This is a genomic window from Mycobacterium sp. E3251, from assembly GCF_001666835.1.
Classification (GTDB): domain Bacteria; phylum Actinomycetota; class Actinomycetes; order Mycobacteriales; family Mycobacteriaceae; genus Mycobacterium.
Genome location: NZ_LZJF01000188.1, coordinates 55,978 through 103,889, shown reverse-complemented (window position 1 = coordinate 103,889; position 47,912 = coordinate 55,978). Strand labels below are relative to the sequence as shown.

Here is a 47,912-nt window from a genome sequence, read left to right as displayed (position 1 = left end):
GGTGGGGCGGCTGCGCGCCGCCCGGGCCCGCCCGGGGGGGGGGGGGGGCGCCTCCCGCCCCGGCGAGGCCCACCGCGCACAAGGACTCGAACACCGCGTCCAGGGCCTGATTCCGCGCATCCCGGTCCAGCAGCAACGACATCCGCGGACCGAGCAACGGCAGGCGCCGGACGGCTCGCGGCAACGAGGCGGCCATCAGCAGCGGGATGTAACCGACGTCGTTGCCACCGATCGTGATGGTCACCAGGCTTTCCGAGCCGTTCAGCGCGGTGATCTGGGGCGGTGCGCCGCGCTGGTGGTCGGCGAGCACGTGAGCGGTGGTCGCGCCGGAAAAGGTGACGTCTACCAGATCAAGGTCGCATCGCTGCGCGACCAGGTGCGCATAGTTGCGCGCCGACCGACCGGAGCCCCAGGGCGCCCCGGTGGCACGGGGCCCGATGCCTGGACCGGCGGCCATTGAACTGCCCAGCGCGACATAGCGTTTCATCGTTCGGGGCTGGACGCCTGCGCCCAGAAGCGTTTGGGAATCCGTCCCGCCCGCCGGGCCAGATAGCCGGCGGTGACGGCGGCGGCCATCGCGGCCGCCATCGTCGCCGGATCGGCGGCGCGGGTCACCGCGGTGGCCAAAAGCACGGCGTCGCAACCCAACTCCATCGCCAGCGCGGCGTCGCTGGCGGTTCCGATGCCGGCGTCGAGCACCACCGGAACGCCGGCCCGGGCGACGATCATCTCGATGTTGTGCGGGTTGGTGATGCCCAGGCCGGTGCCGATCGGCGAACCCAGCGGCATCACCGCCGCGCACCCGGCGTCTTCGAGCCGACGCGCCAACACGGGGTCGTCATTGGTGTAGGGCAGGACGACAAACCCGTCGTCGACCAGTTGCTCTGCGGCCCGGACCAATTCGACCGCGTCGGGCAGCAGCGTGCGCTCGTCGGCGATCACCTCCAGCTTGACCCAGTTGGTGTTGAGCGCCTCGCGGGCCAACTGCGCGGTCAACACCGCCTCCGCCGCGCTGCGGCATCCCGCGGTATTGGGCAGCGGCGTGATGCCGAGCCGGTTGAGCAGATCCAGCAGCCCCGTCCCGCCGTCGGCGTCGACGCGCCGCATCGCGACGGTGGTCAACTCGGTGCCCGACGCGACCAGCGCCTCCTCCAGCGCTGCCAGGCTGGTCGCCCCCCCGGTGCCCATGATGAGCCGGGAGGCGAAGCTGCGATCGCCGATCGTGAGTTTCAATTCAGCCACCCTGCACCGCCGTCACCACCTCGAGCCGCGCACCATCAAAAAGCGTTGTCGTCCAATTGGATCGCGGCAACACGGCGTCACCCATCGCCACCGCGACCCCCCGCTCCGGGTAACCCAGCGACTGCAGCAGCGCGGCCACCGTCGTCTGCTCGTCGACATCGACCTGCTGCTCGTTGACCACCACGATCATGACGGCGCTCCGACCGGCGCCAGTTGACCGACGATCTGTTCGGCGGTCCATGGCGCCAGCAGAAACCCGGATCGGCCGTGGCCGCCGGCCACCAGGGTTCGCTCGTCCAGGCGTTGCACCAGGGGCAGGTTGTCCGGTGTCATCGGGCGCAGGCCGGCAGCGCACTCGGCGAGTTCGTACTCGCCGAGTGCGGGCAACACCGCACACGCGTCGTCGAGCAGGTCGCGCACTCCGGAGACCACCGGGGCGGTGTCGCGCCCGTGTTCGTATTGGGTGGCCCCGACCACCACCCCGTCCGCACGGGGAACCAGGTACACCTGCCGCCCGTGCACGCGGGCCCGAATGACGCGCTGCGGCACCGGCATACACCCCCGGCGCCAGCGCAGGCGCAACACCTCGCCCTTGACCGGGCGCACCGGCAGGCCGGGCCAAAGCGCGGGGGCGTCGATGCCGTTGGCGATCACGACCGCGTCGCCGTCGACCGCGGACAGTTCGTGCGCCGGCGGGGCCCACCGCACGCCGAGGCGCTCGCATTCGGTGGCCAGGGCGTCCAGCACCGCGCGGTTGTCCACCGCCAGCTCGGTGGGGGCCCGAAAGCCGTGCCGGATGCCTTGCGCCAGCAGCGGTTCCAGATCCCGGGCGGCCGACTCCCAGACCACCGGATGCCCCTGCGCGGACAGCCAGTCGGCGACGGTGCGCAGGTCGGCGACGTCGGCCCGGTCGACGGCCACCACCAGCGACTCGCGGGCGGTGATCACCCGCGGGGGAAGCCCGTCGGTGAAGCCGCCCTCGCGCCACAGCCGCAGTGACTCCAGCCCCAGCTGCAGCAGCCGCTCCTCACCGGGCCAGCCTTCGCTGTGCGGGGCCAGCATGCCGCCGGCGACCCAGGACGCGCCCCGCTCGGAAGTGCGGTGCACCCGGACCGACCATCCGGCCTGCGCGGCGCGGCGCGCCACCGACAGCCCGATGACGCCCCCGCCGATGACGGCCAACGACCCAGGGTCTGTTGGCATCCTTGGCCTCCCTTCGCCGGCATGACCCGGATCAGGTGTGACGGTAAGGGCAGGTCCCGCTGACCTGGCTGTGCCCACTCTCAGCCCCGCAGATGACTACCCGGGACTCCCGTGTCGGTAAGTTCTTCGGCTTCCACGCTAGCGCGCTAGCGTCGCGGTGTGCATCAGCGAGTTATCCGCCTGGCGGCCGCACGGTTATATCTGTGTACCGACGCGCGCCGGGAGCGCGGCGATCTGGGCGAGTTCGCCGACGCCGCGCTGGCCGGCGGGGTCGATATCATCCAGCTGCGCGACAAGGGGTCGCCCGGTGAGCAGCGGTTCGGGGCCCTCGAGGCTCGCGACGAGCTGGCGGCGTGCGAGATCCTGGCCGACGCGGCCCGCCGGCACGGCGCCCTGTTCGCGGTCAACGACCGGGCGGACATCGCCCGCGCGGCGGGCGCCGATGTGCTGCACCTCGGGCAGGGTGACCTGCCGCTGGAGGTGGCCCGCGAAATCGTCGGCCCGGACACGCTGCTCGGCCTGTCCAGCCATGACCGCGATCAGGCCGCGGCCGCCGCGGCGGGCGAGGCGGACTATTTCTGCGTCGGCCCGTGCTGGCCCACCCCGACCAAACCGGGGCGGGAGGCGCCGGGCCTGGGGCTGGTGCGGTCGGCCGCCGACCTCGGCGGCGCAAAGCCGTGGTTCGCGATCGGCGGCATCGACGAGCGGCGACTGCCCGAGGTGCTCGCCGCCGGCGCGCGGCGGATCGTGGTGGTGCGGGCGATCACGGCGGCCGCCGACCCGCGGGCCGCGGCGCAGCGGCTCAGTGCGGCGCTTGCAGCAGCGAGCTGATCCGCCGGCTGAGGTGCGACGGCTCCTCGTCGGCGTCCCCGGGCATGCACCAGACGAAGACGCCGTCCTCGATCTCCATCGTGCGGGGCAGGTGCCGCCGCCGTTCGTCGGCGTGGCCCAGGGGCACCAGCGCCGTGGCCGTGCGCAGCCGGTGCCAGCTCGCGGCGAAGCCGGGATGCAGCGGCAGCTCGGCCACCTCGTCCTCGGCGACCCAGCGCATCTCGGCGCTCTCCCCGTTGGGCACCGTGTGCAGCAACTCGGCGGCGTCGGCGACCACCGTGGTGTAGGTCCAACGGGCGCCGCCGAGCCCGCCGACCTCGGCCGTGACCACCGTCGACCGCACGGTGAGCAACTCGCCGTGCAGGCCGGCCTCCTCGTGCGCCTCGCGGACCGCGGTCTCCTCCGGCGTCTCGTGGCTGTCACGGGCGCCGCCCGGCAAACCCCAGGTTCCGCCCTGATGGCTCCACACCGCGCGGTGCTGCAGCAGCACCGCCGGGGTGCCGTCCGGCCGCGGGGCCCGCAGCAGCAGACCGGCCGCGCCGTACCGGCCCCAGTAATGGGCGCCGCTGTGGGAGACCACCCAACCGTCACCGTCGCCCTGCACGAGTTCAGGATATGCACGTGATCGCCTGGTCAATTGGTCTGCCTCCACCCATCCGCCGCAACATTCTCTTAGAATTCGCTTATAGAGGTTCGTGCAGCGTTCCGGTGGCCGCGAAAGATGAGGGCTGATAACTCGTGACGGTTGAGCTGGCGCACCCGTCGACCGAGCCGCAGGGGTCGCGGTCGCCGGCCGAACCGGCCCATCCGCGCTGGTGGTTCATTTCCACCACGCCCGGCCGCATCCTGACCATCGGGATCGTCCTGGCGGTGCTCGGCGGCATCTGCGCCTTCGCCACCTCTACCACCATCAACCACCGGCAGCAGGTGTTGACGACGGTGCTCAACCACACCGAGCCGCTGTCGTTCGCCGCCGGGCGGCTGTACACCACCCTGTCGGTGGCCGACGCCGCGGCGGCCACCGCGTTCATCGCCGAGGCCGAGCCACCGCCCGTACGGCAGCGCTACGAGCAGGCCATCACCGACGCGTCGGTCGCGGTGACTCGGGCGTCGAGCGGCCTCACCGACGAACCGCTGGTGCAGCTGCTGGGCCGGATCAACGCCGAACTGGCCGTCTACACCGGCCTGATCGAAATCGCGCGCACCAACAATCGCGAGGGCAACCCGGTCGGGTCGTCGTATCTGTCGGAGGCCTCGGGCCTGATGCAGTCGACGATCCTGCCGGACGCGGCGCAGCTGTATCAGGCCACGTCGGAACGGGTGGACGCGGAAACCACCGCGTCGACGCAGATCCCGGCGCCGGTCATCCTGGTGGTCAGCGCCACCGCGGTCTTCGGCATCTTCGCCCACCGATGGCTGGCCAGGCGCACCCGGCGCCGAATCAACCCCGGCCTGGTCGTGGGCGGCCTCGCTATCCTCGTCATGGTGGTATGGGTCGGAACAGCGCTGACCATCTCCACGGCCGCCAGCCGTAGCGCCAAGAACACGGCCGCCGACTCGCTGCGGATCGTGACCAACGTCGCGATCACCGCCCAGCAGGCGCGGGCCGACGAGACGCTATCGCTGATCCGCCGCGGGGACGAGGAGAAGCGCAAGCAGTCGTTTTATCAGCGGATCGACTCCATGCACCAACAGCTGGACCAGTACATGGTCCGCAGCGACGCCGTCGACAAACCCGACCTGGAGGGCGCCAACCAGCTGCTGCTGCGCTGGCGGCAGGCGAACGACCGGATCAACTCCTACATCTCGGTGGGCAACTACCGGGCGGCCACGCAGGTGGCCCTGGGCAGCAGCGAGGACGACTCCACGCCGGCGTTCGACAAGCTCGAGGACCAGCTGGTGAAGGCCATCGACCAGAGCCGCACCCACCTGCGCAACGACGTCCTCAACGCGCGCAGCGGGCTGTCCGGCGCGCAGGTCGGCGGCGTGGTGCTCAGCCTCGGGGCCGCCATCGCGGTGGCACTGGGCTTGTGGCCACGGCTGAGAGAGTACCGATGAGAACGCGGCTGGCGCGGTCGCGGCGGGCGGGCGCCGTCCTCGCGACGGCGGCCGTGCTGGCCGGATGCGGGCATACCGAATCGCTGACGGTGGCCAACGTGCCGACGCTGCCGCCGCCCACCCCGGTCGGCATGCAACAACTGCCGCCGGAGCCGCCGCTGCCGGCGGACGACCCGGCCCAGGGCTGCGACCTGACGGCGAGCCTGCGGCCCTTCCCCACCAAGGCCCAGGCCGACGCCGCGGTCGCCGACATCCGCGCCCGCGGCCGGCTGATCGTCGGGCTCGACATCGGCAGCAACCTGTTCAGCTTCCGCGACCCGATCACCGGCGAGATCACCGGTTTCGACGTCGACATCGCCGGTGAGATCGCGCGTGACATCTTCGGCGCCCCGTCGCACGTCGAATACCGCATCCTGTCGTCCGACGAGCGCGTCACCGCGCTGCAGAACTCCGAGGTCGACGTGGTGGTCAAGACCATGACGATCACCTGCGACCGGCGCAAGCAGGTGAACTTCTCGACCGTCTACCTCGACGCCAACCAGCGCATCCTGGCCCCGCGCGATTCGCCCATCACCAAGGTGGGCGACCTGTCCGGCAAGCGGGTCTGCGTGGCGAAGGGCACGACGTCGCTGCACCGGATCCGCCAGATCGACCCGCCGCCGATCGTCGTGTCGGTGGTCAACTGGGCCGACTGTCTGGTGGCGATGCAGCAGCGCGAGATCGACGCCGTCAGCACCGACGATTCGATCCTGGCCGGGCTGGTCGAAGAGGACCCGTATCTGCACATCGTCGGCCCGAACATGGCGACCCAGCCGTACGGGATCGGCGTCAACCTGACCAACACGCCACTGGTGCGGTTCGTCAACGGCACGCTGGAGCGGATCCGTCGGGACGGTACGTGGAACACGTTGTACCGCAAGTGGTTAACGGTGCTGGGGCCGGCACCCGCCCCGCCCACGCCGAGGTACTTGGACTGATGACCGAGTCAGAGAAGACCGAACAGCCGGAATCCGGCTCCGAAGACGTGAGCCCGGGCACCCAACCGCCGGACACGCAGGGCGGTGGCCCGACGACGGGGCGCATTCAGGCCACCCAGGCGCTGTTCCGTCCCGATTTCGACGACGATGACGACGACTTCCCGCACATCTCGCTCGGCACCATGGACAGCGAGCCGCAGGACCGGCTGACGATCGGGACTCGGGTGCTGCCGCCGGTCAGACACCTCGGCGGCGGACTGGTCGAGATCCCCCGGGTCCGCGACATCGACCCGGTCGAGGCCCTGATGACCAACCCGGTGGTGCCGGAGGCCAAGCGGTTCTGCTGGAACTGCGGAAAGCCCGTCGGCCGCTCCGGCAAAAAGAGCAAGGGGACGTCCGAGGGCTGGTGCCCCGCCTGCGGCAGTGCGTATTCGTTTCTCCCACAACTGAATCCGGGAGACATCGTCGCCAACCAGTACGAGGTGAAGGGCTGCATCGCGCACGGCGGCCTGGGGTGGGTGTATCTCGCTGTCGACCACAACGTCAACGACCGCCCGGTGGTCCTGAAAGGCTTGGTGCACTCCGGCGACGCCGAGGCGCAGGCGATCGCGATGGCCGAACGGCAGTTCCTCGCCGAAGTGGTGCACCCGCAGATCGTGCAGATCTTCAACTTCGTCGAGCACAAGGACCGGAACGGCAACCCGGTCGGCTACATCGTCATGGAGTACATCGGCGGGCAGCCGCTCAAGCACAGCAAAGACAAGAAGCTGCCCGTCGCCGAGGCCATCGCCTACCTGCTGGAGATCCTGCCGGCGCTGACCTATCTGCACTCCATCGGCTTGGTCTACAACGACCTCAAGCCGGAGAACATCATGCTCACCGAGGAGCAACTCAAGCTGATCGACCTGGGCGCGGTGTCGCGGGTCAATTCCTTCGGCTACCTCTACGGCACCCCGGGCTTCCAGGCGCCCGAGATCGTGCGGACCGGCCCGACGATCGCGACCGACATCTACACCGTGGGGCGCACCCTCGCCGCGCTCACGGTGAACCTGCCGACCCGCAACGGCCGCTACGTAGACGGCCTGCCCGAAGACGACCCCGTGCTGAAGACCTACGACTCGTTCCGCCGGTTGCTGCGCCGGGCCACCGATCCCGACCCGCGGCGCCGGTTCGGCAGCACCGAGGAGATGTCCGCCCAGCTGATGGGCGTGCTGCGCGAGGTGGTCGCCCAGGACACCGGGATACCGCGGCCTGGCCTGTCGACGGTCTTTTCCCCCAGCCGCTCGACGTTCGGCGTCGACCTGCTCGTCGCGCACACCGACGTCTACCTGGACGGCCAGGTCCACTCGGAGCGGCTGACGGCCCGCGAGATCGTCACCGCGCTGCAGGTGCCGCTAGTCGATCCGGCCGACGTCGCCGCTCCCGTCCTGCAGGCGACGGTGCTCTCCCAGCCGGTGCAGACCCTGGACTCGCTGCGCGCGGCCCGGCACGGCACGCTGGACGCCGACGGCGTCGAGGTCTCCGAATCGATCGAATTGCCGCTGATGGAGGTCCGCGCGCTGCTGGACCTGGGCGACGTGGCCAAGGCCACCAGGAAGCTGGACGACCTCGCCGAGCGGGTGGGCTGGCAATGGCGATTAGTCTGGTACAAGGCCGTCGCCGAGCTCCTCACCGGCGACTACGATTCCGCCACAACGCATTTCACCGAGGTGCTGGACACCTTCCCCGGCGAGCTGGCGCCCAAGCTGGCGTTGGCCGCGACGGCCGAGCTGGCCGGCGACGTGGACGAGCAGAAGTACTACCAAACGGTGTGGAAGACCAACGACGGGGTGATCTCGGCGGCTTTCGGGCTGGCCAGATGGCTTTCCACCGAGGGTGATCGAGCCGCAGCGGTGCGCACCCTGGACGAGGTGCCGCCCACCTCAAGGCATTTCACCACCGCGCGCCTCACCAGCGCCGTCACCCTGCTGTCCGGGCGGACGAAGAGCGAGATCAGCGAGGAGGACATCCGCGACGCCGCCCGGCGTGTGGAGGCGCTGCCGCCGACCGAACCGCGGGTGCTGCAGATCCGCGCGCTGGTGCTGGGTTGCGCGATGGACTGGCTGGAGGACAACAAGGCCAGCACCAACCACATCCTCGGCTTCCCGTTCACCGAGCACGGGCTACGGCTGGGCGTCGAGGCCGCGCTGCGCAACCTGGCCCGCGTCGCGCCCACCCAGCGCCATCGCTACGCGCTGGTGGACATGGCGAACAGAGTGCGGCCGACGAGCACGTTCTAGGACGCGCGGCTATCCACAGCGAAAACATAGGTATATGCCGCACAGTTGACGCATGCCGGGGCAATCCACTGCTTGGATCACCACGGCCCGCGTGCTGCGGCGGGCCGGATTCGGGGTGACCGGCCCCGAGGTGGACGCCGCGTTGACCACGGACTGGCCGCGCAACGTCGACGCCATGCTGGCGGCGAATCCCGATGCGGACCCCGGTGCGCTCGCCACCCCGATGCCCACTCTGCGCCCACCCGGACCGCCCGGGAAGGGTGCCACATCGGCGGCGCGCAAGCGCTACAACCAGCAGTTGTCCGAACAGCAGGCAGCGCTGTCCGACTGGTGGTTGCGCCGCATGGTCAGCGTGCGCCAACCGCTTGGCGAAAAGCTGACGCTGCTGTGGCACAACCACTTTGCCACCTCGGCACAGAAAGTTCGGGTTGCCGGGTACCTGGCCGCGCAGAACCAGAAGCTGCGCACCCTGTCGCTGGGAGACTTCCGCACGCTGGCCTACGCGATGCTCACCGACGCCGCAATGCTGCGCTGGCTGGACGGACAGAGCAGCACCGCTAAGGCCCCCAACGAAAACCTCGCGCGAGAGTTCATGGAGTTGTTCGCCCTTGGTCACGGCAACGGCTACACCGAGGACGACGTGCGCAACGGCGCCCGCGCGCTGACCGGGTGGGTGATCGGCGCCGACGGCCACACCTCGATGGCCCCCAACCGTCACGATGGCGCGATCAAGACGCTGTTCGGGCAGACAAGCAACTTCGACGCCGCGGGATTCTGCGACGCCGTGCTGGCGCAACCCAAGTCGGCCGAGTACGTCGCCGGCCGGCTGTGGCGGCAATTGGCGTCCGACGAGCCGCCGTCACGCCGCACGCTCGACAGGCTGGTTTCCGCCTACGGCCCGGGCCGGGACCTGCGGGCACTGACGCGGGCGATCCTCACCGACGACGAATTCATCGGCGGCCGTGCCACCGTGGTCAACACTCCCGTCGAATGGCTCGTCGGCGTGATGCGCGCGGTGCGGGTGCCCATCGACCCCGCCACCCAGAAGGCCGCCGACGCGACGTTGCGCGCGCTCGGGCAACGGCCGTTCTTTCCGCCGAGCGTCGGCGGCTGGCCGCAGGGCCAAGTGTGGCTGTCCACCGCCAGCGCCGAAGCGCGGCTGCGGGCCGCGGGCCGGCTCGCACGCGCCGGTGACCTGTCCTGGATCGAGAGCACCGCCCCAGGCGACCGCATCGACGCGGTCGGCTACCTGATCGGCGTCGGGCACTGGTCGGATCGGACCGCCGACGCGCTTCGGCCCCTCGTGCGCACGCCGCCGCAGTTGGTGGCGGCCGCCGTCAACACGCCCGAATACCTGACTTCCTAGCGGAAACCGACGATGCCCGAGATGAACCGCCGCAGATTCCTGGCCGCCAGCGCGGGCGTCGGCGCGGCCGGCCTGCTGTCGACGGCGATCGCGGTCAGTTGGCCCGATCTGATGCGCGCGGCCCAGGACCGGCCGCTGCCCGACGGCGCCGGCGTGCTGGTGCTGGTCACGCTTTACGGCGGCAACGACGGGATCAACACGCTGATCCCCTACGGGGACAACGCGTATCACGATGCCCGCCCCGAACTCGCCTACGCCCCGAGCGACGTCCTGCACCTCGACGACACGTTGGGACTCAACCCCGCGCTGAAGGGCCTGGCCGAGCTGTGGGGCAGGCGGCAACTCGCGATAGTGCGGGGTGTGGGCTATCCCCGGCCAGACCACAGCCACTTCCGGTCCATGGATATCTGGCAGACGGCGTCACCGGCCGAACCCGTGCCGACAGGCTGGATCGGCCGCTGGCTCGACGTGACCGGCGACGACCCGCTACGCGCGGTCAACATCGGTCCCGTCCTACCCCCGTTGACGGTCGGCGAAAAATTCACCGCCGCGGCGCTTTCCACCAACCCGTCGCCCGGCGGAGAGCGCCTCGACGCCCTGCTGGGCGCGCTCGGCACCGACGACCCCGACGACACACCGGCGATGGCCGCCGTCTGCAAGTCCTACCGCGCAACACGCACCACCGCCAAGGCGTTTGATCCCGTGAAAGCCGCTGGACACCAAAACAATTCGTTGTCCACGCAGCTGAACATGGTTGCCGCGGCGGTGCGGGCCCGGGTGCCGACGCGGGTGTACACCGTGCAATTGGGCGGTTTCGACACCCACGCCGGCGAACGCGATACGCAGCAACGCCTGCTCGGGACGTTCGACGAGGCGGTCAGCTCGTTCCTGCGGCAGGTGGCCGGCTCGAATGTGGTCGTGATGGCGTATTCGGAGTTCGGCCGCCGGGTGCGCGCCAATGCATCGCAGGGCACCGATCACGGCACCGCCGGCCCCGTCTTCGTCGCGGGCGCCCCCGTTCGGGGCGGATTCTACGGCGAGGAACCCAGCCTGACCGACCTCGACAACGGGGACCTGAAGTACACCACCGACTTTCGCGACGTTTACCACGAGCTGCTCGCGCGAACGATCGGGACCGATCCCACGCCGTCCGTGGGCGCCGGACGCAAGAGTGTCGGCTTCCTACCGGTTTAGCTCGACAACGCACTCGCGGGCGATGGCGAGTTCTTCGTTGGTGGGTATCACGAGCACGGTGATCGGCGACGCCTCGGCGGAGATCTGCCGGGCGCCCTTGCCGCCACCGAGGTTGCGGCGCTCGTCGAGCACGATCCCCAACTCCTCCAGCCCGGCCACCGCGTCGCGGCGCACCGCCGCGTCGTTTTCCCCGATGCCGGCGGTAAAGGTGATGACATCGGTGTGCCCCAGCACCGCCAGATAGGCGCCGATGTACTTGCGCAGCCGGTGGGTGAACACGCTGTAGGCCAATTGGGCTGCGGCGTCGCCCGATTCGATCATGGTGCGCAACCGGCGGAAGTCGCGCTCGCCGGACAGGCCCAGCATCCCCGACCGCTGATTGAGCATGGACTCGACCTCGTCGACGCCCATCTTCGCGGTGTGGCAGAGATAACTGACGATGCTGGGGTCGATGTCACCGCTGCGGGTGCCCATCACCAGACCCTCCAGCGGGGTCAGGCCCATCGACGTGTCGAGGGGTCGGGTGCCGGCGATCGCCGAGGCGGAGCAGCCGTTACCCAGATGCAGCACAATCTGTTTCAGGCCGCGCAGCGGCCGGCCCAGGAAGGCGGCGGCCTGTTCGCTCACATACCGGTGCGACGTGCCGTGGAACCCGTAGCGGCGGATCCGCCAGCGTTCCGCCAGGCCGCGGTCGATGGCATAGGTCGCGGCCGCGGGCGGCATGTCATGGAAGAACGCCGTGTCGAACACCGCGATGTGCGGAACGTCCGGCAGCAGCTTGCGCGCCACCTCGATCCCTTTGACCGCGGGGGGATTGTGCAGCGGCGCCAGTTCCGACAATTCGTCCAGTTTGTCGAGCACCGCGTCATCCACCGGTGTGGGCTTGTAGAACGTCTGGCCGCCGTGCACCACCCGGTGGCCCACCGCCACCAAATCGCAAGCGCGCAGGTCGATTCCCTGATCGGACAGTGCGTCGAACGCTTGCCGCAGCGCCGTGTCGTGGTCGCGCACCGGGGACGACTCCTCCCCGATGCGTTCGACGTTGCCCGTCGCCCGGGCCTCGCCGGAGTCGGGGTCGACCAACTGGTATTTCAGCGAAGACGACCCGGAGTTGATCACCAGCACCGTGCGGTTGGCGTTAACCACGGGCACCCTGTGCCTGAATCGCGGTGATGGCAACCGTGTTCACGATGTCTTCGACCAGCGCACCCCGGGACAGGTCGTTCACCGGCTTGCGTAAGCCCTGCAGCACCGGCCCTATCGCGATCGCCCCGGCACTGCGCTGCACCGCCTTGTAGGTGTTGTTGCCGGTGTTGAGGTCGGGAAAGATCAGCACGGTGGCGCGGCCGGCCACCGGCGAGTCCCGCAGTTTGGCGGCCGCGACCGACGGCTCGATCGCGGCGTCGTACTGGATCGGACCCTCGACGGGCAGGTCGGGCGCCCGGGACCGCACCAGTTCGGTTGCCGCCCTGACTTTTTCCACGTCGGCTCCGGCCCCGGAGTCGCCGGTGGAATAGGACAGCATGGCCACCCGCGGCTCGATGCCGAATCGCGCGGCGGTGCGCGACGACGAGATGGCGATGTCGGCCAGCTGTTCCGGTGTCGGGTTGGGAACGATCGCGCAGTCACCGTAGGCCAGCACCCGATCGGGCAGGCACATGAAGAAGACGCTGGAAACGGTGGAGACGTCGGGCATGGTCTTGATGATCTCGAACGCAGGCCGAACGGTGTGCGCCGTGGTGTGCGCGGCGCCGGACACCATCCCGTCGACCATGCCGTTGTAGACCATCATGGTGCCGAAGTACGTGGCGTCGCGCATGATCTCGCGGGCATGCTCGACCGTGATTCCTTTGGCCTTGCGCAACTCGGCGTACTGGTCGGCGAACCCGTCGCGCAGGTCGCTGGTGAGCGGGTCGATCACCTTCGTGTCACCGAGGTCGACTCCGAGTTCGGCTGCGCGCAAACGAATTTCGGCCTCGTCGCCGAGGATCGTCAGGTCGGCGATCTGGCGCTGCAGCAGGCGGCCGGCCGACTTGAGGATACGGTCGTCGTCGCCCTCGGGAAGCACGATGCGCTTGCGATCCGCGCGAGCCAACAGGTGCAGGCGGTGGGTGAACATCTGCGGCGTGGTCACGGTCGGGATCGGAATGGCGAGCTGGGCCAACATATCCCCGATGTCGACATAGCGGTCCATCAGTTCCAGCGCGGTGTCGATCTTGCGCTGCGAGCTCGCCGTCACCCGGCCGCGCGCCGAGGCCGCGGCGCTGGCCGTGTCGTAGGTGCCCAGCTTGGTGGTGACGATGGGCAGCCGGAGCCGCAGTCCGGCCACCAGGGCGCTGATCGACGGATGCAGCTCGAACCCGCCGTTGAGTACCATGCACGACAGGGACGGAAAGCCTTCGGCCGCATGGGCGCTGGCCACCGCCAGCACCACGTCCGAGCGGTCGCCGGGGGTGATGACCGCGACGCCGTCTGACAGCCGTTCGAGCACGTGGTCGGCGGTCATCCCCGCGACCATCACGCCCAGCACTTCACGTCCCAGCAGCGCGGTGTCCCCACTGACCAGCGTTCCGTCCACCGCCTTCTGGAGGTCGGCGACCGCGGGCGCGGGCAGCAGCGGCTCGTTCGGGAGCACGTAACTCTGCGGGGTGAACTCGCGCAGCGCCTCGGCGACGGCGCTCATGTGCGATGGTTCGCAGCGGTTGGCCACCACCGCCGCGGTGTGGGCGTGCTGGGCGGCCAGGTCGTCCAGACACGACTGCACGACATGGACGACGTCCTCGGCCGTGCGCCCCTTGGCCCGCACCACCAAAAGCACAGGTGCGCCGAGGTTGACCGCGATGCGCGCGTTGAACGAAAGTTCGGCGGGGCTGGCGACGTCGGTGTAGTCACTGCCGACGATCACCACGGCGTCGCACGCTTCGGCCATCGCGTGGTACCGGTCGACGATGTCGGCGAGCGCGGCGTCGCGATCGGCGTGCAACTCCTGATAGGTCACACCCACGCACCGCTCGTAGGGCAGGCCCGCGGTGCTGTGCGCCAGCAGCAGCTCGAGGATGTAGTCGCGGTCTTCCCCGAACCGGGTGATCGGCCGGAACACCCCGACCTTGGCCACGTTCGCGGCGAGGTGGTGCATGATCCCCAACGCGATCGCCGACTTGCCGGTGTCCCCCTCGGGCGCCGCGATGTAGATCGCGGAGGGTTGGGAATCCGGCCGGGAGGCGTCGGACACGCTGAACGCCTGCCCTATGAGGACAGCCTGCGCAACCTGGGCGCGAGGTCCTTTTCGAACAGCTCCAGGAAGCGACGCTGGTCGTGGCCGGGCGCGTGGAACACCAAGTGGTTCAGGCCCCACCCGACGTACTGGGCCACCTTCTCGACGGCCTCGTCGGGGTCCGACGCCACGATCCAGCGCTTGGCGACCTGTTCGATCGGCAGCGCGTCGGCCGCCTTTTCCATCTCGATCGGGTCGTCGATGCTGTGCTTCTGCTCGGCGGTCAACGACAGCGGCGCCCAGAACCGGGTGTTCTCCAGCGCCAGTTCGGGGTCCGGGTCGTAGGAGATCTTGATCTCGATCATCTTGTCGACGTCGTCGACGTTGCGCTCCGCCGCGGCCGCGCCTTCCTTGACCGCCGGGATCAGCTTGTCCTTGTACAGCTCTTCGCCCTTGCCCGACGTGCAGATGAAGCCGTCGCCGGCGCGGCCGGCGTACTTGGCGACCGCCGGGCCGCCGGCGGCGATGTAGATGGGCACGCCACCGTCGGGCACGTCGTAGATCGAGGCGCCCTTGAGCCGGTAGTACTCGCCGTCGAAGTCGACGCGGTCACCGCGCCACAACTCCCGCATCAACCGCACCGATTCGCGCAGCCGGGCGAAGCGCTCCTTGAACTCCGGCCAGTCACCCTCGTAGCCGGTGGCTATCTCGTTCAACGCCTCTCCGGTGCCGACGCCCAGGAAGATCCGGTTCGGGTACAGGCAGGCCATGGTGGCGAACGCCTGCGCGATCACCGCGGGGTTGTACCGGAACGTCGGGGTGAGCACGGAAGTGCCCAGCACGATCCGTTCCGTGCGCTCCCCGACCGCCGTCATCCAGGCCAGCGAGAACGGGGCGTGCCCGCCCTCGTGCCGCCACGGCTGGAAATGGTCGCTGACGGTCGCGCTGTCCATGCCGTGACCCTCGGCGGCGACGGCCAGTTCGACGAGCTCACGCGGTGCGAATTGTTCGGCGGACGCTTTGTATCCAAGTTTCAGTTCAGCCACCCGTTATTTCTACTCCTCGGGCGGTCGCTCCTAAACTCGCGGGCATGGGACCGGCACCGACTCTCGTTCAAGTCACCGACACGGTTCACCTCGCTCAGGGCCACGCCGTGAACTGGACGGTGGTCGCCGACGACACCGGGGTGATGCTGATCGACGCCGGCTATCCCGGGGATCGCGACGACGTGCTGGCCTCGCTGCGGCAGCTGGGCTACGAGGCCGGCGACGTGCGGGCCATCCTGCTGACGCACGCGCACATCGACCACCTGGGCTCGGCGATCTGGTTCGCCGACACCTACGGCACGAGTTTGTATTGCCACGCGGACGAAGTGGGGCACGCCAAGCGCGAGTACCTGGAGCAGGTCTCGATTTTCGATGTGGCGATTCGCATTTGGCGTCCCCGGTGGGCGGTATGGGGCCTGCACGTGGTGCGCAGCGGTGGCCTGATCCGCGACGGCATCCCGTCCACCCGGCCGCTGACCACCGAGGTGGCCGCCGGTCTGCCGGGGCGCCCGATGGCCATTCCGACCCCGGGACACACCGGCGGGCATTGCTCGTATCTGGTCGACGGGGTGCTGGCCAGCGGCGACGCGCTGATCACCGGCCATCCGTTGCTGCGTCGCGGCGGGCCGCAGCTGCTGCCGGCGGTGTTCAGCCACAATCAGGACGATTGCGTCCGCAGCCTGGCCGCGCTGGCCCTGCTGGAGACCGAGACGCTGGCGCCCGGCCACGGCGACCTGTGGCGCGGTCCGATCCGCGAAGCCACCGACCGGGCGATGGCGCTCGCCCGCGGGGGATGAGGTGGAAGTCCGCTGGCTCGCCATGGGCGAGGACGACCTGCCCGCCGGTGAACACTGGCTGGCGCCGGCGGAGACGGCCAGCCTGGCCGCGCTGCGGTTTACCAAGCGGCGCACCGAATATCTGCTGCGGCGGCTGGTCGCCAAGCACGCCGTCGCCGCCGTGACCGGCCGGCCCACCGACCCGGCGGCGCTCGCCGGCATCGAGATCCGCAACGCGCCCAGCGGCGCCCCGTACGTGTGCGTCGAGGGAACCACGCTCGGGGTGGAGGTGTCGATCACCGACCGCGCGGGCTGGGCGGTCTGCGTGGCGCGACAGGGGGACTGCGCGGAGTCGCCTGTTGGCTGCGACCTGGAGCTGGTGGAGCCCCGCACACCCGGCTTCGTGCTCGACTTTTTCACCGCGACCGAGCAAGAACTCGTTGCCTCGCGCCCCGCCGGTGAGGACCGCGACATGGCCGCGAACCTGATCTGGTCCGCGAAAGAAAGTGCGCTCAAGGTGTTGCGCACCGGACTGCGCCGGGACACCCGCTCCCTGGAGGTGGCGCTGGCGGCTCCGCGCGGTGACGGCTGGGGCGAGCTGACGGTGGGCGCGGCCGAGGGGACGGTGTTTCCCGGCTGGTGGCGGCGAGACGGTCGCTTCGTCCTCACGGTGGCCACGGAAGTGGCGGCCGAACCGCCTGTCGCCCTTGGCGATCCCGGCGCGCTGGCGGCGGCCCAGCCGCGGCATTCGTGGCTCGACCGGCCGCTACACCGTTGACATGCCCCGGTCGAGGGCGTCGACGAGGTAGGGCCGCAGCCCCTGGGCGGTGATGATGTGGTTGACCGAGCCGACCGCCAGCGCCCGCTCCACCGTGTGCACGCGATCGAACTCGTCGGCCACTTGGCTGAGCTTCTCGGCGTGCACCGCCGCCCTGAGCTCGGCGAGCTGGGCCCGCGCGCTCGCGGCGTCGGAACCCGTTGCGTCGCGCGCCGTTTCGGTTGCCTGGCGGACCCGGGGATCGGAATCGGTGCGCGCCTCCACGTCCCGGACGAAGACGGTGGCGGCGGCCGGCGCACCGCCGATCACCGAGGCGAACGAGCCCTCGACGGCGGCGATCTCGAGCCGGTCGTTGAGTTTCGTCGAGAACACCACGAAGGCGCCGCCGTGGTAGCGGGAGACCACGACGAAGACGATCGGGCCGTGGAAATTCGTTACCGCGCGGCCAATTTCGGCCCCATACTCCAGCTGCCAGCGGCGCATGGACTCCGGTGAACCGTCGAAACCGGACAGGTTCGCCAGCACGACGACCGGGCGGTTGCCGCTGGCCGCGTTGATCGCGCGTGCGAGCTTGCGGGACGACTGGGGAAACAGCGTCCCCGACGACCACGAGGTGGGGCCGCCCGCCGGCACGAATCCGCGGCGGGGCACGGTGTGCGACTCGATTCCGAGCAGGCACACCGGAATTCCGCCGATGTGGGCGTCCCACACGATCGCGGTCTCGGCGCCGCGCCAGTGGCTCCAGCGTTCCAGCGGCGCGGAGTCGGCGTCGGCCGCGGCCCGCATCACCGAGCGCATGTCGAACGGCTTCTTCCGCTCCGGATTGTGTTCGGCGGAGAAGATTTCGCCGACCGTTGCCATGTCGCACCCGGAGTGCGGCGCGGACCGCACGTCACGGTCCACCGGGTCGGTGGTGGTGCGCCGGCGCGGCCACCGCTCGCCCGGCGGCACGTAGGTGTACTCGTAATGGCGCAGCAGGGTGTCGCAGGCGTCGGTCAGCGTCGGAGCCCAATACTGCCCCTGGCCGTTGGGCCCCATGATCCGGTCGAACCCGCCGATACCGAAGTTGTCTTCGGCGGACACCCCGCCGGAAAAGTCGAGTGCCTGTTTGCCGGTCAGCACCATCGCACTGGCCGGCGTCATCACCAGGATGCCCCGCGTGTGCATCAGCATCGTCGACTCGCCGTTCCAGTACGGCTGGGCGCCCACATTCACCCCGGTGACAACGACGTTCACCTCGCCGCCGGCCTGGGTGAACTCGATGAGGCGGCGCAGCACCGCGGCAATCCAGTCCATGTTCTCCGTGCCGCTGTCCATCGCGATCTTCGCCCCCGACGACAGCGCGAACCACTCGACCGGCACCCGCATCCGCTCGGCCAGATCCAGCGCCGCGATGATGCGCCGGCATTCCGGCTCGGCCAGGTTGCCCAGCCCGCGGGTCGGATCACCGAACAGCGCGACCCGGGTCATGCCCTCCGGGACCTTCTCGGTTTCGTTGCTGAGCAGGCCGACCACGATGTTGGCGCTGTTGTTCCCGTATGCCCGCGACACCGGCGCCAGGCCGCCCTGCTCGTCGAGGTCGTGCTCGACGAACCGCCCGGCGGGAAACCGGGATACGGCCCCGGGCGGAGGGGTGAGCATCCGCACGATCTCGTACGGATACGGGGCACCAAAGCGGTTGGCGCGCAATAGCTTCTGCTGGTACGCCGTCAACGGGCGGACGGGCTGCTTGTCCGGCGGGCGTTCGCGTATCGTCATGCCCCCGTCTAAGCCCTCCAGGTCGAGCACGGCATCGCGACCGTCGGGATAGCGCACGCGCAGCACCACCTTCTCCAGCCCGGCGCCGACCGCGAGCGGTGCCAACGAACCGGCGAGTTCGTCCCACTCCGCCCGGGAAACCTCCCACGGGGGCCGCACGTAGAGCACCATCCGGTTGGCGGCCGGCCGGTTGCGCGCATCGAATGTGGTCAGCGCCTCCTGCATGGCCGACAGTGCCAGCAGACCCATCAGCTCCAGGCGCGGGTATCGCACCGCGCCGCCCGCGGCCCGTACCGGCGTCAGGTCGCGCACTTCTGCGAGCGCGAAAAGGCGGTGATCGCTGGGATTGTCGTGTGCCACCGCGTGGAACACGTACACGTCTTCGGCCGAGCGCAGCCGCCGCAGTTCGAAGTTCGCCAGCCGCCACAACTCGAGCCGCTTGGCCAACATCGGATGCAGATTGCGATAAAGCGCGTCTTCGACGAATTGCCCGTCCCGTTGCCGGTAGGTCACGTGGTGGGTGCGGAAGCGCTCCGGCGCGGTCCCGTCGAGGGTTGTCACGGTCAGATCCAGGCGCCACAGCAGGCGGCCGAAATGGCATCCGGCGAGCAGTTTTTCGGCTTCCGCGATTACCGTGTCGATTTCCGCCGTCTCGCCGTGCCGCCAGAGCTCCAGATCCACCACGACCTGCCGATCGGCGTCGGCCGACCGCAACTGCCCGGCGATCGCCGCGGACAGTTCGGGCAGCTCCGCCCAGGGCGCGTACGCGGTGACCAGGTGAATGCGCTTGTTCTCGAAGTCGTAGTCGGCGCTGCCCAGCATCCATCCGTCATGCTCACCGACCGCCACGTGGCGCAGTCTCCGGATTCGGTAGAACCGGCGGATGTACACCTCCGCCAACACCCGGTGCAGCCCCGGGTCGCGGCTGGAACGCCATCGCCGCAGCAGCTCGGCGCGCAGCGGCTGTGGGCATGCGACGAGGCGGTCGATCCGGCGGGACCGGCCCGCACCGTCGGGATCGTTCCGCAGCGCATCGAGATCGCGCTGCACGCGGGAGTATTCGTGGGTGACGGTCGCCGCCAGCAGCGGCTCGTCGAAGTAATGGAACCGCACATCGCGGGCCAGGTCCGCGACGTTGCGCTGGCGACCCTGCATGGCCGCGAGCCGGTCAAGCCGGGACCGCATCTCGGGGTCGGCCACCTTTGCCAGCTCGGCGCGGTGGCGGAGCCGGCGCTCGAGGATCGCGGTCACTGCGGAAGCCAGCTCGCCGACCCGGCGGAATGAGCGGAACATCCAGACGACGGCTTCCTCGAGTTCGGGCGTGCGTTCGAGCCCACGCACCCCGTACCGGGACAGCGCGCGCTCCAGCCGGCGCCGATACGAGTCGGGCAGTCCGGCCCGGTCCGCGTCCAGCCACTGCAGGAACGACAGCAGGTACTCCCGGGTGCTGCCGTCGACGAGCGCCTCCTCCGGCTCGACCTCGCCGCGCGGCCGGTACAGCGAACCGACGTCGGTGAACAGGTCCAGCAGACTGTCCTCGCAGCGCAGCAGGTCGGGGTCGGTGGGCGTCGCGATCTCGCCCAGCCGGCGCTGCCGGGTCAGCATGGCCTGAACCGAGGTGGGATCGAGGTCGTAGCCGAGCAGATAGGAGCGCAGCGCGCCGTACACGCGCTCGCACGCCGGCGTTCCGGGCGCCTCCGCGACGCGCAGGCCGGTGAAGTCGACGGCGGCCGCGCCGACGCGCTGACGGGTGTCGGACGTCGCGATGCGGACCACCGGCGCTCCCGCTTCCACCTGAACGTTCGCACCGGCTTCGACCGAGGCGACGGTGCCCGCGAACGGCGCCGTGAGAGTGGTTTCCATCTTCATGCTCTCCAGCACGGCGAGCCGGTCGCCCTCGACGACCTGATCACCGGGCTCGACGAGGACCGAGACCACGAACGCCGGCCCGGGGCTGCGGACCAGGCCCCCGTCGTCGCGCGACACCGTGTGCGCGACGCCGTCGATGTCGACGCGCAGGGTGGCGCCTTCCACCACCGACAGCACCCGGTGCGCCGCGCCGCCGACCACCACCCGCCGCTCGTATCCGTCGCGGTCGGAGACCGTGACGTCCGCCGTGCCGGCGCCGGTGACGCGGTAGGTACGGACACCGGTGCGGTAGACGTCCACGATGTATCGCTGGCCCCGGTACCGCAGGCGGCATCGGTGTCCGACCTCTGCCGAGGTTTCGGCGCCGCCGCGGGCGGCGCGGGCGTGGAACGCGGCCCGCTCGGCGGCCTCGTCAAGGTCGTACGACTCCACGGCGGCGACCAGCAGGGCGACCGGGTCCGGGGCGGGCAGGTGCGCCGCCTCCCCGGTCAGCCGATCCAGCCAGTGGTTGTCGAAGCGCCCGTCGCGCACCTCCGGCCGGTTGAGCAGGTTCAGCAAGAACGAGCGGTTGGTGGTGCCGCCTTCGACGACGATGGCGGTGTCGAGCAGGGCGCGGCGCAGCCGGGCGAGGGCCTCGGTGCGGTCACTACCCCAGGCGACGATCTTGGCGATCATCGAGTCGAAGTCGGGCGGGATCCGGTCCCCTTCGCGTACGCCCGCGTCGACGCGGATGCCGTTGCCGGTCGGCAGGCGCAGGCAGGTCAACCGGCCCGGCGCGGGGGTGAACGCCTCCTCGGGATCCTCGGCGCATACCCGGGCCTCGATCGCATGCCCCGATACCTGCGGCGGCGCGCCGACCAGCCGCCCGCCCCGGGCCACGTGGAGCTGCAGCTTCACCAGGTCCAGCCCGGTGGTTACCTCGGTCACCGGATGCTCGACCTGTAGCCGGGTGTTGACCTCCATGAACAGGAAGTTCCCGGTGTCCGGGTCGACCAGGAACTCGACCGTGCCGGCGTTGCGGTAGCCCGCCGCGGCGGCCAGGCGTACCGCCGCTTCGCGGATGGCCCGCTCCCCGGCGGCGTCGAGCACCGTTGAGGCCGATTCCTCCAGCACCTTCTGGTGGCGCCGCTGCAAGGTGCAGTCGCGAACGCCTGCCGCCCACACGGTGCCGTAGTGGTCGGCGATCACCTGCACTTCGACGTGCCGGGCGGCGGGCACGAGCTTCTCCAAAAACACCGTCGGGTCTCCGAAGGCCAGCTGCGCCTCGGCCCGCGCCGAGGGCAACGCCGCGGCGAGTTCGGCGGCGCTGTAAACCGTTCGGATCCCGCGGCCGCCTCCCCCGGCGGCCGCCTTGACCAGCAGCGGATAGCCGAGCCTGGCTGCGAGGGCGCCGGCGTCGGCCACGTCGTCGACCGGCCCACCGCTCCAGCACACCACCGGGACGTCCACCTGCTCGGCGAGCCGTTTGGCGGCCACCTTGTCCCCGAGCCGCCGGATGGTGGCGCTGCCCGGCCCGACGAAGACGATGCCGGCCTCCTCACACGCCTGCGCGAAAGACGCGTGCTCGGCCAGGAATCCCCACCCGACCCACACGGCGTCGGCCGCACACTCGCGCAGCGCCGCCATCACCGCCGGCTGGTCGAGGTAACGCGACCGGCGGGTGCCGTCGGCCGGGTCGGCGAAGGTCGCGGTTCCCAGCAGCACGGCCTCGTCGGCCTGGCGCACGTACCAGGCGTCGGCGTCGGCGTCCGTGTAGAACACGATGGTCCGGATGGGCGGCTGGTCGCCGGCCTGGTTGAGCTCGGCCACCGCGGTCAGCGCGCGCACCGCGGGTTCACCGCGGTTGACGATCGCCAGCCGGCGAATCTCGGTGTCCATGGCGATACGTCCCCTCAGCCGCGCATGACGGAGCGGATCGGGGCGACGACCTCCGCGGACGGTGGCTGCGGCAGCGGCACGGTGCGGTACCCGTCGACCCGCAGCACGGGTCTGCCTTCGTCGTCGCGGACGGTGCAGACGAAACCGCCGCGTCCGTCCGGCCTTGCGGTGGCCACGAGCCCGGCCCGTTCGGTCGGGGTCCCGTTCAGGTGCACCGCGTCGACATGCAGCGGCAGGGCGAGGACGCCCTGGGTGCCGGCCTCGAACAGGCCGACGGTCTGGAAGCAGAGCTCGACCAGTCGCGGCCCGATGAGCACCGGCTCGTCGGTTTGCGGCGGCAGTCCGTCGGCGAATCGGGCGGCCGCGCCGTCGTCGCACCTCCACGCCGAACCGACCACCCGATAGGCCGGGCCGTGGAAGTACAGCCGGTAGACCTGCTCCGGACTCAGCGCGGGCACCTCGCCGCCGAGATCGGCGCCGCCCTCGGCGAGGGTGGGCGGCTCGGCCGTCAGCCGCACCGAGCCGGTGAAGTGGACGGTGCGCTGCGGCTGGTCGCTGCCGGGCAGCGTGCGCTCCGCGGACAGGCGGCATTCGGCGACGAGGTCGTCGCCGTCGGGGCGGACCAGGGCCGTCACCGTCAGAGTGCGCGGCTCGTCCCGATAGAACTTGAGCGGCGCCCGGAAGTCGACATTCTCGACGGCGGCCACGTGCAGATCGGGCGCCAACAGCCGGGCGGCTTCGGCGAACGTCTCCATGCCCATCACGCCGGGCAGCACCGGCGTGCCCTCGATGCGGTGGTGATCCAAGAACGGCCGGGTGGCCGGGTCGAGGGTGGTGTGCAGCACCAACCCGTCGTGCACACCGGCGCGGACGACCTCGCCGATCATCGGCCCGTCCGCCGTCAGCGAAGCCGGGTCGACGCCGCCGGTTTCGTGCGGTTCGGCGGTGAGCGCGCCGAGCGCCCCGGCGACGACGACCTCGCCGTCGGTCAGGCCGGCGTTCAGTTCGCGCCTGATCCACGCCACACCCGCCTCGGGGGGCAGCATCTCGACCCCGGCCGCCGCCATGATCGTCGGGATCGATCCGCGGGTGGCCATGCCGATGCCACCCCAGGCGGTCCAGTCGATCGCCAGCGTCCTTACCTCTGGACGGGTGCGACGCAGGTTGCTCAGGATCTTGCACTGCAGGTCGTTGGCGGCGCTGTAGTCGGTCTGGCCCATGTTGCCGAACCGGCCGGCGACCGAACTGAACGCCACGACGGCGCCCAGCGGAAGGTCACCGGCGGCATGCAGCACGTTGAACAATCCGTCACCCTTGACCCCGAGCACCAGGTCGAACTCGGCGGGCTCCTTGTCCGGCAGCCCGTGGCTGACCTCTACCCCGGCGGCGTGCAGCAGCACGTCGATGCGCCCGCTGGTCTCCCGCACCTGCGCCAGCACTTTGTCCACCGCGGCCGCGTCGGTGAGGTCGACGCTGTGGTAGCGCGCCGAACCGCCGGCGGCCTCGACGGCTCGGATGGCGGCCAGCGCGGCCTGCCGGCGCTCCAGGCGGGCCAATTCCCGCTCGATCAGGACCGGTGTCGGGCGCTCGCCCCTGGCGCGCATCCGATCCGCCAGTTCGACCTTGAAGCCGTCGCGGTCTTCGGCGTACCGCCGCAGGTCGGGGTCGGCCGGGTCGGGTTCCGGCGTGAGGTCCAGCAGGTGGAAGGTGCCCCGCCAGGCCGCGGCGAGGTCGGCGGTGATCGCCGACACGATGCTGCCGGCGGCCCCGGTGACGAGGAAGACCGGGTCGGGGCCGAGAGCCTTGCTGGCCTCGGCGGAAAACGGTCGCTCCGCCAGGCCGACGCCCCAGCGGCGGCCATCGGCGTGACCGACCTCGACACAACCGGGATCGCGGAGCGTCTCGTCGATCAGCGCGTCGGCCAGCGCCGCGGTCTTACGGTTGACCGGGAAGTCGACCGCCTTGACCAGCGCCTCGGGGCGCTCGCGCCGGTACGCCTTGGCGAACCCGGTGACCGCTCCGCCCAGGGGGCAGGTCGCCCCGGTCGCGTCGTAGCCGTGGTATCCGCCCAGCCGCGTGGCCACGACAAGGAACGGGCTGTGCTCGTACAGGTGCCGCATGGTGGTGTAGAGGTTGCGCACCCGGCGCCGCAGCGCTTCGTGCCAGCCGGCGAGGTCCAAGCGCTCCAGCGGGCCCTCGTCGTCGAGGGCCGCCAGCCAGTAGACGCCGTCGACGGCGTCGCTCAGAACGGTGCTGACGTCGTCGTCGGGCCGCAGCGTCACCACATCGACGCCGAGCCGGGTCAGCCGGGCGATCAGCGCATCCGCGACGCCGCCTTCGTCGCCCATGACGGCAACGCGCGTGCCTTGGCCGAGCGTGACACCGGTGGGCAGGCAGGCCGCGAGCTCTGGCCGCAGCGCGGGTACGGGCACCTGCCGGGTGATCCGGTCGGTGGCGGCGGTGTCGCCTGGGATGGTCGGCGGTGTTTCAGTGAGCGCTTTTGGGTGGGTCTGGGCCTCCGCCTTGTCGCGGATCCAGGCGATGACGTGATTCAGGGTGGGGAAGTCACGCAGCTTGAGGTTCTCATCGCGGGCCACCCCATAGTGCTGCCGAATCGCGGCGAAAATCTCGGCCTGCTTGACCGTGTCCACCCCCAGATCGGCCTCCAAATCCAGGTCCAGATCCAACAATTCACGCGGATAACCGGTCAGCTCGGCCACCGTGCCCACCACCACATCGGTGACGTCGTCCCCGGCTGGCGCCGGTGCCGCGGGCTTTGGCACGGGCTTTGGCGCGGGCGCCTCGGCGGGAGGCGCCGCCACGCCGGACTTTTCGCGGATCCAGGCGATGACGTGATTCAGGGTGGGGAAGTCACGCAGCTTGAGGTTCTCATCACGAGCCACCCCATAGTGCTCCCGAATCGCGGCGAAAATCTCGGCCTGCTTGACCGTGTCCACCCCCAGATCGGCCTCCAAATCCAGGTCCAGATCCAACAATTCACGCGGATAACCGGTCAGCTCGGCCACCGTGCCCACCACCACATCGGTGACGTCGTCCGCGGCAGGGGCGACCGCCGGTTCCGGCTCCGACACCACCGCCGGTTGCCGCGCCGGGGCGGCTGCCGGAGCGGCCGGTGGGCTTAACACGGGCGCTCCGGTGTCCACGACCCGCAGCCGGTGCTGCACGATCTCCAGGTCGGCGTCGGGCCTGCCCGACACCTGGGCGAGCCAGCGCCGCCAGGCGGCGCGGTCGATGATCCGGTACTCGTAACCGAGTTCGTCGGGGGGCCGGTGGCGGCCGTCGGGAACCGGGGTCCAGCGCATCAGCGTCATCGCGATCTGCGAACCGAACCCGGCGCCCAACCGGAGCGCGTATTGCACCGGATAGCTGCCGCCCACCGACAGGTTCAGCCGGCCCAGCTCCGGGTCGGGTTCCTTGAAGTTGGGGACGGGGGGAACCAGACCGGTCTCCAGCGCCTTGATCGCCACGATGTCCTCGATGCCGGCGCCCATCGCGTGCCCGGTGAAGCCCTTGGTGTTGGTGATGACCACGGCGTCCGCGTCGGACCCGAAAACCCTTCGCAGGGCGTTGATTTCGGCCGCTGCGCTGCCCCCGCGGGCCGGTGTGTATGTCTCGTGGGAGACGAACACGGTGTTGGGCGCGATGGCGTGGCGGTCCACGCCGCGAGCTTCGGCCTGGGCGACCAGGTGTTCCATCACGCCGCCGATGTGCTCGACGTCGAGCCTGGTGCCGTGGAAGGCGCTGTTGGCGGTGATGGTGCCGAGGACCTCGCAGATGGGTTGCAGCCCACGTTCGGCGGCGGACTCGGCGGATTCCACCACGAGGGCGGCGGCGCCCATGCCGAGGATCATTCCGTGCCGCCGCCGGTCGAACGGGGTGGCGGCCTCCTCGACGATGTCGTCGGTGGCGGCGGCGCCGGACGCCAGGAATCCGGATCCCAGCCAGGGCAGCAGGGCGTCGGAGCTGGCGTCGTCGGCGGAGACGACGATCACCCGGCGGCAGCGGCCGACCCGGATCCAGTCCTCGGCGAGCGAGATCGCCTGTGTGGTGCTCGCGCATGCGGCATTGACCTGCGTGTTGGGCCCGCGCGCGCCGATGATCTCGGCGAACTGCGAATGGCCCATCGCCAGGCAGCGGAAGATGAACCGGCGGTCGAACTCATACCGGTTGGACTCGCACGCGTGACGCAATTCGTGGATGCGCCGGTCGACCTCCGCAGCGGCGGGGTCGTCGCCGCTCATCCGGGCGCGCACCGCCTCCAGTGCGAGCAGGTGCTCCCGGTTGCTCCGGTCGACGTAGTAGTGCTCGAGGTCGCGGGCGAAGTTGTCGTAACCCGGGAACGCGGATGCGAAGATGACGCCGGTGTCGTCGCGCATCGAGTCGGGCAACCCCCACCGGTCGGGCAGCCGGGTGCCCAGTGTCGTGGTCTTGTAGCGCATGACCAGCGGGATTCCGGCGTCGCGCAGCGCGTCGAAGCCCGCCCCGATCGCCAGCTTGGTGGTGGAGTCGAGCGCGGCGTCGCGGGCGGTGTCGACCGCGAACTCGGCGACCACGTCCAGCGGTGCGCTGCGCCCGGCCAGTTTGATGACATCGGCCTCGTTGTCGATCGTCTCGAACGTGGGGTCGCCGGATTCCCGCTTGACCAGGCGGGTGATGTGCCGGTCGAGCATCGACCGGCGCAGCCGGTGCGGGATGGTGTCGATGAACTGTTGGCCGTCGAGGATCCGGGCGATGTTCTCGTCGTCGAAGACGCGCTCGACACCGGGCAACCCAAGCGCCGCACCGGTGATCACCACCGGCTGTTCGCTGATCATCGCGGACCTCCCGCTGGGCATCGCGGCTTGCGGGGCGGTCGCCACGGCGGCGGTGTCGGTACCCGCCGCGGCGGGCGAGCCGAATCCCAGCCCGGCCGCGTAGAGCCCGCACAGCGCCCGGTTGAACGAGGCGACATCGCCGGCTTTCGGGTGATTGGTGAAGAGCGCCAACACATCTTCCCCGAGCACGTCTTCGACGAAGCCATGCAGCGCCTTCTTCGGGCCGACCTCGACGAAGACGCGGGCACCTGCCTCGTACAACGTGCGCAGTCCGTCGACGAACCGCACCGGCGAGGCCACCTGGCGGGTGAGCAGGTCCAGCATCGTGTCGAGGTCGGCGTCCGCCGGATAGAAGTCACCGGTCACGTTGGAGACCACGGGCAGCCGGGGCGCGCTCACGCCGAGCCGGCGCAGGACGGTCTTCAGTGGTTCGCTGACCGGCGCGACGATCGCGGTGTGGAACGCGTGGCTGACGGGGAGCCGCGAGGCGCTCATGCCCGCGGCCCGCAGTGCGGCGACGGCGCGCTCGACGGCGTCGGTGGCACCGCCGATGACGGCCTGATTGGTGCTGTTGATGTTGGCGATGACGACGTAGCCGTCGGTGGCCCCGACGAGCCGCTCGATCTCGGACAGCGGACCGGTCACGGCCGCCATCGCACCGTTGTCGGGACCGGGCAGGTCGGCCATCGCCCGTCCACGGACGCTGGCGGCTTCGAGCGCGGCGTCCAGCGACAGCGCGTCGGCGGCCATCAGGGCGCCGTATTCGCCCAGGCTGTGGCCGATCACCATGTCGGGCCGCACGCCGTAGGCATCGAGCAGCCGGGCCAGGGCCAGATCGGTGGCAAGGACGGCCGGCTGGGTGATCTCGGTTTGCATGAGCTGCTGCGAGAGTCGTTGCACGGCAGCCTCATCGGTGCTGTCGGTGAAGATGTAGTCGGTGAGCGGCTTGTCCAGCAGGTGTCGCGTGACGCTGTCGGCTTCCTCGAACATCTCCCGCACGATCGGCTCTCGCGCGCGCAGGTCGGAAAGCATGTTGACGTACTGCGATCCCTGACCCGTGTAGAGGAACGCGACCTTGCCCGGTGCCCCGCGGCCGACGAAGACGCCCTGCGCGCGCAGCATCCGCCACACGGCGGGGTCGCCGTGACGCAGCGCGCCGGCCGCCTTCGCCGCCTTGGTCGCGAGGTCGGCCGCATCCGCGAAGTCGATGGCGACCCGAACGGGCGCGCCCGCCAGGGCGGGGTCCGGCGGGGCCACCGCGGGGACATCGCCGCCCGACGCCCGCTCGGCGAGCCGGTCCAGCTGTGCGGCCACACCGGCGTCATCCGCGCCGCCGACCACCGCCGCGCCCCGCAGCGGCGCCTTTGCCTCGACCGGCGCGGCCTGCGCCGGGGCGGGTCGCTGCGCTATGGTCGCGCCCGGGTAGGAGCGGGCCTCCCCCGGCGGGCGATGCCGACCGGGCACGTACTCCTCGAGCACGGCGTGAAAGTTGGTGCCGCCGAACCCGAAGGAGCTGACCCCGGCGCACCGCACCCCGTTGGCCGGTGCCGGCCACTCGCTCAGTTCGGTGTTGACCCGGAACGGGATGTCGTTCCAGTCCACGTTGGGGTTCGGGTGCTCGAAGTGCAGGCTGGGCACCAGCAGCTTGTTGTGCAGGCTGAGCACCGTCTTGAACAGGCCCGCGGCACCGGCCGCGCCCTTGAGGTGGCCGATGTTGGACTTGACCGACCCCAGCGCGATCGAACCGGGCGTCGCGCCGGCCTTACCAAAAACGTCTGTGAGGCTGGCCAATTCGGTCGCGTCGCCCACCCGGGTGGACGTCCCGTGCGCCTCGATGCAGGTGGCCGCCGCCGGATCGAGGCCGGACGCCGCCCAGGCGCGCTCCACCGCCAGCCGCTGGCCCACCGGGTTGGGGGCGGTGATGCCCTTGCCGCGACCGTCACTGGAGCCGGCGATGCCGAGCAGCACCGCGTAGATCCGGTCGCCGTCGCGTTCGGCGTCGGACAGCCGCTTGAGGACGAACAGCGCGGCGCCCTCACCCATTACGAAGCCGTCCGCGCCCGCGTCAAATGGGCGGGTGCCGGTCGCCGACAGCGCGCCGATCTTGCAGAACTTCACGAACCCCGCCGGGTCCATGTTGCGGTCGAGGCCGCCGGTCACGGCGGCATCGAAGTCGCCGGCCTGCAATCCCCGCACGGCGGCCGACATCGCGGCCAGCCCCGAGGCGCACGCCGCGTCGGTGGTGAAGTTGGGGCCGCGGAAGTTGAACAGGTTCGCCACCCGGCCGGCTGCCACGTTCGCGAGCTCGCCGGGCATGGTGTCCTCGGTGATCTCGGAGATTCCACCCAGGAACGCGGCCCGGGTCTCGGCGAGCACGGCGTCGCGCACCGACTCGGGGAGTTGCGCGAATGACGGTGTAGCGCGGAGCTTTTGAATGACAGCGGGAAACTGGATTCGCAGGTTGGTCTGATGCTGCTTGTCGCCGCCGATGGCGCTGCCGATGATGACCGCGACCCGTTCGGGGTCCACCGTCCAGTCGGGCCATCCGGCTTCGAGCAGGGCGGAGCGGGCGGCCGCCACCACCCACTTCTGACCGTCGTCCATCTGCGCGCTGACCGCCGGCGGGATGGGCAGCCGCCACGCCAGCGGTTCCCACGTGAAGTCGCGGACCCAACCACCGATCCGGGAGTAGGTCTTGTCGGGAGCGTGTGGGTCGGGATCGTAATAGAGCTCCGGATCCCAGCGCTCGGGCGGCACGTCGCTGATGCTGTAGAGGCCGGCCTTGATGTTGGCCCAGAAGGTGGCGGCGTCGGGCGCGTCGGGCATGATCGCGCTGACGCCGACCACCGCGATCGGCTCCTGTGGCGTGGTCGTCATGATGTTCCGGCCTCTCTTCGATACAGCGCGTCCCCCACCCGGTCCATGTCATTCAGCAGGCCGGCCTGCGCGGCCCGCACCTGGTCCAGCGGCAGCGCGACGGCGAGGTCAGACCCCCCGGCGCCGGTCACCCACCGCAAGCCCTCCTCGGCGACCTTCAACGCCGCGTCGCGCGCGAAAACGCGGCTGATGGCGGCCAGCGCGGCCGCGTCGAAGCGGGCGTCCGATTTCGCCGGCAACGCACCGGCCGCGGCCGCGGCCGCGCGGCGGGCCAGTGCGCCCGCGCATTCGGCGTAGCTGATCAGTTCACCCAACCGCAACAGCACGTGCTGGCTGCGGGTCAACCGGCCGACCCGGCACGATTCCAGCACGGCGCCAAGGCATTCCAGCGCCAGCGCCGCCGTGGGGCCGCCGCATTCGCCGGGGACATCGTCAAGTGCGCGCGCCGCGTCGCGGTAATAGGCGCCCGACGTCTTGAGGTGCTGCTGCCAGCGGCCGCGGGCGATCGTCATCTCCATGATCTCCGAGGTGCCCTCGTAGATCGTGGTGATCCGGACGTCGCGCTTGATCTTCTCCACCAGGTACGGCCGGGTATAGCCGTATCCGCCGTGCGCCTGGATCGCCGCCTCGGCGGCCGCGTTACCGGACTCGGTGGCTAGGTATTTGGCGATCGCGCCCTCGGTGTTGAGCGCGCCGCCGGCACCCTCGCCGCCGTCGATCCGGGCCGCGGTTTCCTCGATGAACGCGCGTGCCGCCTCCAGCCGCACCGCATGCGGCACGATCAGCTTGTGGGTGAACCCTTGCTTGTCCGACAGCGGTGCGCCGCCCTGCACCCGGTCGGCGGAGTAGGCGATCGCCCGGTCCAGGGCCGCCCAGCCGCCGCCGAGCCCGAATGCGGCGACCATCACCCGCGTGTAGCCGAAGACCTGCTGGGCCTGGGCGAGCCCGCGGCCCTCCTCGCGGCCCACCAATTGCTCCGCCGGGACCAGCACGTCATCGAGGAATAGCGCTGCGGTGTCGGACAACCGGATGCCGTGCTTGTCTTCCGGGGGTGCCGCCGAGAACCCGGGGGCGCCCTTCGTCACCACGAACCAGGACGGTCCGCCCGGCGCCAGGGCAAGAACCGAGTAGGCATCCGCGATGGAGCCGTTGCTGATCCATTGCTTGCGGCCATTGAGCCGGTAGGCCGTCACCTGACCGTCGGTCTCGACCGGTGTGGCCGTCGTGTTCATCGCCGCCAAATCGCTTCCCGCCTCGGGTTCCGTTGCGGCGTAAGCGAATAGGATTCCCTTTTCGGCGATGCGCCCGAGCCACTCCTTGCGCTGCTGTTCGGTCGCGCCCACGACGATCGGGTCGCTGCCGAGAAACGTGGCCAGTACCGCGGTGGCGACGCCGATGTCGAAGCGGGCGAGCCGTTCGCAGACCCGGTAGGAGTCGAACGCCCCGCCGCCGAATCCGCCGTACTCCTCAGGGATGAAGACGAGCTGCACGCCGAGGTCTTCACCGCACATCGCGCGGACGGTTTCTTCCGGGCAGACGTCATCGTGGTCGAGGGCCAGCCGGCGCGTATCCGGCAGCGCCTCGGCGAGGAAATCATCGAGCGAGGTCAGCATCATTTCGAGGCTGTCGCGGTCCAGGCCGACGTCGGTGGTCATCGCCTTGCCCACCGACGCCGAGTGGCCATGACGGTCAGGCGCCACGTGCGGTACGCGGCGGACGACTCGGACCTATTCATCGAAATGTCCTCCCTGGCAGGCCGTGACTCCCCTTTCACCGCTGCTCTTAGTGATTCTTTGACCCCGCGGGTGCCGCGGGCGAGAGCCGAAAGTCCTATTGCCGCAGGAGACAAGGTCCTCGCTGGCCTGCATGAATTCGTTCTCGGCGGCATCGGTCAAGGTGTGCGTACACTCGGCGGGGAGTTCAGTCGGACGGGGGGTTTGGCGCGAAAGGGCGTGCATGACCGCCGTTGATAATGAAAGCCTTGCCTTTGCCGGGGTGGCGCGGCTGGCGCAAATGGTGCGCGACCGCGAGGTTTCACCGCGAGAGCTGCTGGATTTCCACCTCGAGCGGATCGCTCAACTCGACCCGGTCTTGAACGCATTCCGCGTCGTGCTCGCCGAGCAGGCGAGGGCGGAAGCGGCGCAGGTCGAACGCCGGCTCGCCGCCGGCGAAGTGCTGCCGCTGGCGGGGGTGCCGATCGCGGTCAAGGACGACACGGATGTGGCGGGAGTGTCGTCGATGTGCGGCACCGCGATCGACACGGGGCCGGTCAGCCGCGACAGCGCCGCGGTGCGGCGCCTCCGGGAAGCCGGGGCGGTCATCATCGGCAAGACGAATCTGCCCGAGTTCGGCGCCGTCCCGATGTGCGAGTCCCCCACCTGGGGCGTGACCCGCAATCCGTGGCACCTGGGCCGGACCACCGGCGGTTCCAGCGGTGGTTCGGCGGCGGCGGTGGCGGCCGGCATGGTGCCCGGCGCGCTGGGCACCGACGGGGGCGGGTCGGTTCGCATCCCGGCCGCCTGCTGCGGAGTGGTCGGCCTGAAGGGTCAGCGCGGGTGGATCAGCACCAAGCAATCACCGGAGCGGGCCTACCGGTTCCACGGGCTGCATCACATCGGCGCGCTGGCCCGCAGCGTGGCCGATGCGGCGCTGCTGCACGACGCGATGGCCGGCCTGGAGCCCAACGACGAAATCGTCTCGGCGTTTCCGCCGCCGACCCTGATCGACGCGGTGTCGCGCGCACCGCGTCCGCTGCGGATCGCCATGTCCTTCAAACCGGTCATTCCCGTTCCGGTCAGCGAGGAGGTGCGCCGGCCGGTATTGGAGACCGCCGAGCTGCTGCGCTCGCTGGGCCACGAAGTCGTCGAGCGTGATCCGGTCTATCCGCCGGCCGCTGTCCTTTCGGTGTTCGCGCTGATGATGCACGGCCTCGCCGATGAAATCGAGCGGCTGCCCACACCCGAGCTGCTGGAGCGGCGGATCCAGGCCGAGGGACGTACCGCCCGGCTGGTCCCCGACTGGCTGGCGCACCGGGCGCTGGCCGCCCGTGACCGGATGAGCGAGCGCGGGCTGCGGCCGGTCGCCGATTTCGACGTGCTGATGACGCCGGTGCTGGGTAAGCCGCCGGTGCCCGTCGGGCACCTCGAGGGCCTGGGGCCCACCCGCGCGATGGCGCGGGTGTTGGGCTTCATGCCGTTCACCCCGACGCAGAACTACACCGGGCAACCGGCGATGTCGGTCCCGGTCGGAATCTCGCCGCACGGCCTGCCCGAAGCGGTCCATCTGGTAGGGCGGCCCGATGACGGGCTGACCCTCATTTCGCTTGCCGCGCAACTGGAGTCGGCGCGCCCGTGGGCCCAGCACCGGCCGCCGGCCGCGCGGTATCGCACGCCTGCTTAGGGTTGGCTCCCCAAACATCGTGCGGCTGCGGGCTGCGCCGGCCTCATTTCCGTTGCGCCGCATTCGATTTGACCGGCGCAATGGCATGGCGAAAGGCGTCTTATCTCGCCGCTACTGAATTCTTAGATACTCCAGAGCCCCGTAGGAGGCTGGACCCCGAAACAGACGCTAGGCTGACATAATCATCGCCGGATTTATCGCGGTGTGTTCCCCTTGAAAGGTTATTCAGAATGGTCACGTTTTCGTGGACCAGATTGGCAGTTGCGACTGGTGGTCTGGCGTTATCCCTCACCACCGGAGCCGGCATCGCGGCCGCGGATCCCACTACCGCTCCCGACCCCGATCTGGAGCGGGTCATCAACTCGACCTGTACGTACGATCAGGCGACGGCCGCGCTCAACACGCAATTTCCCGACGATGCGGCGAAATTCAACGGATCGCCGATCGCTCAGGGCTTTTTGCACCAGTTCGTCGATGCGGGGCCGGACCAGCGCAGGCAATTAGCCGCGCAGATCCAGGGCATGCCCGACGCCCAGCCGTACCTCCAAACGATGAAGAACGTCGCGAAAATCTGCAATAAGTACTGAGCACCGGGCCCGGGCCGTGCCAGGCGGATTGGCCGGCCCGGGCCAGGTCGCCCCAAGGGCCTAAGGGCCTCCGAATTTGGGCCGATTGGCCGGTTGTCGAACGACGGGTGCGGGGTGAGGCTGTAGTTGGAACAAATCAACTACTGACCGAAAGAGGCGAGCTCCTTCAGATGCCGCCGGGGTCGGCATCGACGCCTCAGTAAAGGGGGGTACCAAATGTCTAAGCCGTCATTGGCCAAATTGGCCGTCGCAATTTGCGGATTGACATTGACCGCTGGAGTGGGAGTCGCATCCGCCGACCCCGACATCACCCCGGCCGTCAACAGCAGATGCAGTTACCAGCAGGTGGTTGCGGCGCTGAATGCGGAATTCCCGGGACCCGCGGCGCAATTCAACGGTTCCCCGGAGGCGCAGGCCTGGTTGCACGATCTCGTCGCCGCGCCGCGGCCCAAACGCCGGCAGATGCTGCAGGACATGGGGAACAACCCCGACGCCGCACCGTTCCACGGCATCGTCGTGCCGCTCGCCAATTCCTGCCCTAACTACTAACCATCCGTTGCGGGCTCGACGTTCTGGTTGAGGGCGAAGCGGTTATCCGGATCGAGCCGAGCCTTCAGCTTGGCAAGCCGGCGGTACGTGGCTTCACCGTAGCTGGCCCGAATGCGCAGCGCCCCTTCATCGCCCACGAAGTTGAGGTACACACCGGCCGGGCCGAGGGGGCGCAGCGTTTCGTACGCTTCATCGGTCCACGACCTGCACCGTTCGATGTCGGCGCGCTCGGTCCACGTGGTGATCAGGTGCACGATGTAGGGATAGTTGCGGGTCGAAAAGGCGGTCGCCTGCGGCGGAACGCGGCTCGGAACACCGCCGAGCCGGATCAGGTGCACATGGGTCTGCGGCGTGGGGCGGGTTCGCCCGAGCGCCGCGATCCGCCGAATCGCGTCGTCGGATAGCTCCGTGAGAAAAATCGACTTCCAGTAGTTCAGCCGCCCGAACGGGGCGGTGTGGTCGAGGGCCTGCTGCCAAGTGGGGTAGGCGATGTCGCGTTGCAGCGCCAGCACCGGTTCGGTTCTCAAACCGGCGACCCGCGCCAGCGCGCCGACGGCCGCCCGGCCGATCTCGTCGGGCCGTGTCGAGCAGCTCAGCATCGTGACCAGCCGGCGTCCCGAACCCTCATCGGTGCCGAAGTCGACGAGGGACGCGAGGTGGTCGTCGGCACTGTTCATCTGGGCGCGAAAGTGTTTCAGCACGGCCTCGGCGTCAGCGTCGTCGTAGGCCCGCATACCCCCGATGACCTGATCGACCGGGTGCAGGTCGAGCACGAAGTGTGCGACCACGCCGAAGTTGCCGCCGCCGCCCCGCAGCCCCCACAAGATCTCCGGGTTCTGTGCCGCACTGACATACAGCAACTCCCCGTCGGCCGGCACGAGCTCCGCTGCGGTCAAGTTGTCACAGGCCAGGCCGTATGCGCGGGACAACCAGCCGACCCCACCGCCGAGCGTGAACCCGCCCACGCCCGTCGTTGACACCACCCCGCCGGGGCAGGCCAGGCCGTGGCGGGCGGTGGCCCGGTCGATGTCGCGCCAGGTCGCGCCGGGCTGCACGACCGCGATCCGGTGCTCGGCGTCGACGACGACGCCGCGCATCAGGGCGAGGTCGATGAGGATGCCGCCATCGGTCGAGGAGTGTCCCGCGACGCTGTGCCCGCCGCACCGCACCGCGATCTCGGCTCCGGAGCCGACGGCGTACCGGACGGCGGCGACGATGTCCGCGCGGGAGCGGCAGCGCAGCGCGACGGCGGGCCGCTTGTCGATCAGGGCGTTGAAAAGCTGTCGCGCCGAGTCGTACTCGTCGCTGCCGGGGTGGACTATGTGGCCGGTGAAGCCGGGGATCGCGTCGACCGCGCGTGTCATCGCCGTATGCGCGGCCGCGTATCCGCGGCTTGTTCGGGCAGATAGTGGTTTTCCAGGTACCAGTCGTAGGCACTCTGGGCGGCCGCCCGAAACGGCGTATAGGGGACGCCCAACTCGGTGCGGGCCTTGCTGCCGTCGGCATAAATGTAAGCAGACGACAACCGCATCTGTTTTCCGCCGATGGGCAGACGAGGGCCCACCACGAAGCGGGCCGCGCCCACGGCCGCCGCCGCCACCGGTATGGTCCACCGCGGAAGAACGTGCCCCGGCCCGGGCTGGCCGGCTATGTCGCGGACGGTTGCGAAAGCCTCAGGGAAGCTGAGGTTTTCGCCGGCGAGGATGTAGTGCTCGCCGGCGTGTCCCCGCTCGGCAGCCGCGATGTGGCCCGCCACCACGTCACCGACCGCAACGAAGTTGGTGCCACCGGGTGTGGCGACCCGCAGCCCTCCGCGCGCGGCCTGGACGAACATCGCGCTCTCCGTGCGGTTGAGGTCGCCCGGCCCGATGACGACGGACGGATTGACCGCCACGGCCGCAAGGCCCGCGGCGGCCGCGAGGCGTAGCTCGGATTCGGCGAGGTGCTTGCTGTAGCCGTATGGGAATTGGCGCGGACGCAGGTTGAAGCTGTCGGACTCGGTGAGCAGGTGCCCCGGTTCCGGCACGCCGAGCGCGGCGAGGGAGCTGGTGAGGACAAACCGTTGCACACCCGCCCGCAGGGCGGCGGCCAGCATGTTGCGGGTGCCACCAATGTTGGTGCGGTAGAGGCGATTTTGCCCGCGGTAGCGCCAGTAGTCGGAGATCGCCGCCGTGTGGAACACCCAGTCGCAGCCGGCCATCGCGGCGGCGAGGGCGTCGACCTCGTCCAGCACGTCACCGACGCACGTCTCGCAGTCCACGCCGGCCAATGCCGCCAGCGAGGAGGTCGAACGCCGCAGCACGCGGACGGCGATCCCCCGTTCGACCAAGGCGGCCACCAGGTTCGACCCCACGAACCCGGTTCCTCCTGTGACGAATGCGCGCATGGGATCAGAACCGGTAAGTGGTGCAGCCGATCTCGACACCCGAGCCGGCGGTGATTATCAACGCGATGTCGCCCGGTCGTGCCAGCCCCTGCGTGCGGGCCTGCTCCAGCCCGAACGGCACGGAGGAGGTGAACGGGTCGCTGTCGGCGGCGAGGTCGACGAACCTCGATCTCGGGATCCCGAGCTGGGCAGCCAGTTCGTCGAGCGCCTCCTTGGACAGATACGGCGGGAGCACCGCCGCGATGTCGCCGGGGTTGAGTCCCTCGAGGGCCAGAAGTTCCTTGGCGGCGTCGGGAATACAACTCAGGTAGATCGCGGCGAGGTTGGGATCCCGCTCCACCTGCAGGCCGGCGCGCCCGTCCCGCTGCTGGGTGTAGGTGGCCAAGGCCCCGCTGTACTCCGGGTGATGCTGAAACACGAAGCGGCCGAAGCCTTCCGGGCCGTCGCTCCTGCGCAACAGCACCGCCGAGCCCGTCTGGCTGATGCCACGTTGCGGATAGCCGCTGTCGGGGCTGTTGTTCTCGATCTCCGAGGCCACCACCATCGCGTGCTCCGCCTTGCCCGCCCCGATCATCCCCGCGGCGACCTGGCAGGCGTTGAGGAAGCCGACCGCGCCGTTGAGGACGTCTAAGGCAAAGGTCTTGGGCCCGTCCGGGGAGTCCACGTCCCCGTTGATGTCGAGTTCGCCGGCGACGAGCGCGGCGACCGCCGGTTCGCTGAGGAAGTCGTCGCGGTAGATGCCGGAATTGATGATCAGCCCCAGCGCGGTCCGATCGATGCCGCTGCGGTCGAGGCACGCCTCCGCGGCCTGCACCGCGAGCCGGATCGAGCTGGGGGAAGCCGGTTGGTCGGCCGGGGCGAGACCGATGCCCTCGATGCGCACGCGTGGCATCGCCGGTACCGCTCTGTGGTTGCCGTCGGTCGGCATGGCTTGTGTGTGCCGGCCGGCGGCGCCCCGGCGCATGCGGTCGGGCAGGTCGTCGAAGGTATACAGCGCCGCGCCGACGGTCTGCCCGGAGCCGGTGATCGAAAAGACCACATTGTCACCGGAATTGATCCGATTGCTCAGGATGTAGTCGTACAGCGCGACCATGTGGGTCGTGGTGGCGGTGTTTCCCCGCTCCGCGATGTTGTAGACGGTGTTGCCACGGTGGGCGGCGCCGTCCCCGAACAGCTGGTTGATGGCGACGACCGCGTCGTTGAGCGACGCCTCGGACGTCTGGTGCATCACCAGGTGGTCGGTGGTCTCCGGCCGCCAGCCGTGTCGTTGCATCACCGCGGCGACGTAGGGCACCGCGTGCTTGACCGCGATCGCGGTCTGCGTGACGGAGTCGGTGAACATGATGGCACCGCCATGCGGGCCGTCCGCCATCTTCGCGATGCACAGCTTGCTGTAGCGGCTGAGGGTGGCCATGTCGATGTCGTGGAAGCCGACCTGGTTGTTCGGCCCGCGCTCGAGGACCACCGCCGCGCCGGCGTCGCCGAGGGTCAGGCACGCGATGCGCGGATCCATCGGCCCCTCGATCTCCTGTTGGGCGGTCTCGCACAGGTGGCTGATGTATTCGCCGCTGACCACCAGGGCGCTGCGGATCAGTCCGGTCTGCAGGAAGGCGTCGGCGATGCTGATGCCGGTGAACATTCCGGCGCACGCGTTGCTGATGTCGAAGGCCAGCGCGTTGACCAGGCCGCATTGGTCGCGCAGCCGCGTTGCGGTGCTGGGCTCGAAGGTGAACCGGTGCCCGAGCCCGTCGCGCCGGGAGATGTTGCAGGCGATGACCAGGTCGATCTCCTCGGGCCGATAGCTGGACCGGGACAGGCAATCGTCGGCGGCCTTTCTGGCGAGGTCGATCGAGAACTCGTCCTCGCCGACCACCCGCCGGTTCTTGATGCCGGTCAGGCGTTCCAGCGGTATCCGAATCTCGTTGGCGCACTCGGCCATAACCGTCTTTGTCGACACGGTTCGCGAGGGAAGGTATACGCCGATGCTTTCGATGACCGTGTTCCGCTTTTCTTCGGGCGCGGCCTGCACCGGTTGCTCCGGGGCCGGCGCCGTGACGACCGCCTCGGCGGGGGCTTCGGGCTGAGGAGTTCCCTCGCCGGCGAGCGGACCGTATTCGGCGGCGAGCTCGGCGATCGTGCCGTAGACGAACATCGACTCGGGCCGCAGCGGCAGGCCCGCCGCGTTCGCCCGCACCGCCACCTCCAGGCTCTGGGTGGACGCACCACCGAGGGCGAAGAAGTCGTCGTTGACGCCGATGCGTTCGAGATCCAATACGTCGCACCAGATTTCGGCCAGCAGCTGTTCGGTGGGCGTGCGCGGAGCGACGAACGCCGGCTCCTGCGGCCCGGATGCCCTGTCGGCCGCCATCAACGACTTGCGGTCCACCTTTCCGCTCGACGTCAGCGGCAGCGCGTCCGTCACCTCGAAGACCGCGGGCATCATGGCGGCCGGCAGCAGGTCGAGCAGGAACCGGCGCAACTCCGCTGTCGACGGAGCGGCGCCGCCGGCCGGCACGACATGCGCGACGAGGATGGGGTTTCCGCGGCTGTCGGTTCTGATCACCACCGCGTTCTCGGCCACCGCGGGGTGTTGGCCCAGCGCGGCCTCGATCTCGCCCGGCTCGATCCGGAAGCCGTGGATCTTGACCTGGAAGTCGATGCGGCCCAGGTAGTCGATGTTGCCGTCGGGCAGATACCTGGTCAGGTCGCCCGTGCGGTAGAGCCGCTGGCCGGGGTGCGCGGTATCGCCGCCGAACGGGTCGGCCACGAAGATGGCGGCCGTCAGATCCGGCCGGTTGAGGTAGCCGCGGCCGAGCCCCACGCCGCCGATGTACAGCTCGCCGGGCACACCGATCGGCACCGGTTGCAGGTGCGCGTCCAGGATGTAGGCGCGGATGTTGGCGATCGGTCGCCCGATCGGCACCAGCGTGCCGGATTCGCCTCGCTCGCAGTGGAATGCGGTGACGTCGATCGCCGCCTCGGTGGGCCCGTAGAGGTTGTAGAGCTCGGCGTTCAGCGTGGCCATGAAGTGGTCGCGCAGGTCATAGGGCAGCGCTTCGCCGCTGCAGATCACCCGGCGCAGTGCGGTGCACGCGGCCACCCCGGGCTCGGCGAGGAAGCGGCGCAACATCGAGGGCACGAAATGCATTGTGGTGACGCGCTGTTCGACGATGGTCCGAACCAGGTACGCGGCATCCTTGTGGCCCTCGGGTTTGGCGATGACCACCCTGGCCCCGACGATCAGGGGCCAGAACAGCTCCCAGACGGACGGGTCGAAGCTCACCGGTGTCTTGTGCAGCACCCGGTCGTCGGCGGTCAGCCGGTAGGCGTCCTGCATCCACAGCAGCCGGTTACGGATACCGGCGTGGGTGTTGAGCGTTCCCTTCGGCTTACCCGTCGAACCCGAGGTGTGGATGACGTAGGCGAGGTTGGCCGGCGTCGTCTCGCACGCCGGGGCGGTGTCCTCGCCCGACGGCGCCGACGGTTCGTCCAGGCAGAGCCGGTGACCGGTGAAGCCCGGCGGCAGGTGCACCAGGTTGGCGCGGTGGGTGACACAAACCGGTGCGTCCGGTACGTCGTCCAGCATCGCGGCCATGCGCCCGGCGGGCTGCGCGGAGTCCAGCGGCATGAAGGCGCCCCCGGCCTTGAGGACGCCGAGCACGGCCACAACCAGGTCCTCGGAGCGGTCCAGCAGGACGGGCACTACCGTCTCGGGTCCCACGCCGAGCTCGCGCAGCCGGTGGGCCAGGCCGTTGGCGCGGCGGTCGAGTTCCGCATAGGTCAATTCGCGGTCGTCATACGTCACCGCGACGGCGTCCGGGGTCCGCGCGACCGTCGCGGCGACCATCTCGTGCAGGCAGGCCGGAGCCTCGGAATACGGGTAGTCGACCTCGGTTTGGTTCCAGGCGGCCTGCTGGCGGAGCTCCGCTTCGGTGAGCAGCGGCAGCTGGGAGACCGGCCGGTCCGGGTCGGCGACGATGCCGCCGAGGAGGGTGGCGAAGTGGCCGGCCAGCCGCTCGATGGTGGCGGCGTCGAAAAGGTCGGTGTTGTACTGCAGTACGCCGGAGAGCTTTCCGTCGTGTTCGCCGACCTCCATCATCAGGTCGAACGGCGCGCCGCCCTGCCCGACATGAAGTGTCTCGAGCGGAAGCCCGCCGTGTTCCGGAACGGGGTCGTCGGTGAAGCGGCGCGTCTGCTCCCAGGCGAACGAGACTCCGAACAGTGGCGTGCGGCTCGGGTCGCGCGGCGGCCGAAGCCGCTCGACGAGCAGCGCGAAGGGGTAGTCCTGGTGTTCGAGGGCGCCCTGCACGGTGTCCTTGACGCGGCCGAGCAGGGTCATGAACGTCGGGTCGTCGTGCAGGTCCGCGCGCAGGGCCACCGGATTGGTGAGGTAGCCGACCAGCCCCTCCAGCGCGACCCGGTCGCGGCAGGCGAAAGGCGAGCCGATCACCAGGTGGCCCTGGCCGCTGTAGCGGTGCAGCAACGTGGCATAGGCCGCCAGCAGCGTCATGTAGGGCGTCGCGCCGACCTTGCGGCCCAGTTGGATGATTCCCGTCGTCACGGTGGGGTCGACGGTGAACCGGTGCACGGTGCCCGCGTAGGTCTGGACGGCGGGTCGCGGCCGGTCGGTGGGCAATTGGAGGACCGGCAGTTCGCCGGCCAACTGATCCCGCCAGTAGGCCCAGAGGTCCTCGCCCTCGGGACCCGCGAGCATCTGGGCCTGCTGCTCGGCGTAGTCGACGAAGCTTTCCGCGGGTGGCGGAGGCGCGGCGGCGCCGTGCTCGGCGGCGTACAGCAGGCGCAGTTCGTCGAGGATGATGTCGATGGACCAGAAGTCGACCGCGATGTGGTGCAAGCCCAACAGCAACACATGTTCCTCGGGTGTGCGCTCGAGCAGCGTCAGCCGCAGCACTGGGCCGGTGTAGAGGTCGAAGGGGGTGTCGGTCTCGCGGCGAATCCACTCGTCGACCTCGGGCTCACCCGGGCCGAGGCGGCCCCTGGCGATGCGCACCGGCCATTGCGGATGAACGAGTTGGACCGGCTGCCCTTCGCGCTCGGCGTAGGTGGTCCGTAGCGCGGGATGCCGGTCGACGAGCGCCTGCGCCGCGCGTTCCAGCGCCGGGACGTCGAGTTCGCCGCGGATCCTCCCGGCATACGTGACGTTGTAGGCGGCGCTTGCCGGTGCGAGCTTGTGAATGAACCACATCGATCGCTGGCCGTACGACTGTGGATGCACCGAGGCCGACTGTTCGGCTTTCTCCATCAGCAGCTGGGCGAGCAGCGCGCGCTTCTTCTCCGGGGACAGACCGGATATGTCGACCGGCTTGTCAGTCATCGCCGCCGTCCTTCACCGCGAGTTCGGCGCCCCGTTCGTCCAACACCTTTTGGAGCAGTTCGTCCACGGCGGCGTCGGAGAGCTCCGGCACCCGGGTCAGCAGGTCGATGCCGCCCGACGGCGCGCCGTCGGCGTGCTGGTGGACCGTTGGCTCCGGGGTGGCCTGCCGCGGCACCGCCTCGTGCGTGGTGGGTGCGCCGGTCGCTTGCTCCGGCAGATGTTCGCGCAGCCATTCGGCGAGGCTGGCCACGCTGGGCCCCTCCAGCAGCCGGGTGACCGGCACGACGAGGCCCAGGTCGCGTTCGACCTGCATGCGCAGCTCCAGCGTGATGAGCGAGTCGACGCCGAGGGTGTTCAGCGGTGTCTGTTTGTCCAGGTTCGCCGGTGTCAGACCGAGTTTGCCGGCGGCGAGCTCGGACAGGTACGTCTCCAGCAGCCGTTGGCGCTCCTCCGGCGTCGCGCCCTGCAGCGCTTCGAGCAGACCGGCCCCCGGCCCGGGCGCGGGCTCCGCCTGCGGCTTGTCGGGCGAGGGCGCGATTCCGAGTTCCGCGAGCAGCGGCGGCTGCAAGTCGGGTTGCCAGACCGCCCAGTCGATGTCGAGAACCACGGCCTGCGTGGCCGACCGCTCCAGCAACGACGACAACGCCCGGAGGCTGTCGGCCGCGGACATGGCCTCGACGCCGTACTGGGCGAAGTAGTCCTGCAGCTCGGACCGGGTGAAGAAACCGAGCCCGGCCCATGGCCCCCAGTTCACGCTCAACGCCGGCCGGCCTTCGGCACGCCGGTGCCACGCCAGCGCGTCCAGGAAGGCGTTCGCCGCCGCGTAGTTGGCCGCCCCGGGCGGACCCAGCAGGGACGAGGCCGACGAGAACAGCACGAACAGGTCCAGGTCGGCGTCCTTGGTCAGCGCGTGCAGGTTCCAGGCGCCCTGAACCTTGGGCGCCATGACCTCGCGCAGCTTCGCCTCGTCGAGGCACAGCAGAATGGCGTCGTCGGCGATCCCCGCCGCGTGCACCACCCCACGCAGCGGCGGCATCGACTCGGCGATCGATTCCAGCATGGCCGCGACGTCGTCGGCCTTGGCGACGTCGCCCTTTGCGATGGTCACCTCGGTGCCCGCCGCGCGCAGGGCGTCGAGCGTCTCCTGCGCCTCCGTCGAGGCGCCGCCACGTCCCATCAGGACCAGGTGCCGGGCGCCGTGCTCGGCCATCCACTTGGCCACCACGAGTCCCAGCGCACCGAGCCCGCCGGTGACCAGATAGGTGGCGTCTTCCTTGAAGGACGCGGTCTCGGACGGTTCCGGCTCGTCGTAGCGGGTCAGTCGTTCGACATAGCGGTGGCCGCCCCGCAGCGCCACGTCGCCGTCGTGCTCATCGGCCCACACCTCCCGGAACAGGGAGTCCACTTCTTCCGGGCCGCCGTCGGTGGACAGGTCGACACAGGTGCAGCCGAGTTCCGGATGCTCGTGGTCGATCGTGCGGGCCATGCCCCACACCGGGGCCTGCGCGATCGACACGGCTTCGGTCGCCGAGGCCGCATCGGTCACCTGCGCCCCCCGCGTCACCAGCCACAGCCGCGGCGTCGCCGACCAACCGGCCCGCGCCAGCGCCTGCACCAGATGCACGACGCTCAACGGGCCCAAAGTGGTTGCCGCATCCAGGGATTCGAGCGACGTGTCGGCCGGCGGTGCGGCCAGCAGGTCCCACATGTGCACCACCCCGCGGCACGGCGGCCGGTCGTCGGTGAAGGCGTCTTGGAGCAGCTGTGTGAAGTGTTCGGGCTGCGCGGGGTCGAGGAGGTAACTGTCCGGGGTGAGACGCTCGAAGCCTCCGCCGGCCGGTGCCGGCTGGACCAGGACGCACCGCTGAGAATGCGATTCGAGGTGTTTTCGGAGGGTGTCCGCGGCGGCCGCGCCGTCGCTCAAGATGAGCCAGCTGCCGGCTTCGTCCGGCCGGCTCGACCCGTCCCGGTCCGCCGGACTGGAGGCGGGTTGCCAGCGCAGCTTATACATTCGGTCGCGCAAGCCCGCGCCCTCGGTCGCACCGGCGGCCTGCGGTAGCGGGCCGGTGCCGTTCGGGGTGATAGCCCCGACGTCCAACCAGGAGTGGACCCGCTGCCACGGGTAGGTCGGCGCGGTCACGTAGTGGCTGCCCGGGGGGTACACCGCCTCCCAGGTGACCGGCTGACCGAGGGTGTAGAGGGTGCCGAGCGACGACAGTGCGGTCCCCCGCCCCCCGTCGTCACGCCGCATCGACGGCAGCGCGGCGCAACTGACCCCGAGGTCCTGGGCGTCCTCCCGGATCGAGTTCAGCAGGACCGGGTGCGGGCTGATCTCGACGACCGCGTCGTGGCCGCCCTCCAGCAGCCGACGCAGCGCCTGCGAGAAATGCACGGGCGAGCGAAGGTTCTCCGCCCAATAGTCCGGGTCGGCCAGGCGGTCGGTGAGCAGGTCGCCGGTCACCGTCGAGTAGATGGGAATCGCCGGTGCGGTCGGCCGCAGTCCGACGAGCCCGCCGCGCACAGCGGGAACCAACGGGTCCATCTGCGGGCTGTGGGCGGCCACGTCGACGTCGACCCATCGGCAGAACCGGTCGCGCTGCTGCAGCACCTCCATCAGCTTGGCCAAAACCTTTTGATCCCCGGACAACACCGTCGATCGGTAGCTGTTGCTGGCGGCGACCGAGACCTTGCTTTCCTGGCCGGCGATGAGCTCCTGGGCTTCGGCGGGGCTGAGTTCCGCGGCCATCATGGTTCCGCGGCCGCGCACGGTTCGGAGCATCAGTGAGCGGAACCGGATCACCCGTGCGGCGTCTTCGAGGCTCAGCGCACCGGCGACGTGCGCCGCGGCAACCTCACCCATGCTGTGCCCGACCACCGCGGTCGGCTCAACCCCCCAGGAGCGCCATAGGGCGGCCAGCGCGACCTGCATGGCGAAGATCGCCGGCTGGATCAGGCTGATGTCGGTGATTTCCTCGTCCTTGGCCATCAGCTGAACGATGGAATGTCCCAGGTGGGGCTTGAGCGCGCGGTCGCACGCCGCCAAGGCGTCGCGGAACACGGGCTCCTCGGCCTGCAGTCGCCGCCCCATGCCGTGCCACTGGGAGCCCTGGCCGGGGAAGGCGAAGACCACCCTGGGTCGCTGGCCGGGACGGCACTGCCCGACGGCGAACCCCTGCCGTGACTGCCCGTGCCGGTAGGCGTCGAGGGTCTCCGACATCGCGGCCGGCGTGTCGGCGACGACGGACAACCGATGGTCGTAGTGGCCGCGACGCACGCCGGCCGTATAGCAGAGGTCGGCGAGCGCCACCCCGGACGCCAGCGCCGACTCGTACCGATCGGCCAGCGCGACCAGGGCCTCGGGGGACCGCGCGGATATCGGCAACAACTCGGCTCGATCCGGCGCCGTGCCGCGCTCGGCCGTGGCGGCCCGGGCCTGCGGGGCCTCGGTGAGCACGGCGTGCGCGTTGGTGCCGCCCATGCCGAACGAGCTGACGCTCGCAACCGCGCGACCACCGTTTTTCGGCCACGGGGTCAGCGTTGTCGCCACCCGCACCGGCAGGCTGTCGAAGGGAATCTCCGGGTTGGGTTCGGCGAAGTTCAGGCTCGGCGGAATCTCCTTGTGCTGCAACGCCAATGCGACCTTGATCAGCCCGGCCACCCCGGCCGCCGCCTCCAGGTGCCCGATGTTGGTCTTGACCGAGCCGACCAGGCATTGGCTGCCCGGCGGACGGCCCTCCGCCAGCACCGTGCCCAGCGCGTTCGCCTCCATCGCGTCGCCCAGGAACGTTCCGGTGCCGTGCGCCTCGACGTATTGGGCGGTGCCCGGGGAAATACCGGCGCGGCGGTAGGCCGCGGCCACCACGGCTTCCTGCGCTCGCCGGTTGGGCGCGATCAGCCCGTTGGTCCGGCCGTCTTGATTGATCGCGGTGCCGCGGATCACCGCGTAGATCGGGTCGTTGTCGGCCAGCGCCCGGCTGAGCGGCTTCAGGACGACCATCCCGGCGCCTTCACCGCGCACGTACCCGTCCGCGCCGGCATCGAACGTCTTGCAGCGGCCGTCGGGCGCCATCACCTTGGACTTGCTGAAGTTGATCATCAGCGCAGGCGACAGGATGACGTTCACTCCTCCGGCGAGCGCGACCGAGCACTCGCCGTCGCGCAGGCTGCGGCACGCCAGGTGGACCGCGACCAACGACGACGAGCAGGCGGTGTCGATCGCCATGCTCGGCCCGTGGAAGTCGTAGAAGTAGGACAGCCGGTTGGCGGCGATGCTCAACGCGTTTCCGGTGCCCGTGTAGGCGTCGACAAGCTGCATCTGGTTGCCGCGCAGGTTCGCGTAGTCGGTGGTCGCGATGCCGACGAACACACCGGTGTCGCTGCCGGCCAGCCGCTCCGGCACCTGCCCGGCGTCTTCCAATGCCTCCCAAGCCACCTCGAGGATCAGCCGCTGCTGCGGATCCATCTGCGCCGATTCCCGGGGCGAGATGCCGAAGAACTGGAAGTCGAACTCGTCGACCTCGGGCAGGAATCCGGCGCGTCGGGTGACCGAGGTGCCCGGGACGGACGGATCCGGGTTGTAGAAGGCATCCGCGTCCCAGCGGTCCGGCGGGACCTCGCTGATCGCGTCCACGCCTTCCGACAGCTCGCGCCAGAAGGCCGCCGGCCCGTCGGCGCCCGGAAAACGGCACCCGATGCCGATGATGGCGATGGGCTCGTCCGCTGCGGGCGGGCCGCTCTCACCGACGGTTGCGGCGGTGCGGTCGACCGCGGTGCCCTTGCCGCCCAGATGGCGGGAGAGCAGGTCGATCGAAGGGTGTTCGTAGGCGATGGTGGGCGAAAGTTCGCATCCGAGCCAGGTTTCCAGAGCGCCGGTCAGCCGGACGGCACGGACCGAATCGAGCCCGTAGTAGGCGAACGGCATGGACGGGTCGATATCCGTTTGGGGAATGCCGAGTTCACTGGCGAGCTGGGCGATCAACCATTCCCGGATCTCCTTCACGGTGCGCCCGGCCGAATTCGGCGCGGCGGTCGCCGGGTGGATGTCGGGCCGCGGTGCGCGCCATTCGGCGACCGGCTCGAACTGGCCGTCGAGGAACTGCTGCCGGCAGGCGGACCGCTGGATCTTGCCGCTGGACGTGGTGGGAATCCGCAACGGGTCCACCAGAACAACGGTGTCCGCCTGGATCTCATGCTGTTCGGTGATCGCGGTCCGGATGGTGTCGACGATCTGGCTCAGTTCGGCGTCGCCGAGCCGATAGCCGCTCACCTCCTGCACGACGACGAGCCGTTCGGGGGCATCCGCTCCGGCCGCGACCGAGAAGACCGCACCCCGGCCGCGCATCAGCGCAGGGTGGCAGGCCTGCACGGTGAGCTCGATGTCTTCGGGATAGTGATTGGTGCCGCGAATGATGATCAGATCCTTGACGCGACCTGTCACGAACAACTCTCCGGAGCGGAGGAACCCGAGGTCCCCGG

At 69.9% G+C, this 47,912-nt stretch carries 26 protein-coding genes and 1 riboswitch (1 of these 27 running past the window's edge); of the genes, 11 read left to right on the top strand and 15 right to left on the bottom strand.

Going from position 1 to position 47,912, the window contains the following annotated elements; genetic code table 11:
* The 4 genes from A5697_RS23515 to thiO all read right to left on the bottom strand — a co-directional run.
* On the bottom strand, positions 1–487 hold a 487-nt coding region (locus tag A5697_RS23515; protein ID WP_197501095.1), incomplete at its 3' end, for an SGNH/GDSL hydrolase family protein.
* Positions 484–1,242, bottom strand: a complete 759-nt coding sequence (locus A5697_RS23510) for a thiazole synthase (RefSeq protein ID WP_067943851.1) — start codon at positions 1,240–1,242, stop codon at positions 484–486. The genes A5697_RS23510 and A5697_RS23515, both read right to left, overlap by 4 nt.
* On the bottom strand, positions 1,235–1,432 hold the full coding sequence (thiS, locus tag A5697_RS23505; protein ID WP_067943854.1) for a sulfur carrier protein ThiS: 198 nt from the start codon (positions 1,430–1,432) through the stop codon (positions 1,235–1,237). The genes A5697_RS23510 and thiS overlap by 8 nt, the downstream gene beginning before the upstream one ends.
* Positions 1,429–2,445, bottom strand: coding sequence for a glycine oxidase ThiO (thiO, locus tag A5697_RS23500; protein WP_068012201.1), 1,017 nt, complete (start codon positions 2,443–2,445; stop codon positions 1,429–1,431). Before thiO ends, thiS begins: the two co-directional genes overlap by 4 nt.
* Positions 2,436–2,568, bottom strand: a riboswitch (TPP riboswitch). Its footprint overlaps the gene before it by 10 nt.
* A 36-nt stretch (positions 2,569–2,604) precedes the next feature.
* Here thiO and thiE point away from each other — a divergent pair.
* Positions 2,605–3,276 carry a thiamine phosphate synthase gene (thiE, locus tag A5697_RS23495; RefSeq protein ID WP_067943858.1) on the top strand — a complete coding sequence of 224 codons (672 nt, stop codon included), beginning with the start codon at positions 2,605–2,607 and terminating at the stop codon, positions 3,274–3,276.
* Here the strand turns inward: thiE and A5697_RS23490 are convergent.
* Positions 3,248–3,880 (bottom strand): NUDIX hydrolase, encoded by a 633-nt coding sequence (locus A5697_RS23490; protein WP_067943860.1) that lies wholly within the window; start codon positions 3,878–3,880, stop codon positions 3,248–3,250. The two genes, thiE and A5697_RS23490, sit on opposite strands and share 29 nt — an antisense overlap.
* 134 nt (positions 3,881–4,014) lie before the next feature.
* Here A5697_RS23490 and glnX point away from each other — a divergent pair, with 134 nt between their 5' ends.
* Genes glnX through A5697_RS23465 form a run of 5 tightly spaced genes read left to right on the top strand, consistent with a single transcriptional unit; the run spans position 4,015 to position 11,150 of the window.
* A complete protein-coding gene (gene glnX, locus A5697_RS23485) occupies positions 4,015–5,334 on the top strand; it encodes a protein kinase G-activating protein GlnX (protein WP_067943862.1) in 1,320 nt (439 codons plus the stop codon).
* Complete coding sequence (locus tag A5697_RS23480) at positions 5,331–6,311, top strand: glutamate ABC transporter substrate-binding protein (RefSeq protein WP_067943864.1); 981 nt, start codon at positions 5,331–5,333, stop codon at positions 6,309–6,311. The genes glnX and A5697_RS23480 overlap by 4 nt, the downstream gene beginning before the upstream one ends.
* A complete protein-coding gene (locus A5697_RS23475) occupies positions 6,311–8,590 on the top strand; it encodes a serine/threonine-protein kinase PknG (protein ID WP_067943866.1) in 2,280 nt (759 codons plus the stop codon). The genes A5697_RS23480 and A5697_RS23475 overlap by 1 nt, the downstream gene beginning before the upstream one ends.
* 52 nt (positions 8,591–8,642) lie before the next feature.
* Complete coding sequence (locus tag A5697_RS23470; protein WP_068012200.1) at positions 8,643–9,956, top strand: DUF1800 domain-containing protein; 1,314 nt, start codon at positions 8,643–8,645, stop codon at positions 9,954–9,956.
* A 12-nt stretch (positions 9,957–9,968) separates the two neighbouring features.
* A complete protein-coding gene (locus A5697_RS23465) occupies positions 9,969–11,150 on the top strand; it encodes a DUF1501 domain-containing protein (RefSeq protein ID WP_068012199.1) in 1,182 nt (393 codons plus the stop codon).
* Here the strand turns inward: A5697_RS23465 and A5697_RS23460 are convergent.
* Genes A5697_RS23460 through fgd form a run of 3 tightly spaced genes read right to left on the bottom strand, consistent with a single transcriptional unit; the run spans position 11,139 to position 15,410 of the window.
* The gene (locus A5697_RS23460; protein WP_156673421.1) at positions 11,139–12,296 is read right to left on the bottom strand and encodes an acetate kinase; all 1,158 of its coding nucleotides are present in this window, start codon (positions 12,294–12,296) and stop codon (positions 11,139–11,141) included. The genes A5697_RS23465 and A5697_RS23460 overlap by 12 nt on opposite strands.
* Complete coding sequence (gene pta, locus A5697_RS23455; protein ID WP_068012198.1) at positions 12,289–14,382, bottom strand: phosphate acetyltransferase; 2,094 nt, start codon at positions 14,380–14,382, stop codon at positions 12,289–12,291. Before pta ends, A5697_RS23460 begins: the two co-directional genes overlap by 8 nt.
* 14 nt (positions 14,383–14,396) lie before the next feature.
* Positions 14,397–15,410, bottom strand: coding sequence for a glucose-6-phosphate dehydrogenase (coenzyme-F420) (gene fgd, locus A5697_RS23450; protein ID WP_067943872.1), 1,014 nt, complete (start codon positions 15,408–15,410; stop codon positions 14,397–14,399).
* A 44-nt stretch (positions 15,411–15,454) separates the two neighbouring features.
* On the opposite strand from fgd, the gene A5697_RS23445 reads away from it, so the two are divergent.
* Together A5697_RS23445 and A5697_RS23440 are read left to right on the top strand one after the other, a co-directional pair.
* A complete protein-coding gene (locus tag A5697_RS23445) occupies positions 15,455–16,207 on the top strand; it encodes an MBL fold metallo-hydrolase (RefSeq protein WP_068012197.1) in 753 nt (250 codons plus the stop codon).
* A gap of 1 nt (position 16,208) precedes the next feature.
* Positions 16,209–16,964: a 4'-phosphopantetheinyl transferase superfamily protein gene (locus tag A5697_RS23440; protein ID WP_067943876.1), complete on the top strand. Its 756-nt coding sequence runs from the start codon at positions 16,209–16,211 to the stop codon at positions 16,962–16,964.
* Here A5697_RS23440 and A5697_RS23435 read toward each other — a convergent pair.
* The 3 genes from A5697_RS23435 to A5697_RS23425 are packed head-to-tail and all read right to left on the bottom strand — an operon-like array spanning position 16,953 to position 31,881.
* Complete coding sequence (locus A5697_RS23435) at positions 16,953–22,469, bottom strand: carboxyl transferase domain-containing protein (protein ID WP_068012196.1); 5,517 nt, start codon at positions 22,467–22,469, stop codon at positions 16,953–16,955. The two genes, A5697_RS23440 and A5697_RS23435, sit on opposite strands and share 12 nt — an antisense overlap.
* Positions 22,470–22,483: 14 nt before the next feature.
* Complete coding sequence (locus A5697_RS23430) at positions 22,484–30,181, bottom strand: type I polyketide synthase (protein WP_068012195.1); 7,698 nt, start codon at positions 30,179–30,181, stop codon at positions 22,484–22,486.
* Positions 30,178–31,881, bottom strand: coding sequence for an acyl-CoA dehydrogenase family protein (locus A5697_RS23425; protein WP_197501094.1), 1,704 nt, complete (start codon positions 31,879–31,881; stop codon positions 30,178–30,180). The genes A5697_RS23430 and A5697_RS23425 overlap by 4 nt, the downstream gene beginning before the upstream one ends.
* Before the next feature lie 256 nt (positions 31,882–32,137).
* Between A5697_RS23425 and A5697_RS23420 the strand changes: the two genes are divergently transcribed.
* The 3 genes from A5697_RS23420 to A5697_RS23410 all read left to right on the top strand — a co-directional run bounded on the left by A5697_RS23420 (position 32,138) and on the right by A5697_RS23410 (position 34,716).
* Positions 32,138–33,580 (top strand): amidase family protein, encoded by a 1,443-nt coding sequence (locus A5697_RS23420; protein WP_068012194.1) that lies wholly within the window; start codon positions 32,138–32,140, stop codon positions 33,578–33,580.
* A gap of 230 nt (positions 33,581–33,810) precedes the next feature.
* Positions 33,811–34,167 (top strand): hemophore-related protein, encoded by a 357-nt coding sequence (locus tag A5697_RS23415; RefSeq protein WP_067943885.1) that lies wholly within the window; start codon positions 33,811–33,813, stop codon positions 34,165–34,167.
* Positions 34,168–34,383: 216 nt separating this feature from the next.
* Positions 34,384–34,716 (top strand): hemophore-related protein, encoded by a 333-nt coding sequence (locus tag A5697_RS23410; RefSeq protein WP_068012193.1) that lies wholly within the window; start codon positions 34,384–34,386, stop codon positions 34,714–34,716.
* Here A5697_RS23410 and A5697_RS23405 read toward each other — a convergent pair.
* The 4 genes in view from A5697_RS23405 to A5697_RS23390 are tightly spaced (at most 4 nt apart) and all read right to left on the bottom strand, a layout consistent with a single transcriptional unit that may run on beyond the window.
* Positions 34,713–36,080 carry an FAD-binding oxidoreductase gene (locus A5697_RS23405; protein WP_067943890.1) on the bottom strand — a complete coding sequence of 456 codons (1,368 nt, stop codon included), beginning with the start codon at positions 36,078–36,080 and terminating at the stop codon, positions 34,713–34,715. The genes A5697_RS23410 and A5697_RS23405 overlap by 4 nt on opposite strands.
* Positions 36,077–37,102, bottom strand: a complete 1,026-nt coding sequence (locus A5697_RS23400) for an NAD-dependent epimerase/dehydratase family protein (protein ID WP_067943892.1) — start codon at positions 37,100–37,102, stop codon at positions 36,077–36,079. Before A5697_RS23400 ends, A5697_RS23405 begins: the two co-directional genes overlap by 4 nt.
* Before the next feature lie 4 nt (positions 37,103–37,106).
* Positions 37,107–42,437 (bottom strand): non-ribosomal peptide synthetase, encoded by a 5,331-nt coding sequence (locus tag A5697_RS23395; RefSeq protein WP_068012192.1) that lies wholly within the window; start codon positions 42,435–42,437, stop codon positions 37,107–37,109.
* A protein-coding gene (locus A5697_RS23390; protein WP_068012191.1) for a type I polyketide synthase crosses the window boundary here: on the bottom strand, positions 42,430–47,912 show its 3' portion. Its footprint extends 1,363 nt past the window's final position; only the last 5,483 of its 6,846 coding nucleotides appear in the window; its start codon lies beyond the right edge, outside the window; its stop codon occupies positions 42,430–42,432. Before A5697_RS23390 ends, A5697_RS23395 begins: the two co-directional genes overlap by 8 nt.

Excerpts from the sequence above, each read along its gene's own strand:
- thiS (WP_067943854.1), bottom strand. The coding sequence starts at position 1,432 with ATGATCGTGGTGGTCAACGAGCAGCAGGTCGATGTCGACGAGCAGACG.
- thiO (WP_068012201.1), bottom strand. The coding sequence starts at position 2,445 with ATGCCAACAGACCCTGGGTCGTTGGCCGTCATCGGCGGGGGCGTCATC.
- A5697_RS23480 (WP_067943864.1), top strand. The coding sequence starts at position 5,331 with ATGAGAACGCGGCTGGCGCGGTCGCGGCGGGCGGGCGCCGTCCTCGCG.
- A5697_RS23475 (WP_067943866.1), top strand. The coding sequence starts at position 6,311 with ATGACCGAGTCAGAGAAGACCGAACAGCCGGAATCCGGCTCCGAAGAC.
- A5697_RS23470 (WP_068012200.1), top strand. The coding sequence starts at position 8,643 with ATGCCGGGGCAATCCACTGCTTGGATCACCACGGCCCGCGTGCTGCGG.
- A5697_RS23465 (WP_068012199.1), top strand. The coding sequence starts at position 9,969 with ATGCCCGAGATGAACCGCCGCAGATTCCTGGCCGCCAGCGCGGGCGTC.
- A5697_RS23445 (WP_068012197.1), top strand. The coding sequence starts at position 15,455 with ATGGGACCGGCACCGACTCTCGTTCAAGTCACCGACACGGTTCACCTC.
- A5697_RS23435 (WP_068012196.1), bottom strand. The coding sequence starts at position 22,469 with ATGGACACCGAGATTCGCCGGCTGGCGATCGTCAACCGCGGTGAACCC.
- A5697_RS23430 (WP_068012195.1), bottom strand. The coding sequence starts at position 30,181 with ATGACGACCACGCCACAGGAGCCGATCGCGGTGGTCGGCGTCAGCGCG.
- A5697_RS23420 (WP_068012194.1), top strand. The coding sequence starts at position 32,138 with ATGACCGCCGTTGATAATGAAAGCCTTGCCTTTGCCGGGGTGGCGCGG.
- A5697_RS23415 (WP_067943885.1), top strand. The coding sequence starts at position 33,811 with ATGGTCACGTTTTCGTGGACCAGATTGGCAGTTGCGACTGGTGGTCTG.
- A5697_RS23410 (WP_068012193.1), top strand. The coding sequence starts at position 34,384 with ATGTCTAAGCCGTCATTGGCCAAATTGGCCGTCGCAATTTGCGGATTG.
- A5697_RS23405 (WP_067943890.1), bottom strand. The coding sequence starts at position 36,080 with ATGACACGCGCGGTCGACGCGATCCCCGGCTTCACCGGCCACATAGTC.
- A5697_RS23400 (WP_067943892.1), bottom strand. The coding sequence starts at position 37,102 with ATGCGCGCATTCGTCACAGGAGGAACCGGGTTCGTGGGGTCGAACCTG.
- A5697_RS23395 (WP_068012192.1), bottom strand. The coding sequence starts at position 42,437 with ATGACTGACAAGCCGGTCGACATATCCGGTCTGTCCCCGGAGAAGAAG.